This is a genomic window from Marinobacter salinexigens, from assembly GCF_008370345.1.
GTDB lineage: Bacteria > Pseudomonadota > Gammaproteobacteria > Pseudomonadales > Oleiphilaceae > Marinobacter > Marinobacter salinexigens.
On the sequence record NZ_VTUU01000008.1, the window covers coordinates 1 to 57,671 of the forward strand.

General features: G+C 56.0%; 53 protein-coding genes and 1 pseudogene (1 of these 54 running past the window's edge). 27 read left to right on the top strand and 27 right to left on the bottom strand.

The genetic code is table 11. The features are described from left to right. From FWJ25_RS14795 to FWJ25_RS14825, 7 genes and pseudogenes are all read right to left on the bottom strand, one after another. Positions 1-196: pseudogene (locus FWJ25_RS14795) on the bottom strand (contractile injection system protein, VgrG/Pvc8 family); the annotation flags it as partial. Between the two features lie 185 nt (positions 197-381). Then, positions 382-1,128 carry a THxN family PEP-CTERM protein gene (locus FWJ25_RS14800; protein ID WP_246166854.1) on the bottom strand — a complete coding sequence of 249 codons (747 nt, stop codon included), beginning with the start codon at positions 1,126-1,128 and terminating at the stop codon, positions 382-384. A gap of 252 nt (positions 1,129-1,380) precedes the next feature. Then, positions 1,381-2,268, bottom strand: coding sequence for a 3-hydroxyisobutyrate dehydrogenase (gene mmsB, locus FWJ25_RS14805; protein ID WP_149601042.1), 888 nt, complete (start codon positions 2,266-2,268; stop codon positions 1,381-1,383). A gap of 56 nt (positions 2,269-2,324) precedes the next feature. Beyond that, on the bottom strand, positions 2,325-3,392 hold the full coding sequence (locus FWJ25_RS14810) for an enoyl-CoA hydratase/isomerase family protein (RefSeq protein ID WP_149601043.1): 1,068 nt from the start codon (positions 3,390-3,392) through the stop codon (positions 2,325-2,327). 33 nt (positions 3,393-3,425) lie between these two features. Then, positions 3,426-4,205: an enoyl-CoA hydratase gene (locus tag FWJ25_RS14815; protein WP_149601044.1), complete on the bottom strand. Its 780-nt coding sequence runs from the start codon at positions 4,203-4,205 to the stop codon at positions 3,426-3,428. A gap of 29 nt (positions 4,206-4,234) precedes the next feature. Then, positions 4,235-5,401 carry an acyl-CoA dehydrogenase family protein gene (locus tag FWJ25_RS14820; RefSeq protein ID WP_149601045.1) on the bottom strand — a complete coding sequence of 389 codons (1,167 nt, stop codon included), beginning with the start codon at positions 5,399-5,401 and terminating at the stop codon, positions 4,235-4,237. Between the two features lie 18 nt (positions 5,402-5,419). Continuing rightward, positions 5,420-6,910: a CoA-acylating methylmalonate-semialdehyde dehydrogenase gene (locus FWJ25_RS14825; RefSeq protein ID WP_149601046.1), complete on the bottom strand. Its 1,491-nt coding sequence runs from the start codon at positions 6,908-6,910 to the stop codon at positions 5,420-5,422. A gap of 164 nt (positions 6,911-7,074) precedes the next feature. Here FWJ25_RS14825 and FWJ25_RS14830 point away from each other — a divergent pair, with 164 nt between their 5' ends. The 5 genes from FWJ25_RS14830 to FWJ25_RS14850 all read left to right on the top strand — a co-directional run bounded on the left by FWJ25_RS14830 (position 7,075) and on the right by FWJ25_RS14850 (position 10,825). Continuing rightward, positions 7,075-7,950, top strand: coding sequence for an AraC family transcriptional regulator (locus tag FWJ25_RS14830; RefSeq protein WP_149601047.1), 876 nt, complete (start codon positions 7,075-7,077; stop codon positions 7,948-7,950). Between the two features lie 104 nt (positions 7,951-8,054). Beyond that, positions 8,055-8,483 carry an SRPBCC family protein gene (locus tag FWJ25_RS14835; protein ID WP_149601048.1) on the top strand — a complete coding sequence of 143 codons (429 nt, stop codon included), beginning with the start codon at positions 8,055-8,057 and terminating at the stop codon, positions 8,481-8,483. A 151-nt stretch (positions 8,484-8,634) separates the two neighbouring features. Beyond that, a complete protein-coding gene (locus tag FWJ25_RS14840) occupies positions 8,635-9,435 on the top strand; it encodes an oxygen-binding di-iron domain-containing protein (protein ID WP_149601049.1) in 801 nt (266 codons plus the stop codon). A gap of 172 nt (positions 9,436-9,607) precedes the next feature. Continuing rightward, a complete protein-coding gene (locus tag FWJ25_RS14845; protein WP_149601050.1) occupies positions 9,608-9,958 on the top strand; it encodes a hypothetical protein in 351 nt (116 codons plus the stop codon). Between the two features lie 144 nt (positions 9,959-10,102). Beyond that, entirely contained in the window at positions 10,103-10,825 is a 723-nt protein-coding gene (locus tag FWJ25_RS14850) for a YebC/PmpR family DNA-binding transcriptional regulator (RefSeq protein ID WP_149601051.1), read from the top strand. 72 nt (positions 10,826-10,897) lie between these two features. Here the strand turns inward: FWJ25_RS14850 and FWJ25_RS14855 are convergent, their stop codons facing one another. Beyond that, on the bottom strand, positions 10,898-11,506 hold the full coding sequence (locus FWJ25_RS14855; protein ID WP_149601052.1) for a CAP domain-containing protein: 609 nt from the start codon (positions 11,504-11,506) through the stop codon (positions 10,898-10,900). Between the two features lie 139 nt (positions 11,507-11,645). On the opposite strand from FWJ25_RS14855, the gene FWJ25_RS14860 reads away from it, so the two are divergent. Beyond that, positions 11,646-12,392: a glutamine amidotransferase gene (locus FWJ25_RS14860; RefSeq protein ID WP_149601053.1), complete on the top strand. Its 747-nt coding sequence runs from the start codon at positions 11,646-11,648 to the stop codon at positions 12,390-12,392. Here the strand turns inward: FWJ25_RS14860 and FWJ25_RS14865 are convergent, their stop codons facing one another. Then, positions 12,393-12,995 (bottom strand): class I SAM-dependent methyltransferase, encoded by a 603-nt coding sequence (locus FWJ25_RS14865; protein ID WP_149601192.1) that lies wholly within the window; start codon positions 12,993-12,995, stop codon positions 12,393-12,395. 223 nt (positions 12,996-13,218) lie between these two features. On the opposite strand from FWJ25_RS14865, the gene FWJ25_RS14870 reads away from it, so the two are divergent. The 3 genes from FWJ25_RS14870 to FWJ25_RS14880 all read left to right on the top strand — a co-directional run bounded on the left by FWJ25_RS14870 (position 13,219) and on the right by FWJ25_RS14880 (position 17,224). Continuing rightward, positions 13,219-14,253, top strand: coding sequence for a helix-turn-helix domain-containing protein (locus FWJ25_RS14870; protein ID WP_149601054.1), 1,035 nt, complete (start codon positions 13,219-13,221; stop codon positions 14,251-14,253). A 257-nt stretch (positions 14,254-14,510) separates the two neighbouring features. Next, complete coding sequence (locus FWJ25_RS14875; protein WP_149601055.1) at positions 14,511-16,322, top strand: choice-of-anchor D domain-containing protein; 1,812 nt, start codon at positions 14,511-14,513, stop codon at positions 16,320-16,322. Positions 16,323-16,402: 80 nt separating this feature from the next. Continuing rightward, positions 16,403-17,224, top strand: coding sequence for a DUF6160 family protein (locus FWJ25_RS14880; RefSeq protein WP_149601056.1), 822 nt, complete (start codon positions 16,403-16,405; stop codon positions 17,222-17,224). A 16-nt stretch (positions 17,225-17,240) separates the two neighbouring features. Here FWJ25_RS14880 and FWJ25_RS14885 read toward each other — a convergent pair whose 3' ends face one another. The 3 genes from FWJ25_RS14885 to FWJ25_RS14895 all read right to left on the bottom strand — a co-directional run bounded on the left by FWJ25_RS14885 (position 17,241) and on the right by FWJ25_RS14895 (position 19,690). After that, positions 17,241-18,224 (bottom strand): CobW family GTP-binding protein, encoded by a 984-nt coding sequence (locus FWJ25_RS14885; protein WP_149601057.1) that lies wholly within the window; start codon positions 18,222-18,224, stop codon positions 17,241-17,243. 67 nt (positions 18,225-18,291) lie between these two features. Then, positions 18,292-19,095, bottom strand: a complete 804-nt coding sequence (locus FWJ25_RS14890; RefSeq protein ID WP_149601058.1) for an ABC transporter permease — start codon at positions 19,093-19,095, stop codon at positions 18,292-18,294. Further along, positions 19,082-19,690: an ABC transporter ATP-binding protein gene (locus FWJ25_RS14895; protein ID WP_149601059.1), complete on the bottom strand. Its 609-nt coding sequence runs from the start codon at positions 19,688-19,690 to the stop codon at positions 19,082-19,084. The genes FWJ25_RS14890 and FWJ25_RS14895 overlap by 14 nt, the downstream gene beginning before the upstream one ends. Before the next feature lie 86 nt (positions 19,691-19,776). Between FWJ25_RS14895 and rluF the strand changes: the two genes are divergently transcribed. Further along, entirely contained in the window at positions 19,777-20,724 is a 948-nt protein-coding gene (rluF, locus tag FWJ25_RS14900) for a 23S rRNA pseudouridine(2604) synthase RluF (protein WP_149601060.1), read from the top strand. On the opposite strand, the gene thpR is transcribed toward rluF, so the two are convergent. Then, positions 20,721-21,287 (bottom strand): RNA 2',3'-cyclic phosphodiesterase, encoded by a 567-nt coding sequence (thpR, locus tag FWJ25_RS14905; RefSeq protein ID WP_149601061.1) that lies wholly within the window; start codon positions 21,285-21,287, stop codon positions 20,721-20,723. The genes rluF and thpR overlap by 4 nt on opposite strands. A 39-nt stretch (positions 21,288-21,326) precedes the next feature. Then, on the bottom strand, positions 21,327-21,641 hold the full coding sequence (locus tag FWJ25_RS14910; RefSeq protein ID WP_149601062.1) for a putative signal transducing protein: 315 nt from the start codon (positions 21,639-21,641) through the stop codon (positions 21,327-21,329). A 109-nt stretch (positions 21,642-21,750) separates the two neighbouring features. Here FWJ25_RS14910 and FWJ25_RS14915 point away from each other — a divergent pair, with 109 nt between their 5' ends. Further along, entirely contained in the window at positions 21,751-22,833 is a 1,083-nt protein-coding gene (locus FWJ25_RS14915; RefSeq protein ID WP_149601063.1) for an alpha/beta hydrolase, read from the top strand. Here the strand turns inward: FWJ25_RS14915 and FWJ25_RS14920 are convergent. Further along, positions 22,826-23,434, bottom strand: coding sequence for a LysE/ArgO family amino acid transporter (locus tag FWJ25_RS14920; protein WP_149601064.1), 609 nt, complete (start codon positions 23,432-23,434; stop codon positions 22,826-22,828). The genes FWJ25_RS14915 and FWJ25_RS14920 overlap by 8 nt on opposite strands. Positions 23,435-23,534: 100 nt before the next feature. On the opposite strand from FWJ25_RS14920, the gene FWJ25_RS14925 reads away from it, so the two are divergent. The 3 genes from FWJ25_RS14925 to FWJ25_RS14935 are packed head-to-tail and all read left to right on the top strand — an operon-like array spanning position 23,535 to position 25,410. After that, a complete protein-coding gene (locus tag FWJ25_RS14925) occupies positions 23,535-24,407 on the top strand; it encodes a LysR family transcriptional regulator ArgP (protein ID WP_149601065.1) in 873 nt (290 codons plus the stop codon). Positions 24,408-24,423: 16 nt separating this feature from the next. Further along, positions 24,424-24,993, top strand: coding sequence for an NnrU family protein (locus tag FWJ25_RS14930; protein ID WP_149601066.1), 570 nt, complete (start codon positions 24,424-24,426; stop codon positions 24,991-24,993). 12 nt (positions 24,994-25,005) lie between these two features. Then, entirely contained in the window at positions 25,006-25,410 is a 405-nt protein-coding gene (locus FWJ25_RS14935) for a DUF2721 domain-containing protein (protein ID WP_149601067.1), read from the top strand. Between the two features lie 16 nt (positions 25,411-25,426). Here the strand turns inward: FWJ25_RS14935 and FWJ25_RS14940 are convergent, their stop codons facing one another. Next, complete coding sequence (locus FWJ25_RS14940; protein ID WP_149601068.1) at positions 25,427-26,026, bottom strand: CPBP family intramembrane glutamic endopeptidase; 600 nt, start codon at positions 26,024-26,026, stop codon at positions 25,427-25,429. Further along, entirely contained in the window at positions 26,027-26,881 is an 855-nt protein-coding gene (locus tag FWJ25_RS14945; RefSeq protein WP_149601069.1) for a crotonase/enoyl-CoA hydratase family protein, read from the bottom strand. A gap of 187 nt (positions 26,882-27,068) precedes the next feature. Here FWJ25_RS14945 and FWJ25_RS14950 point away from each other — a divergent pair, with 187 nt between their 5' ends. After that, on the top strand, positions 27,069-28,106 hold the full coding sequence (locus FWJ25_RS14950) for a ribonuclease Z (protein WP_149601070.1): 1,038 nt from the start codon (positions 27,069-27,071) through the stop codon (positions 28,104-28,106). Here FWJ25_RS14950 and FWJ25_RS14955 read toward each other — a convergent pair. Then, positions 28,024-29,085 carry a GGDEF domain-containing protein gene (locus FWJ25_RS14955; protein ID WP_149601071.1) on the bottom strand — a complete coding sequence of 354 codons (1,062 nt, stop codon included), beginning with the start codon at positions 29,083-29,085 and terminating at the stop codon, positions 28,024-28,026. The genes FWJ25_RS14950 and FWJ25_RS14955 overlap by 83 nt on opposite strands. A 164-nt stretch (positions 29,086-29,249) precedes the next feature. On the opposite strand from FWJ25_RS14955, the gene FWJ25_RS14960 reads away from it, so the two are divergent. Continuing rightward, positions 29,250-30,074 carry a M90 family metallopeptidase gene (locus tag FWJ25_RS14960; RefSeq protein ID WP_149601072.1) on the top strand — a complete coding sequence of 275 codons (825 nt, stop codon included), beginning with the start codon at positions 29,250-29,252 and terminating at the stop codon, positions 30,072-30,074. Positions 30,075-30,080: 6 nt separating this feature from the next. Here the strand turns inward: FWJ25_RS14960 and FWJ25_RS14965 are convergent, their stop codons facing one another. Continuing rightward, the gene (locus FWJ25_RS14965; protein ID WP_149601073.1) at positions 30,081-30,302 is read right to left on the bottom strand and encodes a hypothetical protein; all 222 of its coding nucleotides are present in this window, start codon (positions 30,300-30,302) and stop codon (positions 30,081-30,083) included. Positions 30,303-30,401: 99 nt separating this feature from the next. Between FWJ25_RS14965 and FWJ25_RS14970 the strand changes: the two genes are divergently transcribed. From FWJ25_RS14970 to FWJ25_RS15010, 8 genes are all read left to right on the top strand, one after another. Then, entirely contained in the window at positions 30,402-32,093 is a 1,692-nt protein-coding gene (locus tag FWJ25_RS14970; RefSeq protein ID WP_188093642.1) for a DUF3592 domain-containing protein, read from the top strand. A gap of 426 nt (positions 32,094-32,519) precedes the next feature. Then, the gene (gene ggpS, locus FWJ25_RS14980) at positions 32,520-34,793 is read left to right on the top strand and encodes a glucosylglycerol-phosphate synthase (RefSeq protein WP_149601075.1); all 2,274 of its coding nucleotides are present in this window, start codon (positions 32,520-32,522) and stop codon (positions 34,791-34,793) included. A 21-nt stretch (positions 34,794-34,814) separates the two neighbouring features. Continuing rightward, entirely contained in the window at positions 34,815-36,257 is a 1,443-nt protein-coding gene (gtfA, locus tag FWJ25_RS14985; RefSeq protein WP_149601076.1) for a sucrose phosphorylase, read from the top strand. Between the two features lie 247 nt (positions 36,258-36,504). Beyond that, a complete protein-coding gene (locus FWJ25_RS14990) occupies positions 36,505-37,953 on the top strand; it encodes a circularly permuted type 2 ATP-grasp protein (protein ID WP_246166855.1) in 1,449 nt (482 codons plus the stop codon). Between the two features lie 3 nt (positions 37,954-37,956). Next, positions 37,957-38,883: an alpha-E domain-containing protein gene (locus FWJ25_RS14995; protein WP_149601078.1), complete on the top strand. Its 927-nt coding sequence runs from the start codon at positions 37,957-37,959 to the stop codon at positions 38,881-38,883. A 22-nt stretch (positions 38,884-38,905) separates the two neighbouring features. Continuing rightward, a complete protein-coding gene (locus FWJ25_RS15000; protein WP_149601079.1) occupies positions 38,906-42,286 on the top strand; it encodes a transglutaminase family protein in 3,381 nt (1,126 codons plus the stop codon). Positions 42,287-42,342: 56 nt separating this feature from the next. Then, on the top strand, positions 42,343-44,913 hold the full coding sequence (locus FWJ25_RS15005; protein ID WP_223163261.1) for a circularly permuted type 2 ATP-grasp protein: 2,571 nt from the start codon (positions 42,343-42,345) through the stop codon (positions 44,911-44,913). Beyond that, on the top strand, positions 44,910-45,788 hold the full coding sequence (locus FWJ25_RS15010; protein ID WP_149601080.1) for a transglutaminase family protein: 879 nt from the start codon (positions 44,910-44,912) through the stop codon (positions 45,786-45,788). The genes FWJ25_RS15005 and FWJ25_RS15010 overlap by 4 nt, the downstream gene beginning before the upstream one ends. A 17-nt stretch (positions 45,789-45,805) precedes the next feature. On the opposite strand, the gene FWJ25_RS15015 is transcribed toward FWJ25_RS15010, so the two are convergent. The 8 genes from FWJ25_RS15015 to FWJ25_RS15050 form a co-directional block, all read right to left on the bottom strand. Continuing rightward, a complete protein-coding gene (locus tag FWJ25_RS15015) occupies positions 45,806-46,660 on the bottom strand; it encodes a transglutaminase family protein (protein WP_149601081.1) in 855 nt (284 codons plus the stop codon). A gap of 51 nt (positions 46,661-46,711) precedes the next feature. Then, the gene (locus FWJ25_RS15020) at positions 46,712-47,509 is read right to left on the bottom strand and encodes a transglutaminase domain-containing protein (RefSeq protein ID WP_149601194.1); all 798 of its coding nucleotides are present in this window, start codon (positions 47,507-47,509) and stop codon (positions 46,712-46,714) included. A gap of 177 nt (positions 47,510-47,686) precedes the next feature. Then, complete coding sequence (locus FWJ25_RS15025; RefSeq protein WP_149601082.1) at positions 47,687-48,190, bottom strand: copper chaperone PCu(A)C; 504 nt, start codon at positions 48,188-48,190, stop codon at positions 47,687-47,689. A gap of 110 nt (positions 48,191-48,300) precedes the next feature. Then, positions 48,301-50,562 (bottom strand): bifunctional diguanylate cyclase/phosphodiesterase, encoded by a 2,262-nt coding sequence (locus tag FWJ25_RS15030; protein WP_149601083.1) that lies wholly within the window; start codon positions 50,560-50,562, stop codon positions 48,301-48,303. A 123-nt stretch (positions 50,563-50,685) separates the two neighbouring features. After that, on the bottom strand, positions 50,686-51,804 hold the full coding sequence (locus FWJ25_RS15035) for a dihydrolipoamide acetyltransferase family protein (protein ID WP_149601084.1): 1,119 nt from the start codon (positions 51,802-51,804) through the stop codon (positions 50,686-50,688). Next, on the bottom strand, positions 51,801-52,793 hold the full coding sequence (locus tag FWJ25_RS15040) for an alpha-ketoacid dehydrogenase subunit beta (protein ID WP_149601085.1): 993 nt from the start codon (positions 52,791-52,793) through the stop codon (positions 51,801-51,803). Before FWJ25_RS15040 ends, FWJ25_RS15035 begins: the two co-directional genes overlap by 4 nt. Continuing rightward, positions 52,790-53,869 carry a pyruvate dehydrogenase (acetyl-transferring) E1 component subunit alpha gene (gene pdhA / locus FWJ25_RS15045; RefSeq protein ID WP_149601086.1) on the bottom strand — a complete coding sequence of 360 codons (1,080 nt, stop codon included), beginning with the start codon at positions 53,867-53,869 and terminating at the stop codon, positions 52,790-52,792. Before pdhA ends, FWJ25_RS15040 begins: the two co-directional genes overlap by 4 nt. A gap of 186 nt (positions 53,870-54,055) precedes the next feature. Then, positions 54,056-54,394, bottom strand: a complete 339-nt coding sequence (locus tag FWJ25_RS15050) for a zinc ribbon domain-containing protein YjdM (protein ID WP_149601087.1) — start codon at positions 54,392-54,394, stop codon at positions 54,056-54,058. 126 nt (positions 54,395-54,520) lie between these two features. Between FWJ25_RS15050 and FWJ25_RS15055 the strand changes: the two genes are divergently transcribed. The 3 genes from FWJ25_RS15055 to FWJ25_RS15065 all read left to right on the top strand — a co-directional run. Further along, complete coding sequence (locus FWJ25_RS15055; protein ID WP_149601088.1) at positions 54,521-54,973, top strand: YaiI/YqxD family protein; 453 nt, start codon at positions 54,521-54,523, stop codon at positions 54,971-54,973. A gap of 116 nt (positions 54,974-55,089) precedes the next feature. After that, complete coding sequence (locus FWJ25_RS15060) at positions 55,090-56,880, top strand: ABC transporter ATP-binding protein (protein ID WP_149601089.1); 1,791 nt, start codon at positions 55,090-55,092, stop codon at positions 56,878-56,880. 103 nt (positions 56,881-56,983) lie between these two features. After that, a protein-coding gene (locus tag FWJ25_RS15065; protein ID WP_149601090.1) for an ABC transporter ATP-binding protein crosses the window boundary here: on the top strand, positions 56,984-57,671 show its 5' portion. The gene runs 86 nt beyond the window's last position; the window shows 688 of its 774 coding nt (coding positions 1-688); its start codon is at positions 56,984-56,986; its stop codon lies beyond the right edge, outside the window.

Here is a 57,671-nt window from a genome sequence, read left to right on the forward strand (position 1 = left end):
CCTGCCACACCACCAGATTTACAGGTTGTTCCAGCACATCAGAGGGCTGGATAGCGGGATCCGTACTGGCCAGTTTCAGTCGGCCGTGAAAGAGTTCGGAAAGGCCTTCGGTCAGCGCAAAGCCAACCACGGCGAATAAGTCTGGGGGAAGTTCACCAACACGGGCGGTGAACTGCAGTCCGCTTGCCTGGGGCATATCTTCAATCCTTGAAGGTATGTTCTTGATAGTATCCGGGAGATCCGCAACCGATTCCGTAGTTGCTTTGTATTGCTAGTCATCCGGAAAGCTGTGCAAAAGTATCAGCCCACCTGCTAAAAATCCAGTCCGTAAAGAAAACAGAAAAGCCCCACAACTGCGGGGCTTTAGAAGGAGAACAACCGTCAGGCTGCTTTTTTTCTGCTCAACACACCAAGCCCCAGCAATCCAAGGCCAAGTAGTCCAATGGTCCCAGGCTCTGGTACAGAGCTAACATTCAGGCTGGCCAGAAGTTTTACACTCGTGTCGCCATTTTCTTCGGTATACAGTTCGGTCGCATTACCCTCAAACCCAAGCAGGCTCAGAGAGTAGACGTAACCATCCAGAACAAATTCAGAACTGAGAACCGCCTCGTCAAACAGGATCTGGACAATGTCGTCTACCGGGCCATCTTCTGTTATCTCAGTATGTGGCCCTACCCAAGGGAAAATCTGGCACAGGAACCCACATACCTCATGCTCAACTTCCGCATTGTTGGGTGTTTCATTGTGCAGGAAGTTAAATGTAAACGGTCCCGTCGCCACAGCCCCGCCACCATTGGAAAAACTGGCGTATACATCCAGATTCACACTGTCGATGGCAGAATCTGAGGGGATCTCATAGTTGTAGTGGGTAAATTCACCCAGTACGAAGGGAGAGGCATCGTTGATGGTCTGGGGCAATAGAGGGTTTGCCTCAAAGCCATAGCCACTCTTATTACCGTAACTTCCACCCCAACGGATCTGGTTTGTGCCTTCGCCGGTAACATTCTGGCCACCCACGGCATCAACCCATTGCCCGCTGACAGAATCCAGGTTAACCGGAAAAGCCGCAGCAACACCGGAAACAGTCAGGAGCGCAACGCCTCCCACAATCGATTTTAAAATAGTCATAGGAACATCCCTTTAACGTAGCTCAACACGTATTATCGTGGGGGAACCCCACACGATGCGGGAAAGCAAGCATCAGGCCAAAAACATAAACCAATATATTTCATACACCTAAATAGATAGCATTAACAGGTATGTAAACATTTCTGACATATAAAATGCAGGAATGGCGTATCGTAAGAGCCAGCCGATACGCCACGGAAGAAAACGGAAACGAAAGGGGAACGCAGGCACGGCTAACCATGCCCGGAAGGCTTATTCCGGCTTGTAAAGCCGTTGAATACTTGAAAAATCCAGAGTCCCATTGCCCTGCCCTGCATGCAGTTCAAACAGGTTTCGGGCCAGGGATCCCATCGGAATGGCTGCGTGGTTTTTCACCGCGTTGTCGAATGCCAGCCCGAGATCCTTGTTCATAAGATTGACCAGGAAGCCACCTTCATAGCCTCTGGAAGCTGGCACCCCATCCATCACGCCCGGCCATGGGTTATAGACATTCAATGCCCAGTTGCCACCAGAGCTCTGCTTCATGATTTCAGACAGGATCGCCGGATCCAGGCCGTTCTTGACCCCCAGCGCCAAGGCTTCACTGGTTCCTGCCATCAGGATAGCCAACAGCATGTTGTTGCAGATTTTGGCAACCTGCCCGGAACCATGATCACCCGCGTGGAATATGTTCTTGCCCATACCTTCAAGTATTGGCTTCGCCTGGTTGAACGTGTCCTCCGAGCCGCCACAGATAAACGACAGCGTACCCGCCCTGGCACCACCCACACCGCCTGACACCGGCGCATCAAGGAACGGAATATTGCGGTTCTTCGCTTCCTCAGCTACACCACGGGCCGTTTCCGGGGCAATGGTGGACGAATCAATCACCAGGGTGCCTTCCGGAAGATTGGCCAACAGGCCCTCGCTGCCGAGATAAACGGCTTCAACGTGCTGGCCAGCCGGCAGCATGGTAATAACGCACTCTGCGCCTTTGGCCGCCTCATGGGCTGTGTCAGCCGTTTTAGCGCCCTCCGCAACGAGCGCCTGGACAGCATCCTTCGACAGGTCAAACACGGTTACATCGTGTCCGGCCTTGACCAGATTAGCAGCCATAGGGCCACCCATATTGCCCAGACCAATGAAGGTTATGATTGCCATGTCTTTTCCCCTTTATTGTTGTATTCGGTAAACAGGGCTGATCGGCCCCGCATTGCTTATGCAAAAAAGCCGTCAATCCACTCTGTGTTCATTTCACCCAGAGAGGCATAACGCCAACGAGGCTGCTGATCCTTATCAATAAGGAGCGCCCGGATACCCTCGGCAAATTCGCCCTTCCGGAGACAGTTCTTTGATATCACCAGCTCCTTATCCAGAACTTCCTTCAGGCTATCCTGCCTGCAGCGCTTCAGATGGTTCCAGACCAGCGCCATAGACGTCGGCGAGGCTGAATCCAGGGCCTTGGTGGAGCGTGCCAGCCAGCCATCACCACCAGAAAGTTCCTTCAGCTGATCCACCACGGCTTCCAGCGAATCACCGTCGGTTACCCGGTTGATATCATCGAAGTGTTCGCGAACCGGCGACTCAGGCATGACATCGGCACTACGTATTTCAAACTGTCGCATTACCGAACTGACGACACCGTCTGCATCAGCATTCAGCCAGTCCTTTTGTTTCAGAGTTTCGATGACCTCTAGCTTGAGATCATGCCGGATAAAGCGATCAGCCAGGCCTGTAAATACCGCATCCCGGCCGTTGATCCTGGCTCCGGTCAGCCCGAGAAACAGCCCCGTGCGGCCGGGAGCCCTGTTCAGGAACCACCCTGCCGCGACATCCGGGTAGAGTCCGATGGTAATTTCCGGCATCGCCAGTTTGGAGCCCTCCGTAACAATCCGGTGTGAAGCCCCCTGCATCAGGCCCATACCGCCACCCATGACAATGCCATGTCCCCAACACACAACCGGTTTCGGGTAGGTATGGATCTGGTAATCCAGCTCATATTCCTCGGTGAAGAACGCATCGCCTTCACCACCCTGAGGTTCCGTCATGCTTCGGTACAGGGCCACAATGTCCCCGCCGGCGCAGAATGCCTTGTCACCTTCAGCATCCAGCCAGACAGCTTTGACATTGCTGTCTTCAGTCCATCGGCTGAGCTGGGGTGCCAGCATACGGATCATTTCGAGGGACAGTGAATTCAGTGCCCGGGGGTTGTTCAGACGAATAGCCCCGATAACCGCACCATCACCGGTTTGCCATTCTTCAAATACAATGGGTTGATCACTCATAACTTATCCTTCAACCGTTGCTCTGAGACGGAATCAGCGGTTTTTCCACTCGGGCTTGCGCTTCTCAAGAAACGCATTAACGCCTTCTCTCTGGTCATCTGTGGAGAACAACTCAACAAAGAGCTCGCGCTCCATTCTCCAGCCATCAGCATGGCTGCGCCCATCTCTGGCACTCATCACCAGAGTCTTGCATCGTGCGACAGCCGACGGACTCTGTTTACAGGCACCCTCTGCCAGCTCAAGCGCTTTCTCAAAGCTCTTGCCGGCGGGGACAACTTCTTCCACGAGGCCGATCTCCAGGGCTTTCCCGGCTGTGACCCGTTCGCCACAAAGAATCATTCGCTTGGCCCAGCCCTCACCTACAAGCCAGGGCAGATTCTGCGTACCACCGGCGCAGGGCAACAAGCCGACACCCGCCTCCGGCAGAGCCATCTGGGCCTGCTCTTCCGCTACCCGGATATCACACGCCATGGCACACTCAAGCCCGCCACCCATGGCGTAGCCGTTCACCGCCGCAATCGAAACACCCCTGAAAGATGAAAGCGTCGAAAACGCCTCCCCGAACGCAGCGCCCATCTCTCCGGCATTGGCCTTGTCTCCGTCGGCAAAGAGCTTCAGGTCTGCCCCGGCAGAGAAAAATTTTTCACCCTGCCCGGTAACAACCAGGGCATAGATTTCGCGGTCTTCATTCAGATCGTTTACGATCTCCACCAGGGCACTCAACGATGCTTTCGTCCAGGTGTTGGCCGGTGGGTTATTGATCGTCATAACCGCAATGTGTCCACGCTTCTCGAGCTTAAGCAGATCACTCATTCTGTTTCTCCTGTTTGCCTGAGGTTCTGTTATTGGATGGCTTCAGCAACACCGTCATCAAGCAGACGACGAGCCACAATCAGGCGCATGATTTCGTTGGTCCCTTCCAGGATCTGGTGCACACGAAGATCGCGCAAATACCGCTCCAGTGGATACTCCCGGATATAGCCGTAGCCACCGTGCAATTGCAGGGCCTCGTTCGCTACGTCAAAGCAGGCGTCCGTGGCAAAACGTTTTGCCATGGCACAATGCAGGGTTGCTTCGGGGTCTTTGGCATCAAGCTTGAAGGCGCCCAGACGAACCATCTGGCGGGCGGCCACCAGATTGGTTGCCATATCCGCCAGCTTGAACTGAAGCGCCTGAAAGGCGGCCAGCGGCTTACCAAACTGTTCCCGCTCGTGCATGTAGTTCCGGGCACGAATCAGGGCGGCCTGAGCACCCCCGAGAGAACAGGTGGCAATATTGAGCCGCCCTCCATCAAGCCCTTTCATGGCAATAGCAAAACCATCTCCTTCCTCACCGACTCGATTGGTGACCGGTATTCGCACGTTTTCCAGACTGATCATTCGGGTCGGCTGACTGTGCCAGCCCATTTTCTCTTCATTCTTACCGTAGCTGATGCCGTCAGCGTCCGCGGGAATCACAAAAGTCGAAATACCTTTTGAACCGCTTTCAGCATCGCCGGTCCGGGCCATAAGCACGAGGATATCCGTGCTTCCCGCGCCGGAAATGAACATTTTGCTGCCGTTGATTACGTAACTGTCGCCATCACGAACGGCTTTGGTTCGGAGGCTGGCAGCATCAGAGCCCGCCCCGGGTTCGGTGAGGCAATACGATGCCAGCCACTCTCCACTGGCAAGCCCGGGCACGAATGCCTGTTTCAGCTCATCCGAAGCGAAAGTGGCAATCATCCAGGTGGCCATATTGTGAATGGTGATAAAAGCAGCCGTTGAAGGGCAGGCCGCTGCCAGCTCTTCCACGATGACGGAGGTATCGAGCCGGGAAAGCCCCATCCCCCCCAGAGCTTCAGGGGTATACATACCCATGAAGCCCATTTCGCCTGCTTCCCGCATCACATCCACCGGGAAAATATGCTGCTCATCCCATGTCGCTGCGTGCGGGGCCATAGCCTTTTCAGCAAAGGCCCTGGCCGCCTCACGGAACGCCAACTGGTCTTCTGTCAGATTGAAGTCCATCGGTGTCCCCTGATCCTATTAACGCAACTGGATTGAGAAGTTTGCCTCAGCCGTTGCCTCACTGGAGAACCAGCGGGACGTTACGGTCTTGGTTTCGGTATAAAAACGCACTGCCTGTTTGCCATAGGCATGCTGATCACCGTAAAAAGATCCCTTCCAACCGGTGAACGAGAAGAACGGCAGAGGTACCGGAATGGGAATGTTCACACCTACCTGGCCCACGTCGATATTGTGCTGGAAGCGACGGGCAGCACCACCGGAGTTGGTAAAGATTGAAGTGCCGTTACCGTACGGGCTGTTGTTGATCACTTCGATGGCTTCACCAAGGCTGTCAACTTCCATGCAGGACAGCACCGGCCCGAAGATTTCCTCGTTGTAGATATCCATGTCGGTGGTCACACCGGAGAACAGCGTGGGCCCCACCCAATTACCATCAGGCAGGCCATCCACTGTGCAGCCGCGGCCATCCAGCAACAGGTTTGCACCCTGGGCTTCGCCGGTTGCAATCAAAGACTCGATACGATCCTTGGCTTTAGCGCTGATGATCGGACCGTAGCTGGCTCCGGCATCATCCCAGGCACCTGGCCGGGCTTTGGACATGGCTTCTTTCAGCTCCGGAATCCACTGTTGGGCTTCACCAACAAAAACGGCAACGGAAATCGCCATGCAACGCTGGCCCGCGGCGCCAACCGAGGCACCAACCAGTGCGTTGATCACCTGCTGCTTGTCAGCATCAGGCATGATCACCATGTGGTTCTTGGCACCGGCGAAGCTCTGAACACGCTTCATGTTGCGGGTGCCAGTTTCATAGATATAGCGGCCCACAGGAACAGAGCCCACGAACGAAACGGCTTTGATGGCAGGGTCGGTCAGCAGTGTATCCACCTGCTCTTTACCACCGTGAACCACCTGCAAAACACCTTTCGGAGCACCCGCTTGCTCAAAGAGTTCGGCCAGACGCATCGGGGTAAGAGGGTCCTGCTCGGAAGGCTTGAGGATGAAGGTGTTGCCACACGCGATGGCCATCGGGAACATCCACAGCGGAATCATGGCCGGGAAGTTAAACGGAGTGATACCGGCACACACACCCAAAGGCTGAATCCAGGAATGGGTATCCACTTCGCGGGCTACGTTTTCAACGGTCTCCCCCATCATCAGGGAAGCTACGTTGCCGGCATGCTCAACCACCTCAATACCACGCCAAACGTCACCTTTGGCATCTTCGAAGGTCTTTCCGGTTTCCTGGGAGAGAATTTCAGCGATTTCGTCGTGATGCTCCTTCAGCAGCGCCTGGTAGCGGAGCATGACGCGCGCCCGCTCAGACACCGGTACTTCTTTCCAGGTCTTGAACACCTCACCGGCGTACTTGATGGCTTGTTCCATCTCGGCGTGAGTCGTGCAGGGCGCCCTGGCGATGACTTCATTCGTGGCGGGATTGGTGACGTCTATCCAGTCCTGAGTCTGGCTCTGAACAAATTCACCGGCGAGATACAGTGGTACGTTCTTCATTTGATGAGGTCCCTGTTTGTTGTTATGCGGGAAGCGGACCGGGCGGTTTGCCGATCCAGTCATGTTTGAAAAAATCCTAGCACGTGATTCGGTTAACAGTGATTGACTAAATTTCGCCCGTGATGGACTATATTTCGATCACTCTAAAAACAACAGACTCAAAAATGGCTCAAACCTCTCAATGGCCTGTCCCTCAGGACAGCGTACGTTATGTGGTCCCGGACCCCATTATTCACCTGCTTTCAAACCACCCACTCACACGGGACCTCTACCCGCTGGCCTTCGGCCATTATCGCCGGGCGGCGGGTCATCACATGCATCGAGAACATCACAAGGATCATCTTTTGATCTACTGCACGGAAGGCAAGGCGTTCCTGAATGTGCTGGGTGAGCCCTACACAGTTGAAGCCGGCGATCTCCTCTTATTACCCTCTGGAGCCAGTCACCGCTATACCGCAGACCCGGACAATCCATGGACAATTCACTGGGTCCACTACACAGGCCCCCTGGCTGATGAATTCAGGCAATACATGGGTTTCGATAGCGCGACTCGCATCCGCCATCTGGGGCGTCAGCCCCGTTTGCTGGTGGACTTCAATGGTTTGCTGTCAGTGAGGCAGACCGGCTTCCGGGCCCGTGGCCTGATTCATGCCGCAAACCGTTTACGGCAGCTGCTGGCGGCCATCCCGATCACCATCGATGCAGCCGGCCACGAGCGTACGAGCGAACTGGATACCATTCACAACTATATGCGTGAACATCTGGAAGAAAGGTTGTCGCTGGAGCAGCTTGCCGAGCTGGCCGGACTGTCACCTGCCCACTTTGCAACCCGCTACCGGGAACAGACCGGCACCTCGCCGATTCAGCACTTTCTTCACCTGAAAGTGGAGCGGGCATGCCAGTTGCTGGACACCACCGACTATAGCTTTGCCGATATCAGCCGGCATCTGGGCTATGATGACGCCTATTACTTTTCGCGCCTGTTCAAGAAAGTTATGGGGCAATCGCCCCGGGATTACCGGCATACCGCCCGACATTGACGTCATGTATTGAGGGCCAGACTGCCACCTGTCTGCATCTACGACTTTTGTTGTAGATGCGAACCAGTTATCTTACTCCTTTCAACATACAACAAGAGCGAGCCATGGCCATGTACACGATCGAAATTGACGAAACCTTCGAGGTTCCCCGTAAGCGTGTGTTCGAGCTGTTTGCCGACCACAACCGGATCGGAAAGGTACTGGGCGCACCGATCAAACGCATCAAGGACAGCGACCAGGCTGACCCCAATGGCATCGGCTCCGTTCGTAAAATCGGCATCGGTCCGGTTGGTCTGGAGGAAACCATCCTCAACTTCGAACCGAACTCCCTGATCGAATACACCATCACCAGCCTAAGCCCGATCAAGAACCATCTCGGCCGCATTCGTTTCGAGGACACACCGGAAGGCCATACCCGAATCAACTACACCATTACCTTCGAAGACGTCGTCCCGCTGACCGGCAAGCTGGTACGTTCAGCCCTTGAGCAGGGCATTCGCCGCGGGATCAGGCGGGTACCGGACCTGGCGTGAGTTATTGATAGATAGCAACAAACCGTAACTTGATGATTATCAGATTCTTGACCTGAGGCAATAGGCCACACCAGTCGATTCTGTAATCTCCGCTCAATTGCATTATCTGGCCATTCCGGCCAGACATCCCCTTTTGCAGCGGAGAATCCAGATGGCAGCCGAGCCAATAGTCCTGTTTGATAATGGGCACCACAAGTGCCTGATGTTCGATTCGCTGGTGAGTGGCGAAGGCGTTCAATCCAATCAGTTTCTGATTGTTGACGGAAAGCATGAAGCGCTGATTGATCCCGGCGGTGACCTCACTTACACCCCGCTATCTGTCGCAGCGTCCCGCTATATGAACATCCGCGACATGGACTATGTGTTCGCGTCTCACCAGGACCCGGACATCATCGGCGCTATTGATCGCTGGATTGTCCACACACGCGCTAAAATTGTGACCTCCCGGCTGTGGGCTCGATTCCTCCCCCACCTGGTCTCCAGCTATGTGACCAATCAGCTTTCCGGAAGCGTGTACGACCGTATCGTCAGCATCCCTGATGCCGGCGCCAACGTAAAATTCGGGGATTCGTACTTACAGTGCCTTCCTGCCCACTTCATGCACTCCGTTGGCAACCTGCAGTTTTACGATCCCGTTTCCAGGATTCTGTTCTCCGGCGACCTGGGAGCTTCTCTGGGCGGTGATGACGACCACCTTCCGGTCAAAGACTTCGACAAACATGTGCCATCCATGATTGGCTTCCACAGGCGTTATATCGCATCAGGGAAAGTGTGCCGGCTCTGGGCCAATATGATTCGGGAAATGGACGTTACCGCTATCGTTCCACAGCACGGTAAACGGTTTGAGGGCCCGGAAATGGTCAACCGCTTCCTTGACTGGGTCAGCTCGATGGATTGCGGTATCGACTTGATGACACAGGAAAATTACCGCCAGCCGGTAGACTACGTCTGACCGGGTAGGTACTTCCCACATTGTCATTACAGGTCACTGAAGCTCGTGGCAGTAGCGAAGTAAATATTCTTTGTGTACAACTGTACACATAACAAGGTGAAGCCAGGATGGCTCGCGACAAAAACAGACGAAGGCATCCCGTGTTTGTTTTATTTACTTCAAGGAGAATGTCATGAGCTTTATTAACCCGAGATTGATTGGTCTGACCCAGGAACGGGCCATTGAGGAGAACACCGGTGTCTCTGACCTGCATGTTGGCTGGCAGAATGAATTTGCCTCTCAGGTTCAGAGCGATCCTATGGGCAACAGCCATTGTGCGCCCGTGATTCGCTGGCAGCAGGAAGGGGAGATTCGTTACTTCGTGCCCCGCCTGAGCTTCACCCAGAACGTCACTGAAACACCGTGGCTGAGACAGATACTGGGACTTGACGATGAGCCCGGCTACGTTGTCGACGAAGCAGCCCTGATCAAGGCCATCGAACGCAAGTTGATCAGCGAATCCCGCCAAAGTGTAGCGGCGTGATGATGCCTGCCTGACACAGCCGACCCTTGTCGGCTGTGTCCCCCTCCTCCAGGGTCAAAACGACCTGTCAGAAATAGGCCTGTCGCAAAGGGTCAGACTTCAGTAAAATTCCACCCTTTTCCAGGAAAGAAGGGGCAGCGTGTCATGGGCAGAGCCTATCAGAACCGCAAAGAATCCATGGCCAAAACGGCCGCAGCAAAAACCAAGGTCTACAGCAAATACGGTCGCGAGATCTATATGTGCGCCAAATCCGGCGGCGTAGACCCGCAAGCAAATCTGTCACTCCGCGGGCTGATCGAGCGCGCCAAGAAAGATCAGGTTCCGGCCCACGTTATCGAGAAAGCCATCGACAAGGCCAAGGGTGGTGGCGGCGAAGATTACTCACCGGCCCGTTACGAAGGTTACGGCCCTGGCAACTGCATGGTGATCGTGGACTGTCTGACAGACAACCCGAACCGTACCTTCGGTGATGTGCGCCTCGCCTTCACCAAAACCAAGTGCAAGATTGGTACTCCGGGTGCCGTTGCCCACATGTTTGATCATTGCGCCATCTTTGCCTTCAAAGGTCAGGACGAAGAAGCTGTTCTGGAAGCGCTGATGGAAGCAGATGTCGACGTCACTGACATTGAGAGCGAAGGCGACAGTATCACGGTATTCACACCAAACACCGAATACGCCAAGGCAAAGCAGGCTCTGGTGGATGCGTTTGGTGAAATCGACTTCGACGCAGACGAAATCCAGTTCGTACCCAAGACCACGACACCGGTCGAAGGCGACGATGTCCCGATGTTTGAGAAGTTCCTGGACATGCTGAACGATCTGGATGACGTTCAGAATGTTTTCCACAACGCCGAAGTGGCCGAGTAAGAAAACAAAGAGTACGAAAACAAAAGTGCCGGCATCAGCCGGCACTTTTTATTGGTTTATGGGCAACACCGCTTAGCGAGGGGTTGCATAAACCTGGGTCCAGTAGTTGCGGTAATCCGCTACACTTTCATCCGCATCAACCCGCTCAACTGCAAACTCGGTAAACCGGGGGTCCATGATGTTCTCGCAGTGCCCGGGGCTGTTCAGCCAGCCTTTCATCACCGAGGCTACGTCGTCATATCCGGCAGCAATATTTTCTCCTGCCACAGACCACTGGTATCCCGTTTCAGTAATCCGATCACCTACCCGCAATCCGTCCGAGCCGTAGTGGCTGAAAAAGTTATTGCTCGCCATATCGCGGCTGTGTTTCTCTGCCGCACCGTTGATCGGGCAGTTGTACTCCACCTGCACAGTGGCCTCGAAGTACTCACTACCACAATATCTGGCCTTGCTTCTTGCAGCATTTACGTACTCCAGCATAGCGGCCTGGTATTCCTCTACCTCACATCCATCGACTACGATAGTCACCGGTCCCTCGGCTGCATCTGAATTTGCCTCGCTGGAATCCGCAAGAGCGGAACCTGCACTGGATGACGTCGGAGCACTGGAACCGCCTCCACCACAACCAGTCAGAAAAAGACTAAATACTACGTAAAAAAGGGACTTACTTAGCAACTGCATCGAACTTTTTTCCCAAAGGAGCTGAATTTTTTGGGAATATTACGTGTCGACGTTGTAAACGTATGTGCGGGATTTGCGAAAACTACAAATCATTACGTTGCTATACAAAACCCACGAATTCGTTTTTTCCAGGTAACAAATGAACCTATCAAACGCAGCAGAAATACGTATAGCCATTTTGAAAACCGGAACCACCTATCCGGAGCTAAAAGAGCGCTTCGGTGATTTCGACACCTGGTTTCTGGCACACCTCGACATCCCAAAGCTGAGCGTGACCGTCCTTGATGTCACTCAAGGCGCGCCAACCTCTCAACCCACCGATTGGGACGGCGTGTTTGTGACAGGTTCCCCTGCCATGGTCAGCGACAAGGAACCCTGGAGCGAGGCGACCTCGCGTTGGCTGGGCAATGCAGTTAAAGAGGGCATTCCCATCTTTGGTGTCTGCTATGGTCATCAGCTTCTGGCCCACGCCACAGGCGGTCTGGTCGGCTATCACCCGAAAGGCCGTGAAACAGGCACCCACACCGTGGAACTGCGTGATGCGGCTATGTCAGACCCATTGTTCCGAGACCTGCCGAGGTCGTTTCCTGCACACCTGACCCACAAACAGTCAGTTCTGGATCTGCCGGAGAATGCCGTTCTGCTCGCATACAACGCCTTTGAACCCCACGAGGCCTTTCGCATCGGAGAGTGCGCCTGGGGGGTCCAGTTTCACCCCGAGTTCTCCGAAGAGATTATGGGCACTTACCTGAGCGTCCAGGCGCCCGAGCTTGAGCAGGAAAATCTGTCGCCAGGCACCCTGATGGACAACATCCAGAAGACTCCGGACGCATCCAGTCTCCTGGTCAGGTTTGTTGAGTTTGTCAGGGAATGCAGCCAGAAATGATCAGCAGGTACCGATGGGCTTGTGGAACAGTGCAACATCCTTGGCAGGGACTTCCAACCGCCATCCAAACTGCTGGGCAAGAACGTTGAACGTATACTCGCGGTAGAACACAACGTGGGTAGGATCTCGGCGATAGTGCCAGTTTGCGAAACGACTATCATCAGTCTGAAAGCAGGTCATGACGCCTAACCACCCTCCTGGCAGAAGCAGCCTGTCGAAGGCCTGAAAAACCTCGGCAGGCTGGTACAGATGTTCCACTACCTCGGTACAGGTAATGAAGTCATACTGCCTTTCCAGAACGGAAGCGTCCGGGTAAAAAAACGGATCGTAGAGGGACATATTCATCCCTGAGTCCGCGAGCATCTGCGCAAGCGCAGGCCCCGGGCCACAACCAAAATCCAACCCGTCAGCACCGTGGGCAAGCCGTTTCAGCAGAGGATCCGATAGCCTGGCCAGGAATCGCCGGTATCCCGGATCGTCTGCGGTATTTTCATGGAGATCATAAACCGCGCGCTCCTCTGCCTCTGACAAACGACCGACCTCAGACATGACGGTTGCCTCACAGTACCCACACCGCAGGTAGTCCTGCCTGCCCACAGCCATGAATGCCTGCAACACCCCCTGCTCGCAAACGGGACACAACGCCAAATCAACCTCCTAACCTGAACAATCTTTCATTGTCATTTTCGGCCATGACCGCCATTTCGTGATCAAGCGCGAAATCCCGCCGGGAACCCGGCACCTATACTGGCCTCGCAAATAATAACAATCGCAAACCAATGACGACATTAAACCGGCGCTCTGCCTCCGGTTCAGGGACGGAAACATGGACATTTCAAACAGCATCGCACAGGACGTGCCGATCATGTCGGCACGCTATGCCCAGCGCTTCACCCAGTTCATGGAAAAGCGCGGCGTAAAGGCACATGCTCTTCTCAAGAACACGGACATGTCGGAAGAGTTACTGACCAATCACGAATCATTCCTGTCCATCAATCAGGTCATCAGGCTTCTGGACAATGCAACATGGCTGATGACCGACGAACGGGCTCCGTTTCAATTTGGCCAACAACTGGACCTGCCCAGCCACGGCCTTCTAGGTTTTGCGGTACTCGGCCACGAAAACCCACGACAGCTGATCAGCATGATCGTCCAGTATCTTCGGGTCGGGTTACCGCTCATGGACATGGACTTGAGCTCCACCGGCTCCACGTTTCGCATTCGACTTATAGACACCTGGGACCTGGGCCACATTCTTCCCTGCGTCACCAAAATCTATATGGGCAGCATTCACCGGATTGCCTCTCAGGTGTGCGACCACTTCGATATCGAGTTCAGTTTTTCGACGACTATGGGCAGCCCGGCATGGCAGACCCTTGCCGGCAACAGCGAATTCCGTTTCAACCAGACTTACAGTCAGGTCACCATGCCCCTCATGGGCCGGCCGGCAAAACCGAACGACGCCAGCCTGGAGTTCCTCATGGCACGAAACCGGCAGCCCCAGGAAGAGCGGAACCGGGAGTCGGACGAAACCGTCATGCAGGTCAGGGAGCTCATCATGAGCCAGCCCGGGCGACCATGTACAACCGACAACATTGCCCGCAGACTCAACATCAGTACACGTACCCTTCGCCAGCATCTTTCAGCGGCAGGCACATCCTTCCGACAACTCAGGAACGAAATCCGTGAGAACTTTGCAACGCTGTACCTGAAGGACACGAGCGTCCCTCTGGAGTCTATCGCCAGCAAACTCGGGTTCAGCGACCAGGCGGGGTTCACCAAGGCTTACCGGGCCTGGACAGGCACAACACCCGGCGATATCCGAAAACAAGCTCGAAAGGTAAATAACACGCCTGGCTGACATTTCTGCCCCAATCACAGACCGAGGTTGAAACCCGTCACGGTTTCAATATTTTTTACAGCCCATTTCCGCTTTGAACAAAAACCCTGCCGTGGCAAGCAATGACCCACGGTGGGGTGGGCATGCCTAATGGTCCTGCACTCATGCGCGTAGAAGTGCGTGACAAAGGGATTTTTGCAAGTCCGAACGAGTCTGTCCTTGTCGGTGTTGTCTGCAGCCCTCTCAACAACAACGAAAACCTTACAAAGGACGAACTCATGAAACGCAGCAATCTCGACACGGGCGCCCGCAAGCTCGGTCCAGCGCTCGCCGCAGCGACCCTGATGGCCTGCGGCGGCCAGGCGCTCGCCGCTCCGGTATCTCTTACTCTCGAATTTTCGTGCCCGTTCCCATTGATCGGCGACCAGCCTATCCGGGCGGAAATCAGCGCTGATATTCCAGCCGTCGCCACAGTTGGTACCCCAACACCAGAGTTTGAGGTTACCGCGCTCACCGTGGTTAATGAAAACTCCCGCACCGGCCTGAAACTGGTGGGCTCTGAAACCCTGGAAGGCAGCGCCATTTCCTATAACGAAGTCATTACTCCGAGCCGTACCCTGGACCAGATTGTCAATCTGGCGATCCCTCAGACCCCAATTCCCAGCGAAACCGGTGAATTTACAGTACCCGCCACAGGCAACGCACCTGCCGTGAATTTTACCGAACAAGATGTCGGTGAAGCAGAGATCCGCGTTGGAGCACTGTCCCTGAGTCTGATCGCCCGGACTGCGAATGGCGATATAGCGCCCGCACCCATTGGTGAAATTGATACCGACTGCACCCAGCTCGCAGGCCAGGATAACCTGCTTCAGACCATCATGGTTGAGGGCAATGCCGTTGAGACCCCACGCATTGCGGTGAACCGTGAAGCAGTCGCGTTCGGCAATGTACAAGCCGGCCTGACAGAGCAAGACACCATCACAATCACTAACACCGGAAACGCCGCCCTGGGCATCAACGGTGTCAGCATTTCTGGTGCCGACAGCAGTGCCTTCATGCAAACCAACAGCTGCAGCACCATCGCACCTAACGAAGCCTGCGACATCAACGTCACCTATATCCCCAGTGGCGAAGGTACTCAGAGCGCTACTCTGAGCATTGCATCGACAGATGCAGACACCCCGAATGTCGATGTAGCCCTGAGTGGTAACAGCGTACTTGCACCCGTTCCGGAAATCGGTGTTGATCCCCAGTCAATCGACCTCGGTCGAATTCTGCTGGGTGAAAGTGCCTCCGCCCAGATCACCATCACTAACAGTGGCAACGAAACGCTCCTGATCAATGCGATCAACCTCACCGGCAACGATGCTTCGGAATTCACTCAGACCAACAACTGTACGACGGTTCCACAGGACCAGAGCTGCACCGTCGACCTGGCCTTCACAGCTGGCTCTGTCGGGGTTCGCAATGCCCAACTAGTCGTCGCATCCAATGACCCGGAAAATCCTGAAATCAGCGTTTCCGTATCCGCCGAGGGATATGAGCAGACCGGCTCCATTCTTGAGATGCTTCTGGCATTGGACGGTTCTACCTACATCAACGCCTCAGACAGCACCCTTCCACTGAATGGCACTATTGCCACAGCGCTGGACCTGGCCGCTGGCACCTTCGAGGCCGACCTGGCCGTTGATCCAACAGTCGGCCACTTCTCTGTCAAATTGCTGTTCAGCAAGCTGAATGCCGTTGCCAACGTCGAGTTTGAACAGTCCGAGATGACCACCGGCACACTGATCAACGGCAAGTTGACGGCCAACTCCCACCTTTATGTGAAGGTACCGAAAGTTGCCCTCAAGCTCTTCGGTATCCCGTTCAAAGTCGGCGGTGGTGACCAGTGCCAGACCATCGAACCTGTGGACATCACTCTGGTATCGCCGGAAGGCTCTAACTTCTCACCCGCAACGGGTGGTTCTGTCAGCGGTGAATACACGCTACCTCCGCTGGAGAACTGCGGCCTGCTGACCGATGTTCTCAACCAGTTCCTCACCGGCCCCGGCAACACCATCGACCTGATGCTGACTCCGGAGCAGTAAGGAAACGGGCACCCCAGTGCCTGGCCTGCCGGCAACCCGCCGGCAGGCATCCGAATGATAAAAAATAAAGGAAATCTGAGATGAAAAGCCTGAAGACATCAACATTAGTGCTGGCGATGGCTGGCCTGCCCCTTGCAGCCCAGGCAGAACTCAAACCGCTGGAAGACAACCTCATGGGGAACATTACCGGCCAGGCCGGTGTCACCATTGAGCTGGAGACCAAGGTCAATATCGGTGAATTCAGATACACCGACGAGGGCTCACTGGCGATCCGCGACATTGCCATTGGCGGTGCAAACCGCACGGATCTTTTTGAAGAAATCACCGATCCGGCCATCCGCAACATGGCGTTCGGCACCACCAGCGACCTGATCGACAATATCAAGATTGAGATCGACATTGCGGATGATGGGGATGCGCTGATCAATGTCTGGCCCCTGACCGCCGCCCCCATTGATTTCGGCGTCAGCACCGGTGAGTGGATGCTGGAAGGCCATACCGATACCACCCTGCTGGCGAATAATTTCTCGATGGTCGGCGCCGTGACCAAACTCGGTATCACCGTTGATACGGCAACCGACACTCTCAACCTGAACACCATGTTTGGTATTTCAGACCTGGATGTGGACATCCCGTTCCTGGCTCTGGGCATTCGTGACCTGAAACTAACCGGCGACCAATACCTGGAAAACCCCGGCATCCTGACCCTGGGGGCGACCGTCGACATGGACATCTACAACGGTACCCGCGCCAACGGCGGTGAAGCGCTGGCAGCAGACCTCAACACCTTCCGGGCAGACATGACTGTCGGTCAGGTGCTGGTCGGTGGAACCTCCATCGGCTCCCTCACCATCGACAACCTTGCGGTTGAAAATACCGCTATGCGCATCTACGGCCACTGATCCCGGCGCGACGTGATCAGCCTTCCCTGAGGGCCTCACGCAATTGCTGATCCAGCCCGGCAGCCTCAATCGGCTCCGGGCTGATCACTTCAAGCCGGGACTCCTCCCGGGGCTCGGTATCCAGCACGGACAATGCTCCATCAACCACGTTGATCGCTCGCCAGCCCTCCTCAGTGCGAACCACAGCTTTGAAACGCGCGAAGTGGCTGTCCATCGACATGACCAGTAGTGCACGTTCCTCAAAGACTCCATCCGGGTGCACCCGCCAGCCCACACTGTAGAATCCCTGCCCGGCATTTTCGGCTATCTGCCAGGGCTCCACATCAATGGAGACTCTCTCCGCAACACCATGGGAATGATCGTGATGGTGATGGGCGCCGGGATCAGACACCTCTGGCAAGGCGGTATTGCCATCCAGCCAGTCAGCCTTCAGATGGCCATAACGGGTCTGGAAAACAGCTGACTTGGAGGGCTTCAGGTCAGCAGCCCATGACTCAAACCGGGCCATCTGTCCGGGGCTGCAAAGGTCCGTCTTGTTGGCTACGAGAATATCTGCCGCAGCCACCTGATCACGAAACTGCACATTGTCGAGGACTCTTTGTTCCTCAAGCTTCCTCGGGTCCACAAGCGTGATGACAGGGCCCAGCTTGAGCACATCCGCATAGTGTTCACTTGTGAGCGTTTCCAGAATCTGAGAAGGATGACCAAGCCCGGTTGGCTCAATAATCAGCCGATCCGGCCTGGCCTTATGGATCAGTTGGTTCAGACCGATCTGCATAGGTAAACCCGCAACACAGCACATGCAACCGCCGGGTACCTCTTTGATAAAAGCGCCACTGGTTTGCAGCAGGGCACCGTCGATGCCTACTTCTCCAAACTCGTTGACCAGTACAGCCCAAACTTCATTGTCGGGTTTGGATTTCAGGAGTTCGAGAATGGCAGTGGTTTTGCCGACGCCGAGAAAACCAAGGATAAGATTCGTCGGGATGGGTTGCTTCATATTACGTCTGCCGCCAGATAAAACGTTATACTATAACAACCAAGGGCGGTAACGAAACCTGAGGGGGCTACCGCCCAACCTTCACCAACCGGTCCAGCCGGAGTCGCTCACGCTCGTCAAACATCCGCCGGCTTCCCCAGGACACAGCAATCAACGTACCGAAACCGGTACCAACGGCGATGGTCAGCATCACGAGAATCTGATATTTCACCGCGATGGAAGGCGGACTACCGGCCAGAATTTGCCCCGTCATCATCCCGGGCAGGCTGACAATCCCGGCGGCCGCCATCGCATTAATCGAAGGCATCATGCCGCTGCGCATGGCCTGTTTGCGAATATCCTCCAGAGCGGAACGCCAGGTCTCCCCCAGCATGAGCCGGTTTTCAATGACCGCACGCTGGCTCCAGACTGACTCTGTCAGGCGGTCCAGGCTCAGGGCAACGCCGGTCATGGTGTTTCCCAGCATCATCCCCAGCAATGGAATGGCATATTGCGGTGAGTACCAGGGCTGCGGACCAATCACCACGGTCAGAACCAGTACAGTGACGGTGAAGGACGACACGAACATTGCGCCAGTGCCTATTCCGAATGACCAGATACCAATGAGTCGCCGTTGCTGGCGAGCGACGACTTCCCTGCCTGCAACCAGCAACATTATGAAGGCAAGCAGTGCTACCCAATAGAAATGCGAGGATGCAAACAAGGCCTCCAGAACCAGCCCGATCAGCGTCAGTTGAATAATGGTCCGGACACTGGCAATCAGCAGGCTCCGCACGATGCCCAAACGGGCAGCCACGCTGACGGCTCCGAGTGCCAGTATCAGCAACGCAGTGAGCGCCAGCTTCCACCAGGCAAGATCAATGACTTCCATCAACAAGCTCCAGATTACTACCCAAGATCCGGTAGTGTCGGTCAGCCACCCGGTGGATCTGGTCATTATCATGGGCGACCCAAAGTACTGGCATCCCCCGCTTTCGGATTGCCTGCATCAACCACCTTTCCACCACTTCTGTCATGGCGCCATCCAGGTTTGCCGTTGGCTCATCCAGAAGCAAAACCGACGGTTCCCGGGCCATCGCCCGCAATAACGCTAATCGCTGACGCTCGCCGGAGGATAATCGATCCACCGTCCATCCCATGGTTTCTTCTGGAAACCCGAACTCTGCAAGCCCATCCGCTTCCCGGCCATCAGGAAAGTGCTCACCCACAGTCTCAAACCACCACTGACTGTCAGCAGGAACCATCATCACCTGTTGCCTCCAACGGCTGGCCGGCATGGATGATTGAGGCGTTTCGTCAAGGCACACCCGACCGTCATGGGGTTCCAGGTCCGCAATGGCTTTCAACAGGCGGCTTTTACCACTTCCGGATGGTCCGGACACGCAGACCACCTCTCCGCTTCCAAGAGACAAAGAGACTCCGGCAAGCATACCGATGGAAAGTGCTTCAATCGTCAGTGTCGTCACAGAGGCCCCGGGAAGTCAGGATCGGATTTTTCTCGCCAATATACCTGTTATTATGCGCTTTCTCATTTTCTGCGCCCGGACTATTCATGACCAGCACCGCCTCCAAACGCCTCAACAAATACATCAGCGAAAGCGGACTGTGTTCTCGCCGCGAGGCTGATCGTTACATTGAGCAAGGAAAGGTGTTCATCAACGGCCAGCGTGCCCAGGTTGGGGATCAGGTCATGCCCGGCGATTCGGTGAAGGTTAACAACCAACTGGTTACTCCCCGGGCCGAGGAAGACCTGGTTTTTATTGCACTCAACAAGCCGGTAGGCATTGTCAGTACGACAGACAGCGCAGAACGACACAATATCCAGCGGTTTGTTGGCCACAATACCCGAATTTTCCCCATCGGCCGCCTGGACAAAGACTCCCAGGGGCTCATTTTCATGACCAGCAATGGCGATCTGGTGAACAAGATTCTCAGAGCTGGCAACAATCATGAAAAAGAGTACGTGGTCACGGTCAACAAACCGATCACTCGCGAGTTCGTCCAGAACATGGCGAGCGGGGTTCCAATTCTCGGTACCGTCACCAAAAAGTGTCGGGTCAGCCAGGAATCCCGCTTCGTTTTCCGGATCACTCTGGTCCAGGGGCTCAACCGCCAAATTCGCCGGATGTGTGAGCACTTCGGTTACGAAGTGACGCGGCTCGAGAGGGTCCGGATCATGAATATCGAGCTGGGCAACCTGCCCGTGGGGCAATGGCGGGACCTGAGCAAAAAGGAATTGGGGGTCCTCTTTGATGCCATCAAGGACTCCTCCTCAGAAGCGCCTCCGGGCACCCAGAAGGCGGTGAAGCCAGCGCCTGCGAAAGGCCGCTCCAGTCGCCCGGGCGGGGGCCAATCCCGCGGTCATGGAAAGCAAGCAAGGCCGGATAGAGCAAACAGGCCGGCGAAATCCGGAAAGCCCGGCTCCAGAGGCAAACCTGACAGACAGGGCAAACCCGGCAAGCCTTCAAAGAACCGACAGCGCAGCCCGAAACGGAGCTAACCCTCTTCCCCCCGAACCGGCCGGTTCAGGGGGAAACGCTCGATGACCGAGTACTCGGAACCGTCCGGCCTCAACTTACTCTGGAACAGCGAGACTGCCTCTGCCGGGAAAGCACCAAACTCGCTGCCGCGCCAGTTTCCTAGCAGCGCTTCCACGGAGCCTCTTCTCCGATGAAACCTCGCAAGGGTGATATGGGGCCGGAATCGACGGGATTCAAAAGCAAAACCGATTCCTTCGAGACGTGTTCTCAGCTCATGGTGCAACGCTGCTAACGGTTCCTCCGGCTCAATGCCCGCCCAGAGGTTGTGAGGAGCCGATGCCGAGCCGAAGCACCCGAGACTGCAGACATCCAGGTCAAACATTGGCAATGAAAGCCCTTCAAGGGACGTGACAACCTCCGGCAACCGCGCATCCGCCACCTCGCCCAGAAACACAAGCGTGAGATGCAACTGCCCGGCGCTTTGCCACCGGGCACCTTCAAGCCCGGATGTTTCACCGGCCACCCTCAGAAGCTGAGCCTTCACGCTGGCTGGAAGTTCCAGCCCCAAAAACAGCCGTGGCATGCAGCCTCCCCGCTAATCCGTAACCATATTCATCGACGACTACAGGTGAAGCAGCATAAAGATCAGAACGATAAACACCAACAGGAACCAGCGAGCGTAGGTGTCCGATTTGTCTTCCAGGGCATCGGACGTGGCTACCGAATGACTTCCCGCCTCATAATCCCGCACCAGTTCCCGTGCCCGGTAGAGATCCTCATCGGCGACGTGCACATTGGTGAATCCGGACGTTCCGATCTCGCCGAGGGCCCCCTGGAGGTAGTGGCCACCCACATAGGCTTCTATTCCGTTGGCGCCAAGCAAACCTGCCACAATGTGAGCCTCGGTAATGTCTCTTGCTCGATACGCTATCTGCATCGCCCTACTCCTTCTGTGACCTGAAAGGGCAGAACCCGTTGCGTCGAACGGGTATCATCTTCATCTTAGTTCGCTCCTCACCCGGGAGCTAATCGGAGGCGACGACCCTATGCTCTGGATACTGCTGGCGATCATTGCGCTGATCATTGCGGCAACCCTCATACTGTTCCGGCTGGAAGACCTGACTCACCTGGATAGCCACGACTACCCAGTTCGGGAGGGAACGCCCAGCGAGGCTAACCGCGAGGTACTCGGGCGCATACATGAGCTTGGCGAGAGCTCCAGAGGACTTAAGGGGAAAGCGCGTCTGATGGCTCTGCGCAAGCACATGGACGGTCTAAGCGAAGGCATCGCCTTGGAATCGGAGTTTCGATACTCACCAGAACCCCGGGGCGAGTGGGTCATTGCACCGGGAGTGAACACCCGGCGCCGGTTGCTTTACATTCACGGCGGCGCCTGGGCAGCGGGAAGCCCGAGAAGCCACCGCACAGTGACCGACCGGCTGTCGCACATCGCCAACGCCGCCGTTTTTGCCGTCGACTACAGACTGATGCCGGAACACCGCTACATGGACGGCGTCAGGGATTGTCGCAGGGCCTATAGCTGGCTGCTGGACAACGGCCCGGACGGCCCGGAAAAATCCGAATTCATGGCTATAGCCGGGGATTCCGCAGGAGGCAGTCATACACTTGGCCTGCTCGCCTGGGTTCGCGATAACGGCCTGCGCCAGGCAGACGCCGCCATCGCTCTTTCACCCTCGACCGATCTGACCATGACCGCGCCAAGCAATCGCAACAACATCGGCACCGACCCACTGCTGGGCCCGGTTTTCGGCGGTCTGGCAAAGATTCCGCTACCGGTTATCTGGTGGGCAACCTGGGCCGCCTTTCGGGTGTCTCCAACCAACCCTGTGGCGTCCCCCCTGCGCGGAGATCTGCACAACCTGCCACCAACCCTGATCCACGCCAGCGACACCGAAATGCTGCTGGACAACGCCCGCCGATACGCCGGCAAGGCTCGGGTTCAGGGTTCTCAGGTCACCCTGCACACCTGGCCCGGAATGGTTCATGTATGGCACATCTTCGGCCCGTTACTGCCCGAGGCCGAGGATGCCTTTGGAGATATCCAGAATTTTCTGCAGGATGTGGAAGCCGCCGGTTCTCGACAGACCTCAACGCCCGGGATCAGCTAAGCCCGCCGAACGCTAATTGCAGTGCAATGGCCGCCATCATCAAGCCGATCACACCATCAATCACTCTCCAGGCTGCTGGTTTGGAGAGAACAGGCGCCAAGGCTGACCCGGCCCACGCAAGTCCGCCAAACCATAGGATGGACGCACTGCTGGCACCCGCCACGAAGGTGGTGGCGTTTTCCTGCTGGGCACCAATGGCAGGGATCAGCAGCAGGGTATCAAGATAAACCTGCGGGTTGAGCAGGGTGACGGCCAGGGTTGTAAACAACACCCCCTTCAGGCTCCTCCGGGTAATTTCTCCCGCTTCAAGCGCGGCACGGCCGCGACTGGCCCTGACAATTGCCTGGATCGCCAGCCAGCCGAGGAAAGCAACGCCGAGCCAACGCAGGATTTCCAGCGCCTCCGGCATTGCCATCAGAGCCGCACTGACGCCGAACATACCCAGTGAAAACAGAAGAACATCCGACAACATACAAAAGCCCGCAGACCACCAGTGGTGCTCCCTACGGATCGCCTGGCTCAGCACATAGGCATTCTGGGCACCAATCGCCACGATGATGCCGCCACAAACCACCAACCCTGTCAGATAACTTTCCAGCACTGCGCCCCCTGAAGTCGTTGTACCCTGATGAATGAGGGCAGGATATAGAGTTTTCGATATACTGGAAATTCATAACCATAATGATGGATAAGTTTCTCTAATGCTTGATTACAAACTGCTTGAAGCTCTGGCGACCGTCATTGAATGCAGTGGCTTCGAACGCGCAGGCGCTGCTCTGGGGCTTACCCAGTCCGCCGTTTCGCAACGCATTCGTACTCTGGAAGTCCGGCTTGGCCAGCCTGTACTCACCCGAAGCCCCACCATCAAAGCGACCCCTGCGGGGCAGCGCCTGCTGAACCACGTACAACAGGTAAAACTGCTTGAACGGGATCTGAGCCAATCCATCCCGACCCTTTCGGAACCCTCCGCACGGCTGCGCATCGCTCTGAATGCCGACAGTCTTGCCACCTGGTGGACAGATGCCATCGGGAGCTTCTGCAACAGGGAGGGCCTGCTGCTGGATATGGTGGTGGAAGATCAGGATATCGGGCTCAGAAAGATGCGCGAGGGCGATGTGGCCGCCTGCCTGTGCAGCAGTTCACAACCGGTGGCCGGTGCCCGCAGCATCCGACTGGGCGAAATGAGCTATCTGGCGCTCGCCTCGCCAGACTATATCGCCCGGTATTTTCCCAACGGACTGACCGAAAACGCCCTACAATGCGCACCAGTAATTGTGTTTGGCCCAGACGATCAGCTTCAGCACCGTTTCCTGGCCCAGCGAGGCTACCATGGCAGCTTCCCGCACCACCTGTGTCCGTCGTCCGAGGGGTTTATCAAACTGGCGCTTGCCGGCATGGGGTATGGCATGATGCCGGAACTACAGGCCCGTAAAGAGATTCAGGCGGGAAAACTGGTCAACATTGCTCCGGGAAATGAACTTCGTGTCGAACTATACTGGCATTTCTGGCGCCATGGAGGCGACACGATGGATCGCCTGACCCAAGCGCTCACTGACGCTGATTCACTGGCATAAAAGGATGGCAACCAAAATGGCAATGCTCATAGCAGGACTGGTCGTATTCCTCGGCATTCATTCACTATCAATTTTCAACGAACCGCTCAGGAACAGGCTTTGCCAATCATTGGGTGAGTGGCCCTTCAAAGGCGTCTACTCCATTATCTCTTTGCTGGGGTTGGTCCTCATCGTCATCGGCTATGCCGCAGCGCGCCTCGAACCAACGGCTCTGTATACGCCACCGGGTTGGCTGAGGCACGTCGCCATGCTACTGCTGATTCCGGTATTCCCCCTGTTTTTCGCCACGTACTTTCCTGGCCGGATCAAAGCCACCCTGAAGCACCCCATGCTTGTTGCCATAAAACTCTGGGCCCTGGCCCATCTGCTGGCAAACGGTATGGTGCACGATGTTCTTCTGTTTGGAGCCTTCCTCGCCTGGGCAGTGGCAGACCGGATTTCCATGAAACGCCGCACCCAGCGATCAATCATCACGATGCCGAAAACCGGTGCAAATGATGTGATTTCGGTGATCGGTGGTTTGGCGGTGTACTTCATTACGGTATTCTGGGCCCATCAATGGCTCATCGGCGTATCCCCCGTCTAAAAGGATTTACTCTTGGACCTGACCACACCTGCCCTTCTCTTCCCCGCAATTTCACTGCTCCTGCTCGCCTACACCAATCGATTCCTGGTATTAGCCCAGCTGATCCGCCAGCTCAAGCAAATGGATACTGAGGAAGACCACGGGTTGATTGCCAGGCAGATTGGCATGCTCCGAAAACGCATTGTCCTTACCAAGCGAATGCAGTCCTTTGGTGTCCTGAGCTTCTTCCTGTGTACGGTGTCCATGTTCCTGCTATTCCTTGGCCTGGAAATGCCTGGAATCATCGCGTTCGGGATCAGCCTGGTATTACTGTCGTTTTCACTGCTCTACTCACTGTACGAAATCCAGATTTCGACCAATGCCATCAATGTGGAACTGGCCAATTTCGAGGCCAGGAAAGGCGGGGAGCAGGCCTGAGGCGTTTACCTGCTGGTTATCTGGCATCCTGGTTCTGAATGCCAAACCAGTGGGGGAATCGGATAAGAAAGAAAAGGGCCATCATGTCGTACAGCCCGTGCCAGACCATCACCAGCGCGAGGCTGTCGGAGAAATGATAGGCAGCGCCCAGAACCACACCAAGCCCGGTTGCCACAAGGAAATAGGTAAAAGATACGTAGTGGACAAGGCCAAAAAGGACGGCGGAAACAATCAACGCCATCCACGGCCCAACAGTGCCCGTCAGCCAGCCCTGCACTGCTCCGCGAAAAAGCAGTTCCTCCCCCACCCCAGCCAGAGCAGACAAGGCTGCCAGAACTGTCCATGGGAAGCTGCGTGCAAAGTGGTAAAGCCCTCGCATCTGGCGTTCCAGATCATCAGGAAACAACCCGGGAACGAGAGAGAGCAGCAACAACACCAGATAGGTGATTGCTGCCCCGAGAGCACCGAAGACAACAACCCGGATCAGACCGAGCCCATCCCACTGCACCGGAATGGCGAACAACCAGATAAGCCCCAGACCAGCCAGACCAATGCCACCCTGGAACATCAGGGCGGCCCGCGCAGATAATCCAGAGCTTCTTTGCCCTGTTGCCATTTACGCTCCGAAAATGCCCTTCACAGGGAGCAGAGGCTCATAGCTGGGCGCCTGTTTTTGCGCTTTGGCCTGGAAGGTTTTCATCATATCCCCCGGGCGGAACATCCCGGACTGCCAGGTCGCCATGTACTTCAGGCTGTCTTCCACTGAATGGTCCCGGGTGAAGTTGAGCATTTCCTTACAACCGGTTACCGCCAGAGGCGAGTTAGCTGCAATTTTTGCCGCAATACCCATCACGGCCTCCAGCATGGCATCCTGATCAGCGTATACCGCGTTTACAAAGCCGAGCGCCTGAGCTTCACTGGCAGAGAAGTTTCGACCGGTGTAAGCCAGTTCACGAACCACGCCCTCTGGCATCAGCTTGGGCAGGCGTTGCAAGGTCCCCACATCCGCTGTCATGCCCAGCTCGGTTTCCTTGATAGTGAAGTACGCATCTTGCGTGCAGTAGCGGCTGTCGGCTGCACACACCATATCCAGACCTCCACCGATACAGCCGCCGTGGATGGCTGCAAGTACCGGCAGGCGAACTTTCTCAAGAGAACTCAGCGAGTCCTGCAACTGGAGAACAAGCCGACGAAGGTTTTCAGCCATACGCCCCGGGTCGCCAGACATAGGCAGAGCCTTAGGGTCGGAAAATACAGCCAGGTCCATTCCTGCAGTGAAGTGCTTACCAGTGCTTGAAATCACAATCACACGGGCATCGGTATTGGCTTCAATATCCCGCATACACTGGGGCAGCTCCGACCAGAACGCCTTGTTCATGGAGTTCATCGCTTCCGGGCGACTCAGCTGAACATGGGCGATATAATCCTTAACGTCGATGCTGAAGCATTCGTATGAGGCAAGATCAGACAAGGGTAGTCTCCTTCAATTTGTTATGTACCCGACCCCAGGCAACAACGCCTGGACGACAAAGCACACATAATTACCCACCTAACCATCTGCAAACAACCCGAGGCATCAAAAATCTGATACGTTCAACGGAATTGCCTCTGCCTGCCAGGGCAGCCTCAGCCATCAGGACAACGAATCGGGAGCAGCTATGGAATTTACCTTTCTTGGCACCTCCGGCGGGATGCCGACCAAAGCCCGGAATGTCACAGCCCTGGCATTGCAACACGGAGCACCCAGGCACTGGTACCTGATCGATTGCGGTGAAGGTACACAGCACCAGCTGCTGAGAACACGGCTATCGGTGATGCAGTTGCAGGCCATTTTCATCACCCATGCCCACGGTGATCACACCTTCGGGCTTCCGGGGCTTCTCTGCAGCGCCTCCATGAACGGTCGCACGGAGCCGCTGTTCCTGATTGCGCCGAGGCCGGTCTGGAACTTCGTGGAGAGCGCTCTCGGCAATACTGATTCCAGTCTCAGCTACGAGCTGAAGTTCCTTGATTCCGAAGCCGAAGACTTTTACTGGGAAGACCACGCCCTGCAAGTCACCACCACCGAGCTGTCCCACCGGGTATCCTGCCGCGCATTCTCGTTTACCGAGAAGAATCTGGAACGGCAATTACTGAAGGAAAAGCTGGTGGCTGACGGCATTGGAGCCGGGCCTGCCTGGGGAGCACTTCAGAAAGGCGAGGATGTAATTCTGGACAATGGCACACTGATCCGAAGCGGGGACTACACAACAGTCAACCGCGCTCCGCGCAAGGTGGTGATTGGTGGTGATAACGACAACCCGGATTTGCTCGCTGCGGCCTGCAACAAGGCGCAGGTCCTGATTCATGAAGCCACCTACACACAGGAGGTCGCAGATCGGGTCGGCTCATGGCCACAACACAGTTCCGCGGCGCAGGTTGCCCGTTTTGCCCAGTCGGCTGGACTGCCCAACCTGATCCTGACCCACTTCAGCTCAAGGTATCAGTACAACCCCAACACCAAGCCCTACATAGGCGAAGTGGAAGCCGAGGCAGCAGGCCTGTATCGCGGAAACCTGTTTATGGCCCGGGACTTCGCCCGCTACCAACTGTCACGAAACGGTATTCTGGAAGCTACAGAACCTCAAGGGTTTCCAGCTCAACCCGGTTCCGGCCAGCGCCCTTCCCACGATAAAGCGCGTGATCAGCACGATTGATGACCGAATTCAGGTCATCACCCTCACGAAGTTCGCTGATTCCCGCACTGAGGGTAACCACCAGGTTCTGATCAGCCACCTGCTTCCAGGGAAAGGATTCCAGGCCGGCGCGGATGCGCTCGGCAATGCCCCGGGCGCTATCGGCGCGGGTATCCGGAAGCAGAACCAGGAATTCTTCCCCACCCCAACGGGCCACCAGATCCTGCGTACGTAATTCGTCGCGTATCAGGCGCGAGAGCGTAACCAACACCTGATCGCCGGTTTCGTGGCCGTACTTATCATTAATGGCCTTGAAGTAATCCGCATCCAGCAACAGGAAACTAACCGGGTGGCCGCTTCTCTCGAAACGGGCCAGTTCGCTTTCCGCCAGAAACTGCATGTGACGTCGGTTGAACAGGCCCGTCAACGGGTCTGTGGTGGCCATCTCCTTGAGCTTGCGCTGGGCCCGCACCACCATCTGCAGATAGTACGAAGCGAGATAGCTGAACATGGCGAACACCACGGTCAGGTTAAACAACTGCACCAGATGCAAGGCGGTCTCGCTGATCGGCTGGACTGGCTCGATATTCCACATCAAGACATCCAGGCCTACGTAGTAAGCCCAAAGCACAGACAGCGCGATGGCAGCCGACCGTTTGGACGCCGCAACCGATATCGCCGGAATGAACATAAGCAGGTAGTAATGAAACCCACTGTCCCAACCGATCATCGTGATTCCAAGCGCTGCATGGCCAAGCACCTCAACCCAGATCAGTGCGACGGCCAATCGGTTCCGGCGATATTTAAAGGCATAGTAAGCGCCAGCGTATAAAGCGATACTGATGATATTGATCCAGGCGAGGATGGGGGACCCCAACCACAAGAACAGAAAGAAAAAAGCAATATCAACGGTAGCGGCAATCTGGGTACAGCGCATAGCAAGTCGCCAGAACTGCGGGCGGCGATTGCGGGCAGGCTCGTAATAGGACGAGGGGTTCATACGTTCCTTTTACTGGAGTAATCCGGTTGAGTCGGTTAAAGATAACCCGTTATTGTTCAATCTGCGCGCTCAAATTGAAAATAACTGCAAATTATTCCGACATATTTTTATGCTTGAACACCATAAGATCTGAGAACACTCTGCGGACCGGATACTAAAACAGAATGTCATCACCACTGGTTTTTGCCATCTTCGCTATTGCGCTCATCAGTTTCGCCGTATTTTACCTGTTTTACTTCCGTAACTGGCGCCGACGGAAGGAACTGGAAGAGCCCTTCCCCAGTGTCTGGCGTCAGACACTGGAAAACGATGTCCCGCTTTATAGCGCACTGCCAGCAGCATTAAAGAAACAGCTCGAAAACCACGTGCAGCTTTTTCTCGCCGAGAAAGACTTTTACGGTTGTGATGGGTTTGAAATCAGCGATCGGGTCCGGGTCACCATTGCCGGCCACGCCAGCCTGTTGATTCTCGCACGCCCTTTTTCTATGTATGACGAAGTCCGGAGCATCCTGGTCTACCCGGATATTTACCGGGTTCAGGCACCGCGGCACGACGGCATGATCGTTCACATGAATGAACAGGTCCGGGCCGGCGAGGCTTCCAGCCGCGGCCAGGTGGTACTGGCCTGGTCGGAATGCGAAGAAGGCGCTCACAACCCCAACGGCCCACATAACGTGATCCTGCACGAGTTTGCTCACCAACTGGATTATCTGGACGGTACCGCCGATGGCGCACCACCCCTGAGCGGAGAGTTCGCTGCACAGTGGCAGCAAACCATGAGCCGGGCCTATGAAAGCCTGCGCAGTTCCCTCAGACACCACAGTCATAGCTGGCTGGATCCCTATGGGGCCACCCAACCCGCCGAATTTTTCGCGGTGCTGACGGAAGCGTTTTTTCAGCAGCCCGGGCACATCCACAAAGTTCAGCCAGACGTATTCGAGGCACTGAAAAACTACTACCGCCTGGACCCGCGGGATTTCAAGCACTAAGCCGGGTCAGTTCCGGCTCACACCCAGCCGGTACAGATACTCGTGTAACTCCGCCTCGGAGATATTCACGTATTCCACCACTCGCCCATAGAGCATCACCGTAGGCACGTTACGGCCGTTCAGCTCCTTCTGGGCTTCGTTGAGAACATGGAGAATGATCCGCTCCGTGCGGGTCAACCCATCCCGCACATCGGGTATGGTTTCGAGAAGCTCGTCGATACGATCCATAAGATAACTTTCTGCCACTGGATTCCGGGTATTTGCTGCGGAAGCTTGCTAGATTATCCGTTCACCCGGACACACGAGCATACGGAAGGCAGTAACACTGTGGCAGAAAAAAAGAAAAACCGGAAATCGCATCTTGGCATTATTGTCTTTGGTTTACTGTTTGCCCTTCCCGGGCTTGGCATCCTGCTAGCAGGCCCTGCCCACACCCTCTATACACATTTCTCGACCGCCAACTGGACCCGGGTAGCGGTGACCCTGGACCAGGTCAACCTCATAACCAGCACCAGTGACGACTCCGATACCTACTCCATCAAGGCCAGTTATCGTTACCAGTTCAACGGGCGTAGCTACTCGGGTTCCCGCGTCAGCTACGACTGGGGAAGCGACAACATCGGCGACTTCCACCAGAACACACTGCAAAAGCTACGCAGCGCACAGGCCCGTGGCCAGGTGACCGCCTGGATCAACCCCGACAACCCTACCGAGAGCTATCTGGTCAGGGATCTTCGCTGGAAAAAACTGCTGTTTGCCAGTGTGTTCGGGTCGGTCTTCAGTGTCGCCGGTCTGTTCGTGATTTACATGGGTACCCGCAAACGGAGTTCCGTAGAGGACTTCCGGGCGACGGACGAAATCGCGTCCTCCGAAAAACACGGTTTCTGGGCGTTCGCCTTCATGGCCTTCATGTTCCTCGGGATCAGTGCCCCTGCGGTGATCGCCATTCCCGGTGAACTGGATGACGGCAACTGGCCCATACTCGCAGTACTGTTGTTCCCGCTTGTCGGGCTCTGGCTGGCACGCATGGCCTGGGTGTCACGGAGGAACTGGCTCTACTACGGCCCCACACCACTGACGCTGGACCCGGCGCCGGGCCAGGTTGGCGGTGATATCGCCGGCCACATCCGGCTCTCCCGTGAGGTAAGCGACGCCGGCTGGAACGTCACCCTCCAATGCATCCGGGTACGGATCACCCAGGGCAAAAACAGCCGGCGAAGTGAATCCGTCATCTGGCAGATGGATCAGGTTCCGGAACTCATAACCCGGACGGGAGGTTCTGCACTGGCGTTCCGCTTTGAACCTCCCACCAACCTGCCGGCAACCGATGAGGACGGCCGTGATCAGGTAACCTGGCGACTAGTGCTGAAAGGCCCGACAAAACCTGTACCTCTGGAGCGCACGTTTGAGGTGCCTGTCGTCGAGGGGACCCAGCGTTCCAGTATCAGCCTCAGCCAGCCTCATGTTGAACACCACGAACGCATGGGCAAAATCGAGGCGCTGACCGATGCGGCGGAACAGATCGATGTGGAAATGTCAGCCCGGGGAATGGTGCTGACAAGCCGCATAGGCCGGAACATGACCATGAAAATGATGCTCTTGCTGTTTGGCCTCATTTTTGGAGGTGCCAGTGTCTTCCTCGCTTATACTGCTGCGACAGAAGGGTTCATGCTCTACATCATGGCGCTGGTCTTCGGCCTGTTCGGCTTTCCCATGTTGCTGGGAGGCCTGTTCATGCTTGGGCGCAGTCTCAAGGTCACCATTTCCTCCAGCCAGGTTGAAGCAATCCGCTACTGGTGCGGTATCGCGCTGTGGAAGCGTTCGGGCATGCTGGTCAATCCCGGTCAGATTGAGTTAGTCGGAGGCAGCTCGATGACATCCGGCAACCGTACCATTGAATACTTTTCCCTCGCGTTCCGGGACGGCAACAAGAAAATACGCCTGGCCGAGGGCATTGCCGGACGCCCGGTTGCGGAGGCGTTTCGGGACAACCTGATCAAGCTGCTTGGTCTGCACTGAGAGATGGCAAGTAGTCAATTGTCGCTGCCGCGGCAAGGAGACTTGCCACGTATCATAAGATGACATCAAGAGCACCGGAGCAGACCTTATTGTGATGGCATCTCACCCGCCCGGTGCAGGCGACAGGCTTCACATTGCGCACCAAAATAGTGCAGTTATTGTCAAGCACAGCAATATCTTAGTGTTTGCTGTACGTTAGGGAGCGCTGGCATCAGCGCTCCACTCCTCTGTTTTCGCTGGGTTATTTACAGAAACCCGGCCCCAGCCCGTGATGCCTGAATCCAGACCGGTACGAAACCTGCAGGTAACCTGTCAGGAGTCCTCTAGTTCAGCAAAGCGTTGCAGGTACGCAGAGGCTCCCTACCCACTACATGCAATGTTTTGCTGAACTCCTGGACAGACTATGAACTTGTACAGGAGTCCAACATGCTACTGGCAACCGATCTGGACGGCACATTTCTCGCCGGCCACCCGGACCATCGCCTCAAGCTCTACCAACTGATCTCTGCCCACCCTGAAATTGATCTGGTGTTCGTCACCGGACGAGGTCTCGAATCGGTTCTTCCCCTGCTTTCTGACCCCACCATCCCGGTGCCCGACTACATTATCTGCGACGTTGGCTGCACGGTGGTTCACGGCGGCACCCAACAGGCCATCCACCCCATACAAGGTGAAATCGACGAACTCTGGCCTGGCGAACAGACGGTAGAAGATGCGCTCAGCGCTTTCGATGGCCTGCAACGACAGGAAGTCCCCCAGGAGCGCCGGGTTTCCTACTTCTGCGACAGCGAACTGGTCGGAGATGAATTACGCAAACAGGCCGAAGCTCTGTCCTGCGATGTACTTTTCTCGGCAGGCAAATATCTCGATATTCTTCCCCGTGGCGTCAACAAGGGCAGTACCTTGACGCGACTGGTAGAGCATCTCGGGGTGGACCCGGAAACCGTCCTGGTCGCCGGCGACACTCTCAACGACCTGTCCATGTACCAGCATGCCTTCAAGGGCGTCTGTGTCGGAGCGTCTGAAACCGCCCTGCTGGAGGCCACAGAACATCAGGCCCGCGTCTACCATGCCGACACATCCGGTTGTGGCGGTATTCTCGAAGCCTTCGAACATTTTGGTTATCTCGGCCATGCCGGCATCGAAGCGGAAATCCCGGATGCCATGAGCTCCGGTAAATCCGACCTCGTTATCGTTTACCATCGTCTGCCCTATGAGGAAGTGGTGGAAAATGGCGAACTGATTCGCCGACGCCCCAAATCTCCCAACGGCATTATCCCCACGCTGCTGAGTTTCTTTGCCGATGGTAAAGCCGGTTCCTGGGTAGCCTGGTCCATCGACGATCCCGACCTCGGCCCTTTCCAGACCCACACTGAAGTGGACACCAGCCGCTATGAGAAGCTTGTGGCAGCCCGTGTTCCACTCACCAAAGACGACGTCGAAATCTTCTATAAACGCTTCTCCAAGGAGGCGTTCTGGCCAACCCTCCATACCTTCTGGGAACGGGCAACCTTCCGCGATGATCACTGGCAGGTATTCCTGAAGGTCAACAAGCTATTCGCCGAAAGGACCGCCGCAGAGGCAGCAGAAAATGCCGTAGTCTGGATTCACGACTATAACCTCTGGATGGTTCCCGCCTACCTCAGGGAACTGAGACCGGATGTAACCATTGCCTTCTTCCATCACACCTACTTCCCTTCTGCGGACGTGTTCAATGTATTGCCGTGGCGTCGGGAAATCATTGGCAGTCTTCTGCAATGCGACCACATCGGCTTTCATATTCCGAAGCAGGCGGAAAACTTTGTCGATGTCGCCCGCGGCGTCACCCCACTGGAAGTCACACAGAAAGCCGGCTGTGCCCCTCGTTTCCTGACGTATGGCTGTGCAGTCGGACTCGACGAAATGAGTACCGAGATCAAGGTAAATGATCGCCGGATCGGTCTCGGCGCACACCCTGTAGGACTCGACCTTAACCGGGTTCGAACGGCACTGGCAGACCAGGACGTACAGGCCCGCATGGAAACCCTGCGCAAAGAACTCGAAGACGTTCGGTTGATCCTCTCGGTGGAACGCCTGGACTTCACCAAAGGCATTCTGGAAAAGCTTCACGCCTACGAGCGAATGCTGAACGAGCATCCTGAACTGGAAACCAAAGTCACTCTGATGATGGTGTGTGTACCCGCGGCCAAAGGCATGACCATCTACGAAGAATTGCTCTCGCAGATTGAGCAGACGGTAGGCCGCATCAACGGTCAGTTCGCCCGGGTCGGCTGGACACCGGTGCAGTTCTTCTTCCGCGCCCTGCCCTTCGAAGAACTGGTGGCTTACTACACCATGGCGGATGTGATGTGGATTACCCCATTGCGGGATGGTCTGAACCTGGTGGCCAAGGAATACATTGCAACTCAGGGCCTGACTCAAGGCAGCGGCGTACTGGTGTTGTCAGAATTCGCCGGCGCCGCGGCAGAGCTTCGTGGTGCCATTCTCGCCAACCCGCATCACCCGCAGGATCTTGCAGACACCTGTTACTACGCCCTGGCCATGAGTCGGAGCGAAGCCAGGAACCGGCTGAGTGAGGCGTTCGAAGTCGTATGCCGCTACGACATCGGCTACTGGGGACAGGAGTTTATCGATTCTGTCGAAGAGCGTCGCACTACAAAGCTCAGGAAAATTATATCCATCGGCCAGAATGCCGCCTGATCATCAGACAGGAGTCCGAACATGCTGCTCAAAAATGCAGTACAACTGATCTGCTATCCGGACCGGATCGGCAATAACCTGACCGACCTCCATACCGCCGTGGAAAAGCATCTGTCCGATGCCATCGGTGGCCTCCATATACTGCCGTTCTTCCCCTCAAATGCAGACGGCGGCTTCTCCCCTCTCACCCATAAAGAGGTGGATCCGGCCTTTGGCACCTGGGATGACATTGAAGCATTCACCGGCAAGTACGACCTGTGCGTAGATCTTACGGTCAATCATATTTCCGATGAGTCCCCGGAGTTCAGGGATTTTATTGCCAATGGCTTCGACTCGGAATACGCCGACCTGTTCGTGCACGTTGACAGGTTCGGCGACATTTCACCGGATGACATGGCGAAGATACACATTCGCAAGGAGAAAGAACCTTTCCGTGAAGTCACCCTCGCGGACGGCACGAAAACCCGCGTCTGGTGCACATTCACCGAGCAACAGATTGATCTTAACTACGACGGCGACCTGGCCTACAGACTGATGGAAAGCTATATCGGTTTTCTGACGTCAAAGGGGGTAAACCTGCTGCGTCTGGACGCCTTCGGCTACACCACCAAACGAATTGGCACCAGTTGTTTCCTGGTGGAACCTGAGGTCTATCGGATTCTCGACTGGATCAATGAAGTGGCGTTCAAGCACGGCGCCGAATGCCTGCCCGAAGTGCATGATCACACCAGCTACCAATACGCCATCAGCCGGCGCAACATGCACCCCTACGGTTTCGCCCTGCCCCCGCTATTGCTCTATTCTTTGCTGGATGCCAACAGCGTCTACCTGAAGAACTGGCTTCGCATGTGCCCCCGTAACATGGTCACCGTTCTGGACACCCATGACGGCATCTGCATTCCCGATGTGGAAGGCGTACTGCCGGATGACAAAATCAAGGTCCTGATCGACAACATCGATGCCCGCAGTGCCGATCCGATCATGCGTCGTTCCGCCGCTAATATTCACAGCGTTGGAGCCATCTATCAGCTCACCTGCACCTTCTATGACGCTCTCATGCAGAACGACGATGCCTACATCGCCGCCCGGGCCATCCAGTTTTTCACACCAGGTATCCCCCAGGTGTATTACGTGGGCCTGCTCGCAGGATGTAACGATCAGGAGCTGATGGAGAAGACCGGAGAGCTACGGGATATTAACCGCAATTACTACACCCTGAATGAGATGGATGAAGCCATGGAAAAACCGGTGGTCCAGCGCTTGCTCACACTTATGAAGTTCCGCACCAACTACCCCGCCTTCGATGGACATTTCGAACTTAACTACTCCAATGATTCCAGCGTTGCTATGGCCTGGCGACATGGCGAGCACTACTGCCACCTGTTTGTGGATCTTAATTTCAACACCTCAAAAATCCAGTATGTCGACGTGAAGAGTGGGGAGACTCGGGACCTCGAGTTCTGAAACATTCAATCTCAGATATCCTGGCCCGCGTCTTGATCCGAACTATGATTAGGTTTGTAACAAATAGTCTTTACTGTGGCCCATTTGTTGCTGAGGCATAAGAACGCACAGCCCAAGCACCGGAGACTGCGCATTCCAGGAGCCCCCAAGGCTCAGCGAACCATTATGGTGCAACATCAATTTCAGCACTGCACCAAAATGGATCAAACCCGCAGCCTCAGCATGATTAGCAGGTTTTCCTATGACAATGGATTGGAAATCGTACGACCCCAACGGATTTTTCGATGAGCTGGTAAGCCACGACGGTAGCATCCGTCCGCCCGCCAAACAGTTGGTCACCTACCTGGAGTCGCTTCCTCCCGAGGAAATCGAATCCCGACGCCAGATGGCAGAAGCTACGATCCAGGAAATGGGCGTCAGCTTCACGGTATACACCGACGAAGGCACCATCGACCGGGCCTGGCCTTTCGACATTGTCCCGCGCACTATTTCGGCCCGACAGTGGCGTACAACCGCGGCCGGCCTCACGCAGCGACTGAAGGCCCTGAACCTGTTTATCGATGACCTGTACCACGACCAGAAAATTCTTAAGGACGGTATCGTTCCTGAGGAAATCATCACCAAGTCGAAGAATTTCCGACCCGAATGTGTGGGTATCAACCCTCCGCTGGGGGTCTGGGCCCATATCTGTGGAACCGACCTGGTACGGGACGGCGACGGCGAGTTCTACGTTCTGGAAGATAACCTGCGGGTACCGTCAGGCGTTTCCTATATGCTTGAAAACCGCGCGATCACCAAACGCGTCCTGCCGGAGCTCTTCGAGCAGGATGATATTCTTCCGGTAAACGATTACTGCTCAAACCTGTTCGATACCCTTCAGTCACTGTCTCCACGAAAAGTACGCACCCCCGTCATCGTGGTGCTGACACCCGGCATCTTTAACTCGGCCTATTTCGAACACACTTTCCTCGCCCAGCAGATGGGGGTTGAACTGGTGGAAGGTTCTGATCTGGTCGTTGGTGACGATGATTGTGTCTACATGCGCACCATCAGCGGACTTGAACGGGTTGACGTTATTTACCGCCGCATTGACGATTTATTCCTTGACCCCGAGGTGTTTCAGAAGGATTCCGTGCTCGGTGTACCGGGACTGATGCGCGCCTGGCAGAAGGGCAAGGTAGCACTGGCCAATGCCCCCGGTGCCGGCGTCGCAGACGACAAGGTGGTGTATGCCTATGTCCCTGAGATTATTCGCTACTATCTCAACGAAGAGCCGATCCTCAAGAACGTGGAAACCTATCTGTGCGAGGATCCCGAACAACGCGCCTATGTGCTGGAAAATCTCGACAAACTGGTGGTTAAACCCGCTAACGAATCCGGCGGCTACGGCATGCTGGTTGGTCCGCATTCTACCAAGAAGGATCAGGCGCAGTTCGCGAAGCTGATCCAGGAGAACCCCCGCAACTATATTGCTCAACCGACACTGTCGCTTTCCACCGCCCCGACCCTGGTGGAACAAGGCCGGCTGGAGCCCCGCCACCTGGACCTTCGCCCCTTCATTCTCCAGGGCAAGGACACCTTCGTAACAACCGGGGGCCTTACCCGGGTTGCAATGAAGAAAGGCTCGCTTGTAGTTAACTCCTCCCAGGGCGGGGGAAGTAAAGACACCTGGATTGTCGAAGACGGTGAGGAGTAAACCATGTTATCCAAAGTTGCCGAACGTCTGTACTGGGCTGCCCGCTATATGGAGCGGGTTGAAAATACTGCCCGACTGGTGGGTGTCTATGACAAACTCCTTTTCGACCTGCCACGGGATGTAAACATCAGCTGGTACTCATTGGTCGAGCTCAACAGCGTGGCCGACCTGTTTAGCGAGCGCTATCAGATTCGTAGCGAGCACAATGTCGTAAAATTCATGCTCGCTGACGACAGCAACCCAAGTTCCATGCTGTCGTCATTGCACATGCTTCGCGAGAACATCCGCACCAGCCGCGATGTACTGCCAGTGGAAAGCTGGGAGTACATTAACGAGCTCTATCTTTACGCCGTCAACAACATCCGTCTGGGCATCAACCGCAGCAAGCGCCACGAATTCCTTGATCAAATCGTCTCCAGATGCCAGATGCTGTACGGCCTGTTTTCCAGCACCATGAGTCACGATGCCCCGTGGCAGTTCATCAAGCTCGGGCGCAACCTCGAACGGGCGGATATGACTACCCGTATTGTGGATGCTGGCGCCTCAGCCCTTCTCGCAGCAAATGGCGACGCCAACATCAACCTGCGCAAGGTGGTGTGGACCAATGTACTGCTCTCAGCCAGCGCTTACACCAGCTATCGTCGCTCGGTGAGGTTATCCGTCGCTGGCCCCTATGTTGCCTCTTACCTGTTGGAAGACGAGTACTTTCCACGCAGCGTTGCCTCCTGTCTGACTCAGCTCAGAATATCAGCAGGAAAGCTGCCCCATTGCGACAAAGTAGTGGAGTTGATCAAGAAAGTGGATCCCGGCAGTCATCCGATTGAATCGGAATCCGATCTGGGACTGGAGCTCAGGGAGTTTCTGAACGACCTTCAGATTGCGCTCAGTCATCTTGGTAATCGTATTGCCCAAACCTGGTTTCCAGCCTGAATAGCCACGAGAGGCCCGTAACGTGACCATCCGCATCGCGATCAATCATGTCACAGAGTACCGTTTTGACCGGCCAGTAAAGCTGTCGCCACATCAACTGCGACTTCGCCCAGCGCCTCATAGCAGGACTCATATCCATGGCTACAGCCTGAAAATCGAGCCTGCAGATCATTTCATCAACTGGCAGCAGGACCCATTCGGCAATTACATTGCCCGTCTGGTATTCCCGGAAAAGGCCACCTCTCTGAAAATTGAAGTGGAAGTCATCGCCGACATGACGGTGATTAACCCGTTTGACTTCTTTGTGGAAGACTACGCAGAGCATTACCCGTTCAAGTATGACAAAACCCTGGCAAAAGAGCTGGAGCCCTATCTCGAAGTCACGGAAAACAGCGATCTGCTCAAGACGTGGGTTAAATCCGTCCCCCGGGACAAGATCCGTATCATCGACTTCCTGGTAAATATCAACCAGCGTCTGCAACAGGAAATCGGTTATGGTATCCGGCTGGAACCGGGCGTACAGAGCAGTGAAGAAACCCTGACCCTCAAAAAAGGCTCGTGTCGTGACACCAGTTGGCTGATGGTCCAGATACTTCGCCATCTGGGGCTTGCTGCACGCTTTGCCTCGGGCTATCTGGTGCAATTGAAACAGGATCAGGAGGCACTGGACGGCCCGTCCGGCGCCGAGGAAGATTTCACAGATCTTCACGCCTGGTGTGAAGTGTTTATCCCAGGGGCCGGATGGGTAGGACTGGATCCTACATCCGGCCTGTTTGCCGGCGAAGGCCATATCCCCCTGGCTTGCACTCCCAGCCCGGAATCGGCGGCTCCGATGACCGGATACACCGACAAATGCGAAACCACCTTTGACTACAGCAATACTGTTACCCGCATCCACGAAGATCCCCGGGTAACCAAACCGTACAGCGAGGACCAGTGGGCCTGTATCGACGCCTTGGGCAAGATGATCGACCAGGAGCTGGACGACGGCGATGTCCGCCTGACCATGGGCGGCGAACCTACCTTTGTGTCCATTGACGACATGGACTCCGCCCAGTGGAACATCGAAGCCCTGGGTGATGACAAACTCCGCCTCGCCAAAGATCTCCTCCTGCGGCTGCGCAATCGCTTCGCGCCGACGGGACTGCTCCACTATGGCCAGGGCAAGTGGTACCCGGGCGAGGAAGTGCCCCGCTGGGCGCTCGGTTGCTTCTGGCGGACTGATGGCGAGCCCCTGTGGCACGACAGCGAACTGCTTGCCCGGGTCGATAAAGACTATGGTCACGATGTCGATGATGCCCGGCGGTTTATGGCAACCCTGTGCCGCAACCTCGGACTGCCGACCCGATACCTGATCGACGCTCACGAGGATAGCCTGCATTATCTGATGCAGGAGCAGCAGCTGCCTGCCAATGTGGACTCCAAAAAATATGACCTGAAGGATGACCTGGACCGCAAGCGATTGGCCCGGTTGCTGACAAGGGGGCTGGATACTCCGAGCGGACTGGTCCTGCCCCTGGGTTGGAACGCAGCTTCTGCCGGATGGCGCTCTACTCCATGGGAGCTTCGCACAGAGAAGCTCATCCTGATTCCCGGGGACTCCCCCCTGGGGTTCCGCCTGCCACTGAACAGCCTGCCTCAGACTGCGGAAGACGAACTGCACTTCGAAGCAGACGCCGATCCGTTTGACGACAAGGCTCCGCTGCCTGGCTATCGGCCATTTGCCGCCATGGCACCGCCAGAGCACCCCAACCCCGCTGACACACGCCAGATGATGAATACCGAGGCGGATGCGGATCTGGAAAGCCCGAAAGCAACGGTTTACACCGACGTACTCCGCACGGCCTTAAGTATCGAACCCCGGAACGGTCGTCTGCACCTGTTCCTACCGCCCATCCGCCAGCTTGAACACTATGTGGATCTGATCAACCACATCGAACACACCGCCGCGGAACTCGAATTGCCCGTTGTCATCGAGGGTTATGAACCACCGCGGGACCCGCGCCTGCAGAAACTGCTGGTCACACCCGACCCTGGCGTCATTGAAGTCAACATCCACCCTGCCGGCAGCTGGCAGGAACTGGTAGACAACACAACATCGCTATACGAAGAGGCCCGGCTGTCTCGTCTGGGCACCGAGAAGTTCATGGTCGATGGCCGTCACGGCGGCACCGGCGGCGGCAACCACGTGACCCTGGGCGCCGCCACTCCGGAAGACAGCCCGCTACTGCGCCGACCGGACCTGCTGCGTTCCCTGGTCACCTACTGGCAGCACCATCCGAGCCTGTCGTATCTGTTTTCCGGCATGTTCATTGGCCCGACCAGCCAGGCGCCACGGGTGGATGAAGGCCGCGATGAAGCACTCTATGAACTGGAGATTGCCTTCCAGCAAATGCCCGAGGGGCTGGTGGACAAACCCTGGCTGGTAGACCGCCTGATGCGCAATCTACTGGTGGACATCACCGGGAACACCCACCGCTCGGAGTTCTGTATCGATAAACTCTATTCTCCGGGCACCGCCTCCGGACGCCAGGGCATTCTGGAATTCCGGGGCTTCGAGATGCCGCCACACCCACAGATGTCCCTGGTACAGACTCTCCTTCTGCGGGCCCTGGTTGCCCGATTCTGGAAAGCCCCCTACCGGAAGCCCCTGGTACGCTGGGGCACTCAGCTCCATGATCGCTTCATGCTGCCACATTACGTATGGTCGGATCTGCGGGGCGTGGTCAAGGATCTCCAGGATCACGGGCTCCCCTTCCAGCTCGAGTGGCTGGCGCCGTTTGAGGAGTTCCGCTTCCCTCACTATGGCCGTGTCCAGGTCGATGATATGCAGATCGAACTACGGTGGGCCATTGAGCCCTGGCATGTTCTGGGTGAGGAAGTGTCAAGCTTTGGTACTGCGCGCTACGTGGATTCCTCTGTGGAGCGCCTGCAGACAAGGGTGACCGGGCTCACCGACAATCGCTACGTCCTGAGCTGCAACGGGCGACGGGTACCTCTGCGAAGTACCGGAGTCCAGGGAGAATACGTCGGCGGTGTGCGCTACCGGGCCTGGAACCCGCCTTCGGCTCTTCACCCCACCATAGGCGTGCATGCTCCACTGGTGTTCGATCTGATTGATACCTGGAACGGTCATTCCATCGGCGGTTGCACCTACCACGTAAGCCACCCCGGCGGCCGGAGCTACGACACGCAACCGGTTAACCCGTTTGAAGCGGAATCCCGGCGGGTTAACCGATTCGATCAGTTCGGCCATACACCGGGCCCCATTACGCCACCACCCTTCTACGGAGCTTTGCGGGAGTTTTTCCCCCATACCGACGGCCCGAAGCCAATGGCACCACCGGCTGAAGAGGGCAATGCGGAATACCCATGGACACTGGATCTGAGGAAACGCACTTGAACTGTCGCTGAATTTACCTATGATGCCTTCAGATTCCAGCCTGAGGTGCCGCCAACGTGGCCACTAAAAATCTGAATGCGGTGCCCGACGTCGATCCCAAAATCCAGTACCAACCCTGGGAAGGACGTTTTGACGAGGCGTGCCAGAAATCCGGTGAGATCAGACCACACTGGGAATACGTGCTCAACGCACTGACCCAGCTTGGACCGGCTGGCCTGCTCGATCGTCAGCAAAAGGCCCAGCGCATCCTGCGGGACGACGGTGCCAACTACAATCAGGTTGGTGAGAAGTCCAAGTCCCGCGAATGGCAGCTGGACCCGGTGCCGATGCTGATCGACAGCGAGGACTGGAGCCGCATCGAGTCAGGCCTCAGCGAGCGTGCTGAACTGTTCGATCTGATACTGCGGGACCTGTATGGCCCCCAGGAGCTGATCCGCAATCGCATTCTGCCACCGGAGCTGATTCTGTCGCACAGCAGCTTCCTGCGTGTCTGCCACGGGCTCAGCGTGCCCGGCGAACAGCAGCTGATCTTGCACGCAGTCGACATGGTCAGAGGGCCGGACGGCACCATCCAGGTGGTTGCCGACAGAACCCAGGCTCCCAGTGGCGCAGGCTATGCACTGGAAAACAGGCTGGTGATGTCCCGCATTCTGCCCAGCCTCATCCGTGACAGCCAGGCCCACAGGCTTGCTCTTTTCTTCCAGGCGCTGCGCCGAAAACTCAACAACCTATCGCCCAATGGCGGCACACCACGGGTGGTCATTCTGACCCCCGGTGCCTACAGCGAAACCTACTTTGAACACACCTACCTGGCGAACTATCTCGGCTACTCACTGGTTCAGGGTGGCGACCTCACGGTCCGCGATGGCTATGTATGGCTGAAATCCCTGGACGGACTGCATCGGGTTGATGTCATTCTCCGCCGTGTTGACGATACCTGGTGTGACCCGGTGGAATTGCGCGGCGATTCGCATCTCGGTGTGCCAGGGTTGCTGGAAGTTGTCAGGGCGGGCAACGTAGCCGTCGCCAACCCGCTTGGTTCAGGGGTTCTGGAAAATCCTGCTCTGCACAAGTATATGCCGCAGGTAAGCCACTTCTTTCTTGGCCGGGAGTTATCGCTACCCAGCGTCCATACCTGGTGGCTCGGTGATCCTGACGACCGCAAATATGTGTTTGCCAATCTCGACAACCTGATCATCAAGAGCACTCACCGTCGCGCCGGAGAGCACAGTATTTATACCGGTGACCTTAACGACGAACAACGCAGCCAGGTTCGGGCGAAGCTCGCCCGCAACCCTGAGCGCTGGGCCGCCCAGATAGCTAATCTCCCCTCAACTGCCCCGGCCTGGAACAGAAACAAGAGTAATCTGCAGCCACGCCCGACGGTGATACGCGGCTTTGCTGTCGCTGACGACAGCTCTTACACGGTCATGTCCGGAGGGCTTACCCGGGTAGCCAGTTCCAGCAAGCAGACTGTGGTCAGCAACCAGTTAGGAGCATCCAGCAAGGACACCTGGGTTCTCGCTTCGGAACCCCAGCGGTACACCACACTTCGGGACCAGCAGACCACATCTCTGACTGGCGAGCTGAGCAGCGACCTGCCCAGCAGGGTCGTCGAGAACCTGTTCTGGATGGGCCGGTATTCGGAACGAGCAGAGTCCTCAACCCGCCTTCTGCGAACCACATTTATGCAGTTGAGTGCCGTGAACTCGCTGCCAGAAGGTGTTCGCCGACAGTTGCTCTGGAGCGTCACCGCCGTTACCGGAAGTTATCCCGGATTCAACAGCGAGAACAAGGAAACGGTTGCCGATCCGGAACCTGAACTGCTCGCGATTATCCTGGACAGCAAGCGGTTTGGCAGTGTCAGCTCCAACCTTCATGCCATGCTCAACTGCACTGAAGAAGCCCGGGAAATGCTGTCTGGGGACACTCACAGGGTGCTCAGCGACCTGCGTGACACACTCGACGACCTGCCCCAACAATTGCGTCCTGGCAGCCTGTCGGCCCCTGAGGAAGCCCTGGATCCGTTGATTACCAGCTTGCTCGCGCTGTCCGGCCTGACCCAGGAAAGTATGATCCGCGGCTTCGGATGGCGATTCCTTGAAATGGGACGGCGCCTGGAAAGAACCCTGCAAAGCATTCTTCTGCTCAGGGCACTGTTGGTGCCAGTGTTGAGTGAGGATGAAGAAGAGCAGGTTCTGGAGGCGTCATTAATGTGTGGAGAAGTGCTGGTGACATACCGTCGCCGGTACCGCAGCCAGCCCGAATTACGCAATACACTGATACTGCTGCTGCTCGACCGCACAAACCCACGCTCTCTGCAGTATCAGCTCGACCAGCTCACCCAGCACCTCAGCGAACTCCAGGACGCAGGCGATTCTACTTCTTCGTCCATATTGAGCGAAGAACGCCGCCGTCTTCTTGAAGCCCGGACCCTGCTCAGGCTATGTCGTCCTGAACAATTGGCAGAGCTCGACAAAGACGGTCAGCGAAGCGCCCTGGACCAACTGCTGGGAAAACTGTTCACACTGATGAACGACACGGCAACACTGATTGCAGGCCACTATTTTGAGCACAAGAGCAATCCGCAACAGCTGGTCAATACGCGCTGGAGTGACTACGAATGATCTATCGTATCCGCCACATCACACGCTATGAGTACCAGAAGCCGGTCAGCCAGTGTTTTAACAAGGCACACCTGCTCCCTCGCAGCACCAATACTCAGCGCTGTCTGGAGCGTAAGGTCTCCATTTCGCCGAACGCCGACTGGCAACGGGAACACAAAGACTATTTCGGAAACAACTACTGCTACTTCATGTTGCAGGAGCCACATCGCTCGCTTGAAATCGACATTACCAGCCGCATCGACGTAAAACCAAGCCAGCCAGAAGGCAGCCTTGATCTTGGCTGCAGTGTTGCGGAAGCAACCGCACGCATGGTGGAAGCAGCTGACGAAGCGACTCTCATGGCACGGGAGTTCCTGCTGGATTCAGCGATGATTCGAGCCAACGACGATTTGCGGGACTATGCCAAAGCGAGTTTCAAACCGGACCGGTCCCTGCTGGCATCCGTCCGCGAGATTACCCAGCGAATCTTTGAGGACTTCACGTATGATCCGGAGTTTTCCACCATCGCCACGCCGCTTGATGAGGTTCTAAAGCACCGCCGTGGAGTCTGTCAGGACTTTGCGCATCTGGCCATTGGGTGCCTGAGATCTTTGGGTTTCCCTGCCCGGTACGTCAGTGGATACCTGGAAACCCTCCCACCTCCGGGACAGGAAAAGCTGGTAGGCGCTGACGCATCCCACGCCTGGTTCGCCGTGTATTCACCAGGAGACGGCTGGTTCGAGTTTGACCCCACCAACAACAACATGCCGAGTGGCCAGCATATTGTCACTGCATGGGGCCGCGACTACGAAGATGTAGCTCCTCTCAGGGGCGTCATTTTTGATGGCGGAGGGAAACAGACCCTCGATGTTTCAGTGGACGTTGCTCGGGTCTGATCCGGTTCCGAAGAGCTTCAGCCGTCGAGCAGGGTAATCCAGACCCCCACCTTCAGGGCCGTGCCCGGAGGCCCGACAAACGATCCCTCTACCGGTGGTACCGATTCCGGGCTCCGGGCTACGGCCACCGGGATATGGGTAGTACTGGTAATCTCTCCACTGGTGGGATCAAAACCTTTCCAGCCCGCACCGGGAATATAAACTTCGGCCCAGGCGTGGGTTGTACCAAAAAACTCCGGTCCGGGTGGCACGAACAGATAGCCACTCACAAAACGTGCGGCGAAACCAAAGTGACGGACCATCGCAATAAACAGATTGGCAAAGTCACGGCAGGAACCCGAGCCCAGTGAGAGCGTATCCTCCGGCGACTGTACCCCGGGTTCTTCCCGTATCTTGTATTCAAAACCGGTTTCGATGGCATCGCACAAGCGGCTCAGCAGACTGAATGACTGGATCATCTCCTGCCCATCCCAGATGCGCTCTGACCATTGTTTCAAAGCATCAGATGACTCGCCCGCCCCCAGATAGGGATTGAGTATCAGCAGATCTTCATCCCGGTAGCTGAACGGGAAATCCACTGCATAATCTTCCACCAGGAAATCGAGAGGCTCCTGATCGAAGTGCTCCAACTCAACCTCACTGACGATTTCCAGCTCCTCGCAGGTCTTATCAAAATCCACCACAGCCACCGAATTATTCTCAACGTCCCGATACCAGTGAACACTTCGCGCAGATGGACTCATCGTCAATGTTGCCGACAGGATACGCACGTCATGATCCACTCGCGGACGAACCCGCAACTTGTGGGGCTCCAAGGTGGCTTCGCCACTGAACCCGTACCAGGTGCTGTGTCTGATCCTGTATCGTTTCATTGCCTTTCCCTTAGCAAGACCATGACAAATAGTCGGTGGCGTCTCAACAAATCACAACTGCGCCCCGGACAGCCGGGCAACACTAACATCCATTTGAAGCAGGTCGACCGGATCTCCGAACTGGGTATAGATAGCAACATCCGCAGCATCCCGTCCGTAGGCGACAGCTATTCTCCCCCCTCGAAGATTGTCCTGGGTAGGATCGAACGTGTACCACCTTCCGCCAACATATGCTTCAAACCAGGCATGCAGGTCCATTGGCTGGAGATTCTCCAGATAACCCACCACCATCCGTGCTGGAATAGAAAGCGCACGACAACACGCAATCCCCAGATGAGCCATGTCTCGACAGACAGCCTGGGGCATCATATTGACTTCACAAGCACTGACGATCTGCTGCCCGGCACCAGGCATGTATGTCGTAGTGCCGCGAACGTAGTCTACAATGGCACTGCACTGGTCATATCCGGGAAGACAGCCTGCGACGATGGACTGCGCCAACCTGGAAAACCTGTCCGACTCGCAATACCGGCTAGGCAACAGGAACGGAAGTGTATCCTCAGGTAACTGCTGTACCTCGACAAAAGGTGCGCCAGGGGCCGCATCCGAAAACTCAGCGGTTTCAACTTCAAAGGATGTCTGAACAGAAAACTGGCCGGCGGGAGCCACCAGTCTCTGGCAGAGGTTACCAAAAGGATCTGTGAATTCTACAGTGGGAACGCTGGGAGCCAGCAGGTATTGCTCCCTACCTACCCACTGCTGCCAACCGCTGCGAGGCCGCAACATGAAGATAAAGGGCGTCGCAACTGGAATATTGAAGTTGAGCAAACAGGTTGCACTGATCCACATAAGCATCTGACTCCTTGAACGCGGTCGTCTGGTCGGACGCAACCTAACACTTGCGTGTTACATTGGAACTTTACCCAGTCGCTTCTGGATCAATGCAATATCTACACCGCCCCCTCAGGGCGGACGACTCTGACCTGCTTCTCCTGAGGTGTGTCCAGGAACAATACCTTCCAGCGACTACTGCGCCATACCGTGACTGGAATGTTCCATCTTCATCGCGCCGTCTTGCGCCCCACCATCCATAGGTTCAACCGCAAGTTCAACGCTGATACTTTCTGCACCATCAAACTGCAGAATTACGGGAATCCGCTCCCCCGGCTTCAGCGGAGCGTTCAGATTTTCCAGCATCAGGTGGTAGCTGTGGGGTTGGAGCTTTACCGTCTTGCCGGGCGGTATGACGAGTCCTCCGGAAACCGGCTGCATGCGCATGATTCCGTCCTTCATACTGGACTCATGGATCGAGATATGGCCGGCACGAGGTGATTGAGCGCCAATGAGGATAACCGACTCTTTACCATTGTTCTTGAGTGCCATGTAGCCAACTCCCATCGGTGTGCCCGGCGGCGTCGGTCGGCTCCAGGGGTGGTCGATGTGTACGGAGCCATCGGTGTAATCGTGCGCAAAGGCACCTGGAGCAGCAAGGGCCAAGGCAAAAAGAAGCGAACTCAGGCGTGACATCATGAACAGGAATCCTCCGGGGGTTATTCGTGGCTTACAGGATAGGAATCGAACATGATGGTGCCAAGTTTCAGGCTGCGGCTAATGGTCGCAGGACGTCAGAGTTCAGGCCTCTACGACAACCTTTCCCGTAAATCATCCAACGGCATCGGGCGGTGAAAGTAATAGCCCTGGAAGCGCCGGCAGCCCATGGCAATCAGTGCTTCGGCCTGCTCAGCTTCCTCTACCCCTTCCGCAACGAGCTCCATATTATGACCTTGGGCAATAGCTATAATACTGCGGATCATATTGGCGGCCCGTTCGTCCTGCAGAATGTTGTCAACGAAGCTCTTATCGATCTTCAGCTCGTCCAGCGGAAGCTTTCGTAACAAGCTCAATGACGAATATCCAGTGCCGAAATCATCCATGGATACCCGGATGCCGATGACCCTCAGCTGCTCAATAGTAAACAACACCCGGTTGAAATCGTTCATGAAGAGCGTTTCGGTGATCTCCAGAATCAGCTCTTCCGGCGAAACGTCATAGGTTTCCAGGGTCTTGACCACAGACGTGACAAAATCCGGTTGTCGGAACTGAATGACAGAAATGTTGATGGCCAGTTCCAGAGAACGGCCAATCCTGCTCCTCAGTTCACTGTATTCCCTGATGCTCGTTTCCAGAACAAAGCGGCCCAGGGGAATCATCAGCCCGCTCTGTTCCGCAACCTCCACAAACTCTGCTGGTGAGACAAAACCGAGCTCCTCATCCTTCCAACGCACCAGCGCCTCCAGACCAACGGTTTCATGCTGGTCATCCACCTGTGGCTGATACACCATGAAGAGAGAATTCGTTGCCAGCCCATAACGCAGACGTTGCTCTACCGATAGTCGTCGCAGGTAGGCTTGTTCCATCTCGCTGCGATACACACACACCGAATTACGATTCTGCTTTGCCTCGTACAACGCGAGGTGAGCACTGCGGATAACCTTGCTCAACGAGGTGCCGTGATTGGGGAATGTCGCCACCCCGATACTCGCGGTCACCTGCAGCCTCAGGCGATCTACTTCGATGGTTTCACCGAGACTTTCGACCAGAGACTGGCAGGCCTTTTCAACGGCGAGAAGATCAGTATTTGGAGTAACAATTGCGAACTCATCGCTTCCCAAGCGAGCAAGGTCATCGCGACGTTCCACAAGATTAGCCAGCCTGCGGGCGAACTCGACCAGCGCCTCGTCGCCAATTTCCAGCCCGAACCGGTCGTTGATACCTTTAAAGTTATCAATATTGATCACTACCAGGCTGAAAGGCTTTTTGGCCGGGATCAGGCTATCCAGGCGGTCCAGAAGGCCCAACCGGTTCAGTAGGCCGGTCAGATCATCATGGCGTGAAACATACAGCAGTTCGCTTCGCCGCTTCCGCTCAGACTGGTCAATAACCCTGAACCATTTGAAGAGTACCAGGGAGGAGATCAGATAAATGGCCAGGTATTGGATCAGCGAAGCCGAAAATGCCCGGTACACCGGGGCCATACGGGTCTCAGACACCGTCCAGAGTTGATAGCGATCATTGAAGATCGCAGCACTTATAAAGGGTTCCCCGTACCGTTTTGTGCGAACGGCAACGGCTTCTCCACTGGCCTTCACCGACTCAACGGTTCTACCAAGATACTCTTCGAATCCCCTCCTGTTCTCAGCTTTCTTGGCTTCCGTCTGGTGGATCCTCGAATAGACTTCCGGGGCCGCACCTTCTTCCGAGAGAAACTGGACGTAGTTATCTGACTCCCGGTACAGCATGATACTGTCGTCCGGACCGCTGTGGAGCTCTCTCGCAAACACCGTATCCCCTGCGTTCAACTGAAAGCCAGCGGTCATCACGGCCTCGACCTGTCCGTCCTTGTTACGGAGTGCTTTGCGAATAGGGATCAGCCAGGTGCCCATGGGTTCAAAAAAGTAGGTGCGCCCCAGCACCATCGAGTTGGATTCAAGGGCCTGAAGAAAGCTCGCCCTTGAGTCAGGATTGGTCCGCAGGTTCGGGAGCTTGGAAAGTTCCATATTGGACGTGGTTCGGACCAGCGTACCGTCCGGCAGGGCCAGACCAAAGCCGACGAGCGACTCATCCACACCCAGGATATTATCAAGCAAGGGCACATGGCGCTGATCGTCAAACATCGACTCCTGGCCAAGGAGTTCCCGCCCTACCACATCGAGCACGAGTTCCTGGGTCCGCAGCACACTGTCGACGGACTGATGAACAAGCTCGGCCCGGGAGAGCTGGTAAGTTTCTACATCAGACACGATTGCCTGCCAGCGAAACCAGAGAATCACGCTGAGCAGTACCAGACCACCAAAGATGATCAGGAAGAAAAGGGACCAGAGGTTTCGTTTGAGAATGGCCAAGTCGTCGTTCCGTGGCAGTGAGGCAAATCTGATATCTAACTTACTACATTATAGGAACCTGTCACCAAATCGCACACTCATATCATTATGTGCGCCAGGAACAGTTTATTTTATTGATATTACTCAATTTGAGTGTAACACCTCTATCATCACACCCAAAAATCGCGAGGCTTCTCCGCCCGTCGCGGCCCGATGATCGAACGTCAGAGACAATGGAAGCACCGGACGAACCGCCGGAACGCCTTCGACCGGGATCACCTTCTCCCTGATACGACCAGCCCCGACAATAGCAACCTGCGGAGGCGTGACAACAGGATTGGCATACTGGCCGGTCATGGTTCCGAAGTTCGACAGAGTAATTGTCGCGCCCTGCATTTCGTTGGGTGGGATTTTCCTGGTTGCGACGGCTTCACGCAGCTTTTCCAGGCCAGTACGGAGGTTTTTCTGACTGCGATGCGTGATATCCCGCAGCACCGGCACAAACAAACCGTCTGGCGTGTCGACTGCAATTCCCACATGGACTTCGCTCAGCAAGCGGCGGCTGAGGTTGTCGCCATCGAACCAACAGTTCAGCTCCGGCGAGGCTTCACAGGCGGCGCCAATAGCCTGAACCAGCCGCATGGTGATATCGGTCCCCTTTTTCCAGTCGCCGATATCCACGTCTTCAAAAATAGACACCGGCACTACATGGGCGTGGGAAAGCGCCATGTTTCTGGCCATGGTGCGCCGGGTGCCCCTGAGGGGTTCCGCCTCCCCTAACTGCTTCTGATGGCTGGCGTGTTTGTGCACATCATCATTGGTAATGAGTCCGCCAGGGCCACTGCCCCGTATCTGCTCCAGACTCACGCCCAGTCGCTCCGCCAGCGCCCGCACACCCGGCGTGGCGCGATTGGAGCGTGCCCGCTTGCTCGATGGCGCGGCCCCGATGATGAACTCATCCTTGCCGGGTTCGTCATTACCGGAGCCAGCAGACTTCAGTTCACCCACGACCGTACCACTGTCACTGCCCTCACCCTCAAACGCCAGCAGTGGCTCTCCGGTGTGGATGATATCTCCGGGCTCACCGTAGAGCTTGGCGATAACGCCCTCCTCCGGCGAGGGCACTTCCACAATGGCCTTGGCGGTTTCCACCGATACCAGTACCTGATCGAGCGATACCTCATCCCCGACTTTCACATGCCATTCAACAATTTCGGCTTCCGGAAGCCCCTCACCCAAATCCGGCAATTTAAAATTTTTCATAGCGCAATCACCTGTTCCACGGCCTGAACGATATCGCCCACCTCTGGCAGGTAAGCCTGCTCATTACGGTAATAGGGCATGATCGTGTCGTACCCCGTAACCCGGACCACCGGCGCCTGTAAATCGAGAAACGCCCCTTCGGCAATAGACGCCGCAACTTCAGCGCCCACGCCGCCGTTCCTGCAGGCCTCATGGACAATGACCGCCCGACCGGTCTTGGCCACCGAACACAACAGGGTTTCCCGATCCAGCGGGCTGATAGTTGCGACGTCGATGACTTCCGCTGTAATGCCTTGCTCCACCAGCTTGTCGGCCGCCTGCAGAGTTTCCGTCACACAGGCTCCCCAGGTAATCAGAGTGACATCATTCCCCTCCCGCAGGGTGAAGCACGTATCCAGGGGGAGAGCCTCTCCGTTATTGCTCACTGACTGGGTAACCGCCCGATAAATACGTTTGGGTTCAAGGAAGATGACCGGATCCGGGTTGCGGATAGCCGCAAGCAGCAGTCCGTAGGCCCGCGAAGGGGAACTGGGGATCACCACCCGCAAGCCTGGGATATGGGCAAACAAGGCTTCTGTGCTCTCTGAATGGTGTTCAGGTGCATGGATACCACCGCCAAACGGCGCCCGATAGACCAGCGGACAATGCAGGCGACCGCGGGTGCGGTTTCGCATGCGGGCGGCATGGCTGACAATCTGTTCCATGGCCGCATAGATAAAGCCCATGAACTGAAATTCCGCCACTGGCTTCAAGCCTTGGGTAGCCATACCGATGGCGGTGCCGGCAATCAGGTTTTCGGCCAAGGGCGTATCCATTACCCGCTTGAAGCCAAATTTGTCCTTCAGACCTACAGTCGCACGGAAGACTCCACCGTTTGTAGCGACATCTTCACCCAGAACCACCACATTCTCGTCATGTTCCATCTCCCATGTCAGGGCCAGGTTTACAGCTTCCACCAGAGTGACATCGCGTACATCGGGTGCGCTCATGACTCACCTCCCCGATACTTCGCGGCGATTCTCTCTCGCTGCTGTACCAATGCGGTTGGAAGGCTATCAAACAGGTAATCCACCATGGCTGTAGGTGGCTCGGCTTCGGTTGCCAGGTATTCCTGCACGGCCTTTTCAACGATCTGCTTGCATTCAGCCTGCAACGCCTGCTCCCTGTCCGGACTCCAGAATCCCGTCATGTGCAGGTAGTTCTGCAATCGCTTTATGCCATCCTTTTCCCAGGCTTCCCGCAGATCCTCTGCGCTGCGATAACGAGTCGCATCATCGGCAGTGGTATGGTCCCCTAGCCGGTAGGTCACAGCTTCAATGACGGCGCCGCCCTTACCCGAACGGGCGCGTTCCAGGGCATTGTCCAGTGCTTCAATGGTGGCGAAGTAATCGTTGCCATCCACAATATGGCCCGGCAGCCCAGCTCCGATGGCTTTCTGGGCAATGGTCTCAGCACCGGTCTGGATTCCCCGCGGGGTGGATATCGCCCACTGGTTATTGATCGCAACGAACACCACCGGCAGATGCCAGGCGCCAGCGAGATTTATGCTCTCAAGGAAATCCCCCTTGGAGGTGCCACCATCCCCAACACATACCACGACCGCCCGCGCTTCTCCGCGAATACGTATCGCGGATGCAACACCCACTGCGTGGCAGCACTGAGTCGCAATCGGAACCGCAATTGGCAGGTCTTCGGGGCATGCCTGCCAGGCACTGCCACGTTCATCGCCCCCCCAATACAGCAGCATTTCGTTCAGGCTGACACCCCGCAGGATGTGCGTCGCCTGATCACGGTAATAGGGAACGAACACATCCGTTTTGGCCAGGCTCTGGCCGATCGCAGTACCGATAACTTCATGGCCGAGTACTGACGGATAGGTGCCACACTTACCTGTGCGCTGCAGGGCAATGGCTTTGGAGTCGAAGGTGCGTGCCAGCACCATATTCCGGTAGGCAGCCAGGGTACGTTCGGTATCCTCAGCCTGAGGAGGAAGCTCATCGAAGGGCGTACCGTGGTCATCCAGATAGCAAACGCTATCCACATGAAAATCGTGGAGATGTTTCATCCCATCCTCCTTACCCCCGCCTGTTGGTGAAAGCGTCGGCTGTATCTACACCCGCTTGTGGCAGGTCTTGTAGCAGCACCGGGGCTGGTCGTCTTGTTGTTGGCGTGGTTCGCACACCTTTGGGACTCAAACAGGGTGCCACAGCACCCTGTTTAATATTTAGACGATCCGGAGGATTAGATCAATTCAGGCTTTCTTGACGAACTCGGACTTCAGCTTCATCGGGCCAATACCATCGACCTTGCAGTCGATGTCGTGATCACCATCAACGAGGCGGATATTCTTGACCTTCGTACCCACCTTGACCACGGAGCTCGAGCCCTTCACTTTCAGATCCTTGATAACAGTGACGGTATCGCCATCCTGCAGTTCATTGCCGTTGGAATCACGAACGACCTTGCCTGCTTCTGCTTCCGCCTGCTCGGACTCAGTCCATTCGTGACCACACTCAGGACAGACGAGCTGAACGCCATCTTCATAGGTGTATTCGGAGTTGCACTTCGGGCAGGGAGGAAGCTGGGACATTATCATTTCCTGTTAATCAAATGGAAAACAGATAATACCAGAAACTGGCACACAAAGTTGCTGGCCCCTTGCCGGACAGGTGTGCAAAATAACGGCTGACGATTCCCCAATCCAAGGACCAACACAATGCCAATCTGGGTCGATGCCGACGCCTGCCCCGTTCCCATTCGCGAAATTCTGTGCCGCGCCGCCACTCGCTGGCAGATCCAGACGACCTTCATTGCCAACCACGCCATCAATCTGCCGCCCAGTCCATACATCAGCCGCCGACAGGTTCCCCACGGCTTTGATGTGGCAGACAACGAGATCATGGAGCAGATGAGTGAAGGCGACCTGGTGATTACCCAGGATATTCCGCTTGCCGCGGAAGCCATCGAGAAGGGGGCAGACGTATTCAACCCCCGCGGGCAGGCATTTACCAAGGAGAATATCCGCCAGCGTCTGGCCATGAGAAACTTCATGGAAGAAATGCGCAGCGCCGGCCAGGTGACCGGTGGCCCCGCTCCGTTCAGCCAGGGGGATCGGAAGGAATTCGCCGACAAGCTGGATCGCTGGCTTCAGAAAAACCAAAAACGCTGACTAAAATCAGACCATCAGCTAAAAACCGATCTCATTTATTATTGCTAACGATTCTCTTTCATTCGCGACGATGAGCCGTTACCCTTTGCGGCTTTCCTATCGTCGCGGAGAGCTTCATGTCCGGCAAAACCAGTAACCCAACCAGCAGCTTCGCGGCCCTTGCCCGCCTGATCCGTTATGCGCGCGGGTACCGCCGGCAGATCATTGCAGCTACCACCTGCTCAATCATCAACAAGCTGTTCGACATTGCACCGGAAATCCTGATCGGGGTCGCCATTGACGTTGTGGTCAATCAGGAAACCAGTTTCGTTGCCAGTCTTGGCTTTGAAACAGCCAAAGAACAGATCACCATCCTGGCGGTGATGACGTTCTTCATCTGGGCCGGCGAATCGTTGTTCGAATACCTGTTCCAGATCCTCTGGCGAAACCTTGCACAGAGACTTCAGGCCGATCTTCGCCAGGATGCCTACGAACACGCCCAGAGGCTCGACATGAGCTTCTTTGAATCGCGAAGCTCTGGCCAACTCGTCGCCACCATGAATGACGACGTTAACCAGCTCGAGCGTTTCCTGGACGGCGGCGCCAACGCCATGATTCAGGTTGCCGTGTCCATCGTGGCGGTGGGAGCCGTCTTTTTCATCCTGTCGCCGCTCGTGGCAGTACTTGCATTTACTCCGATTCCGCTGATTGTCTGGGGCGCGTTCTATTTCCAGCGCAAAGCGGGGCCTCTGTATGCGGATGTGCGGGAAAAGGTCGGCGAGCTTTCCAGTCGCCTGTCCAATAATCTTGGAGGCATTGCCACCATCAAGAGCTTTACTGCAGAAGCCCGTGAAGCCGAGCGCCTGAAAGCCAGCAGCGAGGCCTACGTGCAGGCCAACCAGAAAGCAATCCGTATCAGCTCCGCCTTTATCCCGGTCATTCGTATGGCCGTACTGGCCGGCTTTCTTGCCACCTTCACGGTCGGCGGCATGATGGCACTGGAAGGCACATTGAATGTGGGTGCCTATGGTGTGCTGGTCTTCCTGACCCAACGGCTGCTCTGGCCTCTGACCGGTATGGCCGAAGTCATCGACCTGTTTGAACGCGCCATGGCCAGTACCCGGCGCATCCTGGACCTGCTCGCAGAACCGGTTTATGTGCACGATCAGGAAGGCACAGCTTTGCTGCAGCCGGTGAAAGGGGAGGTCCGGTTCGAGCAAGTCAGCTTTCACTATCCGTCCAGCGGCGCAGGCATTCGGGATATCGACCTGCACATTCCGGCGGGCAACACTCTGGCCCTGGTTGGCACAACAGGCTCGGGTAAGTCCACTCTGATCAAGCTCATGCTGAGGTTCTATGACCCGAGCAACGGCCGCATCCTCATCGACGGACAACCCATTCGCTCTGCCAGCCTCGATTCCCTGCGTGGCGCCATCGGTCTGGTAAGCCAGGACGTCTACCTGTTCGAAGGCTCCATCCGGGAGAACCTGACCTACGGACGCCCGGATGCCACCGATGAGCAGATCATCGAAGCCGCCAAGACCGCTGAAGCCTGGTCATTTATTCAGGCATTGCCAGACGGCCTGAATACTGCCGTCGGTGAACGCGGCGTCCGTATGTCCGGAGGTCAGCGTCAACGGCTGTCACTGGCCCGGGCTCTGCTCAAAGATCCGCCAGTTCTGGTTCTGGATGAAGCCACCAGTGCCGTCGACAACGAAACTGAAGCCGCAATTCAGCGCTCCCTGAAACGGATTGGCCATGATCGCACCGTTATCATGATTGCCCACCGGCTCTCGACAATTGTCGATGCCGACACCATTGCGGTGGTAGACCAGGGCCAGGTCATCGAATCTGGCAGCCATGAACAGTTGTTGGCCCAAAAAGGCGCCTACTTTGCCCAGTGGCAGGTGCAAACAGGGCAGGCCTGAGGCCTGCCCTGTTCGATCGACCAACCCTGTCCCCGGGACACATCTTCATTGATAGTAATTCGCATTTAAATTATCCTTACGCCTCCAGTCAGCGGGAGGCTTCATGTCTGCATTTTTTGAAGTGTCAGGGCTTGGTGTTCACATCAACAACACCAGGATCATCAGCAATCTCAACATTGCCTTCAATGAAGGCGAGGTTAGCGCCCTGCTCGGCCACAACGGCTCAGGCAAATCGACCCTGCTGAACGTGCTCGCCCGCCAGATTTCACCCAGTGCCGGTGATGTCAGGCTGCAAGGCAATACGTTTCGCCAGACAGGTGCCCGCGAGTTTGCGCGCACCGTCGGCTACTTGCCTCAACACCCTCCCGCCACGGACGGACTCACGGTTCGCGAACTGGTCGCTTTGGGCCGCTACCCGTGGCGGGGCCCGCTCGGCCGCTACAGGCCGGAGGACAACCACCTGATTGATCAGGCCATCGAAGATACCGGCTTGTCTGCCTTTACGAATCGCTCTGTGGACACACTTTCCGGAGGTGAGCGTCAGCGCGCCTGGATCGCCATGTTACTGGCACAACAGACACGGTGCCTGCTGCTGGACGAACCGATCTCAGCCCTCGACGTAAAACATCAGGTAGAGACATTGCGGCTGGTTCAGAGACTTGCCCGGGAACGGGACCTGACGGTGATCGTAGTGCTTCACGACGTCGACCTTGCAGCCCGCTTCTGTGACCGGCTGATTGCCCTTCGTGGCGGCCAGTTGATTGCCGATGGCAGCCCTCGGGACGTGATGG

What these genes read in the sequence shown, in the direction of transcription:
- FWJ25_RS14910 (WP_149601062.1), bottom strand. Translation starts at nt 21,641, where the DNA reads ATGCAGATAGCGTATCGAGCAAGAGACATTACCGAGGCTCACATTGTG.
- FWJ25_RS15035 (WP_149601084.1), bottom strand. Translation starts at nt 51,804, where the DNA reads ATGAAAAATTTTAAATTGCCGGATTTGGGTGAGGGGCTTCCGGAAGCC.
- FWJ25_RS14930 (WP_149601066.1), top strand. Translation starts at nt 24,424, where the DNA reads ATGGCAATGCTCATAGCAGGACTGGTCGTATTCCTCGGCATTCATTCA.
- FWJ25_RS15020 (WP_149601194.1), bottom strand. Translation starts at nt 47,509, where the DNA reads ATGTGGATCAGTGCAACCTGTTTGCTCAACTTCAATATTCCAGTTGCG.
- FWJ25_RS15015 (WP_149601081.1), bottom strand. Translation starts at nt 46,660, where the DNA reads ATGAAACGATACAGGATCAGACACAGCACCTGGTACGGGTTCAGTGGC.
- FWJ25_RS14835 (WP_149601048.1), top strand. Translation starts at nt 8,055, where the DNA reads ATGGCCATGTACACGATCGAAATTGACGAAACCTTCGAGGTTCCCCGT.
- FWJ25_RS14860 (WP_149601053.1), top strand. Translation starts at nt 11,646, where the DNA reads ATGAACCTATCAAACGCAGCAGAAATACGTATAGCCATTTTGAAAACC.
- FWJ25_RS14810 (WP_149601043.1), bottom strand. Translation starts at nt 3,392, where the DNA reads ATGAGTGATCAACCCATTGTATTTGAAGAATGGCAAACCGGTGATGGT.
- FWJ25_RS14955 (WP_149601071.1), bottom strand. Translation starts at nt 29,085, where the DNA reads ATGAACCCCTCGTCCTATTACGAGCCTGCCCGCAATCGCCGCCCGCAG.
- FWJ25_RS14830 (WP_149601047.1), top strand. Translation starts at nt 7,075, where the DNA reads ATGGCTCAAACCTCTCAATGGCCTGTCCCTCAGGACAGCGTACGTTAT.
- FWJ25_RS14950 (WP_149601070.1), top strand. Translation starts at nt 27,069, where the DNA reads ATGGAATTTACCTTTCTTGGCACCTCCGGCGGGATGCCGACCAAAGCC.
- FWJ25_RS14925 (WP_149601065.1), top strand. Translation starts at nt 23,535, where the DNA reads ATGCTTGATTACAAACTGCTTGAAGCTCTGGCGACCGTCATTGAATGC.
- FWJ25_RS14820 (WP_149601045.1), bottom strand. Translation starts at nt 5,401, where the DNA reads ATGGACTTCAATCTGACAGAAGACCAGTTGGCGTTCCGTGAGGCGGCC.
- FWJ25_RS14960 (WP_149601072.1), top strand. Translation starts at nt 29,250, where the DNA reads ATGTCATCACCACTGGTTTTTGCCATCTTCGCTATTGCGCTCATCAGT.
- FWJ25_RS14815 (WP_149601044.1), bottom strand. Translation starts at nt 4,205, where the DNA reads ATGAGTGATCTGCTTAAGCTCGAGAAGCGTGGACACATTGCGGTTATG.
- FWJ25_RS15055 (WP_149601088.1), top strand. Translation starts at nt 54,521, where the DNA reads ATGCCAATCTGGGTCGATGCCGACGCCTGCCCCGTTCCCATTCGCGAA.
- FWJ25_RS14865 (WP_149601192.1), bottom strand. Translation starts at nt 12,995, where the DNA reads ATGGCTGTGGGCAGGCAGGACTACCTGCGGTGTGGGTACTGTGAGGCA.
- FWJ25_RS15010 (WP_149601080.1), top strand. Translation starts at nt 44,910, where the DNA reads ATGATCTATCGTATCCGCCACATCACACGCTATGAGTACCAGAAGCCG.
- rluF (WP_149601060.1), top strand. Translation starts at nt 19,777, where the DNA reads ATGACCAGCACCGCCTCCAAACGCCTCAACAAATACATCAGCGAAAGC.
- FWJ25_RS15050 (WP_149601087.1), bottom strand. Translation starts at nt 54,394, where the DNA reads ATGTCCCAGCTTCCTCCCTGCCCGAAGTGCAACTCCGAATACACCTAT.
- FWJ25_RS14915 (WP_149601063.1), top strand. Translation starts at nt 21,751, where the DNA reads ATGCTCTGGATACTGCTGGCGATCATTGCGCTGATCATTGCGGCAACC.
- FWJ25_RS14875 (WP_149601055.1), top strand. Translation starts at nt 14,511, where the DNA reads ATGAAACGCAGCAATCTCGACACGGGCGCCCGCAAGCTCGGTCCAGCG.
- FWJ25_RS14850 (WP_149601051.1), top strand. Translation starts at nt 10,103, where the DNA reads ATGGGCAGAGCCTATCAGAACCGCAAAGAATCCATGGCCAAAACGGCC.
- FWJ25_RS14890 (WP_149601058.1), bottom strand. Translation starts at nt 19,095, where the DNA reads ATGGAAGTCATTGATCTTGCCTGGTGGAAGCTGGCGCTCACTGCGTTG.
- FWJ25_RS14870 (WP_149601054.1), top strand. Translation starts at nt 13,219, where the DNA reads ATGGACATTTCAAACAGCATCGCACAGGACGTGCCGATCATGTCGGCA.
- FWJ25_RS14995 (WP_149601078.1), top strand. Translation starts at nt 37,957, where the DNA reads ATGTTATCCAAAGTTGCCGAACGTCTGTACTGGGCTGCCCGCTATATG.
- thpR (WP_149601061.1), bottom strand. Translation starts at nt 21,287, where the DNA reads ATGCCACGGCTGTTTTTGGGGCTGGAACTTCCAGCCAGCGTGAAGGCT.
- FWJ25_RS15025 (WP_149601082.1), bottom strand. Translation starts at nt 48,190, where the DNA reads ATGATGTCACGCCTGAGTTCGCTTCTTTTTGCCTTGGCCCTTGCTGCT.
- FWJ25_RS14840 (WP_149601049.1), top strand. Translation starts at nt 8,635, where the DNA reads ATGGCAGCCGAGCCAATAGTCCTGTTTGATAATGGGCACCACAAGTGC.
- FWJ25_RS14965 (WP_149601073.1), bottom strand. Translation starts at nt 30,302, where the DNA reads ATGGATCGTATCGACGAGCTTCTCGAAACCATACCCGATGTGCGGGAT.
- ggpS (WP_149601075.1), top strand. Translation starts at nt 32,520, where the DNA reads ATGCTACTGGCAACCGATCTGGACGGCACATTTCTCGCCGGCCACCCG.
- pdhA (WP_149601086.1), bottom strand. Translation starts at nt 53,869, where the DNA reads ATGAAACATCTCCACGATTTTCATGTGGATAGCGTTTGCTATCTGGAT.
- gtfA (WP_149601076.1), top strand. Translation starts at nt 34,815, where the DNA reads ATGCTGCTCAAAAATGCAGTACAACTGATCTGCTATCCGGACCGGATC.
- FWJ25_RS15060 (WP_149601089.1), top strand. Translation starts at nt 55,090, where the DNA reads ATGTCCGGCAAAACCAGTAACCCAACCAGCAGCTTCGCGGCCCTTGCC.
- FWJ25_RS15040 (WP_149601085.1), bottom strand. Translation starts at nt 52,793, where the DNA reads ATGAGCGCACCCGATGTACGCGATGTCACTCTGGTGGAAGCTGTAAAC.
- FWJ25_RS14800 (WP_246166854.1), bottom strand. Translation starts at nt 1,128, where the DNA reads ATGACTATTTTAAAATCGATTGTGGGAGGCGTTGCGCTCCTGACTGTT.
- FWJ25_RS14990 (WP_246166855.1), top strand. Translation starts at nt 36,505, where the DNA reads ATGGATTGGAAATCGTACGACCCCAACGGATTTTTCGATGAGCTGGTA.
- FWJ25_RS14940 (WP_149601068.1), bottom strand. Translation starts at nt 26,026, where the DNA reads ATGGCAACAGGGCAAAGAAGCTCTGGATTATCTGCGCGGGCCGCCCTG.
- FWJ25_RS14825 (WP_149601046.1), bottom strand. Translation starts at nt 6,910, where the DNA reads ATGAAGAACGTACCACTGTATCTCGCCGGTGAATTTGTTCAGAGCCAG.
- mmsB (WP_149601042.1), bottom strand. Translation starts at nt 2,268, where the DNA reads ATGGCAATCATAACCTTCATTGGTCTGGGCAATATGGGTGGCCCTATG.
- FWJ25_RS14855 (WP_149601052.1), bottom strand. Translation starts at nt 11,506, where the DNA reads ATGCAGTTGCTAAGTAAGTCCCTTTTTTACGTAGTATTTAGTCTTTTT.
- FWJ25_RS14880 (WP_149601056.1), top strand. Translation starts at nt 16,403, where the DNA reads ATGAAAAGCCTGAAGACATCAACATTAGTGCTGGCGATGGCTGGCCTG.
- FWJ25_RS14885 (WP_149601057.1), bottom strand. Translation starts at nt 18,224, where the DNA reads ATGAAGCAACCCATCCCGACGAATCTTATCCTTGGTTTTCTCGGCGTC.
- FWJ25_RS14845 (WP_149601050.1), top strand. Translation starts at nt 9,608, where the DNA reads ATGAGCTTTATTAACCCGAGATTGATTGGTCTGACCCAGGAACGGGCC.